Origin of the sequence: Mycobacterium sp. IS-2888 (genome assembly GCF_001954215.1) — a bacterium.
Lineage (GTDB): Bacteria > Actinomycetota > Actinomycetes > Mycobacteriales > Mycobacteriaceae > Mycobacterium.
This window is the reverse complement of the sequence record NZ_MBET01000064.1, coordinates 1-56,669: the sequence shown is the minus strand read 5'-3', so window position 1 is coordinate 56,669 and position 56,669 is coordinate 1. Positions and strand designations below refer to the sequence as shown.

Annotated in this window: 49 protein-coding genes and 3 pseudogenes; 24 read left to right on the top strand and 28 right to left on the bottom strand. The window is 65.5% G+C overall.

The window, feature by feature from the left end; genetic code table 11:
• Positions 1-415: 415 nt before the first annotated feature.
• Positions 416-1,792, top strand: a complete 1,377-nt coding sequence (gene dnaB, locus A5745_RS10825; RefSeq protein WP_076064576.1) for a replicative DNA helicase — start codon at positions 416-418, stop codon at positions 1,790-1,792.
• 92 nt (positions 1,793-1,884) lie between these two features.
• On the opposite strand, the pseudogene A5745_RS10820 reads toward dnaB, so the two are convergent.
• Positions 1,885-2,064, bottom strand: a pseudogene (locus tag A5745_RS10820) (NAD(P)(+) transhydrogenase (Re/Si-specific) subunit beta); the annotation flags it as partial.
• 236 nt (positions 2,065-2,300) lie between these two features.
• Between A5745_RS10820 and A5745_RS10815 the strand changes: the two are divergent.
• Together A5745_RS10815 and A5745_RS10810 are read left to right on the top strand one after the other, a co-directional pair.
• Positions 2,301-3,473, top strand: coding sequence for an adenylate/guanylate cyclase domain-containing protein (locus A5745_RS10815; protein WP_254848544.1), 1,173 nt, complete (start codon positions 2,301-2,303; stop codon positions 3,471-3,473).
• A gap of 244 nt (positions 3,474-3,717) precedes the next feature.
• Positions 3,718-4,146 carry a cellulose-binding domain-containing protein gene (locus A5745_RS10810; protein WP_076116024.1) on the top strand — a complete coding sequence of 143 codons (429 nt, stop codon included), beginning with the start codon at positions 3,718-3,720 and terminating at the stop codon, positions 4,144-4,146.
• Here the strand turns inward: A5745_RS10810 and A5745_RS10805 are convergent.
• Complete coding sequence (locus tag A5745_RS10805) at positions 4,143-4,532, bottom strand: hypothetical protein (protein ID WP_139329543.1); 390 nt, start codon at positions 4,530-4,532, stop codon at positions 4,143-4,145. The two genes, A5745_RS10810 and A5745_RS10805, sit on opposite strands and share 4 nt — an antisense overlap.
• Before the next feature lie 69 nt (positions 4,533-4,601).
• Here A5745_RS10805 and A5745_RS10800 point away from each other — a divergent pair, with 69 nt between their 5' ends.
• Positions 4,602-5,243 (top strand): TetR/AcrR family transcriptional regulator, encoded by a 642-nt coding sequence (locus A5745_RS10800; protein WP_076116022.1) that lies wholly within the window; start codon positions 4,602-4,604, stop codon positions 5,241-5,243.
• Positions 5,244-5,303: 60 nt separating this feature from the next.
• Here the strand turns inward: A5745_RS10800 and A5745_RS24325 are convergent, their stop codons facing one another.
• The 3 genes from A5745_RS24325 to A5745_RS10785 all read right to left on the bottom strand — a co-directional run bounded on the left by A5745_RS24325 (position 5,304) and on the right by A5745_RS10785 (position 9,816).
• Positions 5,304-7,307, bottom strand: coding sequence for a serine/threonine-protein kinase (locus A5745_RS24325; protein WP_076116021.1), 2,004 nt, complete (start codon positions 7,305-7,307; stop codon positions 5,304-5,306).
• 38 nt (positions 7,308-7,345) lie between these two features.
• Complete coding sequence (locus A5745_RS25350) at positions 7,346-9,274, bottom strand: serine/threonine-protein kinase (RefSeq protein WP_076116020.1); 1,929 nt, start codon at positions 9,272-9,274, stop codon at positions 7,346-7,348.
• A gap of 119 nt (positions 9,275-9,393) precedes the next feature.
• Entirely contained in the window at positions 9,394-9,816 is a 423-nt protein-coding gene (locus A5745_RS10785; protein WP_076058811.1) for a TIGR03618 family F420-dependent PPOX class oxidoreductase, read from the bottom strand.
• Positions 9,817-9,936: 120 nt separating this feature from the next.
• Here A5745_RS10785 and A5745_RS10780 point away from each other — a divergent pair, with 120 nt between their 5' ends.
• From A5745_RS10780 to A5745_RS10770, 3 genes are read left to right on the top strand one after another with little or no spacing between them, the layout of a single operon-like run.
• Positions 9,937-10,242, top strand: a complete 306-nt coding sequence (locus tag A5745_RS10780; RefSeq protein ID WP_139329542.1) for a hypothetical protein — start codon at positions 9,937-9,939, stop codon at positions 10,240-10,242.
• 60 nt (positions 10,243-10,302) lie between these two features.
• Positions 10,303-11,040, top strand: coding sequence for a DUF899 domain-containing protein (locus tag A5745_RS10775; RefSeq protein ID WP_076116018.1), 738 nt, complete (start codon positions 10,303-10,305; stop codon positions 11,038-11,040).
• Complete coding sequence (locus tag A5745_RS10770; protein WP_076116037.1) at positions 11,024-12,007, top strand: sigma-70 family RNA polymerase sigma factor; 984 nt, start codon at positions 11,024-11,026, stop codon at positions 12,005-12,007. The genes A5745_RS10775 and A5745_RS10770 overlap by 17 nt, the downstream gene beginning before the upstream one ends.
• On the opposite strand, the gene A5745_RS10765 is transcribed toward A5745_RS10770, so the two are convergent.
• The 6 genes and pseudogenes from A5745_RS10765 to A5745_RS10745 form a co-directional block, all read right to left on the bottom strand.
• Positions 11,996-14,953, bottom strand: a complete 2,958-nt coding sequence (locus A5745_RS10765; protein WP_139329541.1) for a hypothetical protein — start codon at positions 14,951-14,953, stop codon at positions 11,996-11,998. The two genes, A5745_RS10770 and A5745_RS10765, sit on opposite strands and share 12 nt — an antisense overlap.
• A 496-nt stretch (positions 14,954-15,449) precedes the next feature.
• On the bottom strand, positions 15,450-15,791 hold the full coding sequence (locus A5745_RS10760) for a hypothetical protein (RefSeq protein ID WP_139329540.1): 342 nt from the start codon (positions 15,789-15,791) through the stop codon (positions 15,450-15,452).
• 393 nt (positions 15,792-16,184) lie between these two features.
• Complete coding sequence (locus A5745_RS10755; protein WP_076116015.1) at positions 16,185-18,782, bottom strand: LuxR family transcriptional regulator; 2,598 nt, start codon at positions 18,780-18,782, stop codon at positions 16,185-16,187.
• Positions 18,783-18,915: 133 nt separating this feature from the next.
• Positions 18,916-20,061: a catalase family protein gene (locus A5745_RS24665; protein ID WP_175879807.1), complete on the bottom strand. Its 1,146-nt coding sequence runs from the start codon at positions 20,059-20,061 to the stop codon at positions 18,916-18,918.
• 30 nt (positions 20,062-20,091) lie between these two features.
• A pseudogene (locus tag A5745_RS24660) lies at positions 20,092-21,849 on the bottom strand (peroxidase family protein); the annotation flags it as partial.
• Positions 21,850-22,132: 283 nt separating this feature from the next.
• Positions 22,133-22,588: a DUF6294 family protein gene (locus A5745_RS10745; RefSeq protein WP_076058799.1), complete on the bottom strand. Its 456-nt coding sequence runs from the start codon at positions 22,586-22,588 to the stop codon at positions 22,133-22,135.
• A 198-nt stretch (positions 22,589-22,786) separates the two neighbouring features.
• On the opposite strand from A5745_RS10745, the gene A5745_RS10740 reads away from it, so the two are divergent.
• The 4 genes from A5745_RS10740 (at position 22,787) to A5745_RS10725 (ending at position 27,195) form a co-directional block, all read left to right on the top strand.
• Positions 22,787-25,027, top strand: a complete 2,241-nt coding sequence (locus A5745_RS10740) for an MMPL family transporter (protein ID WP_076116036.1) — start codon at positions 22,787-22,789, stop codon at positions 25,025-25,027.
• Positions 25,017-25,667 carry a TetR/AcrR family transcriptional regulator gene (locus A5745_RS10735; protein ID WP_076116013.1) on the top strand — a complete coding sequence of 217 codons (651 nt, stop codon included), beginning with the start codon at positions 25,017-25,019 and terminating at the stop codon, positions 25,665-25,667. The genes A5745_RS10740 and A5745_RS10735 overlap by 11 nt, the downstream gene beginning before the upstream one ends.
• A gap of 69 nt (positions 25,668-25,736) precedes the next feature.
• Positions 25,737-26,522 (top strand): hypothetical protein, encoded by a 786-nt coding sequence (locus A5745_RS10730; protein WP_076116012.1) that lies wholly within the window; start codon positions 25,737-25,739, stop codon positions 26,520-26,522.
• Positions 26,523-26,526: 4 nt separating this feature from the next.
• Positions 26,527-27,195 carry a response regulator transcription factor gene (locus tag A5745_RS10725; RefSeq protein WP_076058794.1) on the top strand — a complete coding sequence of 223 codons (669 nt, stop codon included), beginning with the start codon at positions 26,527-26,529 and terminating at the stop codon, positions 27,193-27,195.
• Here A5745_RS10725 and A5745_RS10720 read toward each other — a convergent pair.
• Positions 27,177-28,556: an ATP-binding protein gene (locus tag A5745_RS10720; protein ID WP_076116011.1), complete on the bottom strand. Its 1,380-nt coding sequence runs from the start codon at positions 28,554-28,556 to the stop codon at positions 27,177-27,179. The two genes, A5745_RS10725 and A5745_RS10720, sit on opposite strands and share 19 nt — an antisense overlap.
• A 175-nt stretch (positions 28,557-28,731) precedes the next feature.
• Between A5745_RS10720 and A5745_RS10715 the strand changes: the two genes are divergently transcribed.
• From A5745_RS10715 to A5745_RS10705, 3 genes are all read left to right on the top strand, one after another.
• A complete protein-coding gene (locus A5745_RS10715) occupies positions 28,732-29,037 on the top strand; it encodes a hypothetical protein (protein WP_076116010.1) in 306 nt (101 codons plus the stop codon).
• A gap of 95 nt (positions 29,038-29,132) precedes the next feature.
• Positions 29,133-29,858: a hemolysin III family protein gene (locus A5745_RS10710; RefSeq protein ID WP_076116009.1), complete on the top strand. Its 726-nt coding sequence runs from the start codon at positions 29,133-29,135 to the stop codon at positions 29,856-29,858.
• Positions 29,801-31,498 (top strand): FAD-dependent monooxygenase, encoded by a 1,698-nt coding sequence (locus tag A5745_RS10705; RefSeq protein ID WP_371336901.1) that lies wholly within the window; start codon positions 29,801-29,803, stop codon positions 31,496-31,498. The genes A5745_RS10710 and A5745_RS10705 overlap by 58 nt, the downstream gene beginning before the upstream one ends.
• On the opposite strand, the gene A5745_RS24655 is transcribed toward A5745_RS10705, so the two are convergent.
• The 4 genes from A5745_RS24655 to A5745_RS10690 form a co-directional block, all read right to left on the bottom strand.
• Positions 31,495-31,662, bottom strand: a complete 168-nt coding sequence (locus A5745_RS24655) for a hypothetical protein (RefSeq protein WP_175879806.1) — start codon at positions 31,660-31,662, stop codon at positions 31,495-31,497. The genes A5745_RS10705 and A5745_RS24655 overlap by 4 nt on opposite strands.
• 27 nt (positions 31,663-31,689) lie before the next feature.
• Positions 31,690-32,265 (bottom strand): hemerythrin domain-containing protein, encoded by a 576-nt coding sequence (locus tag A5745_RS10700; RefSeq protein WP_076116007.1) that lies wholly within the window; start codon positions 32,263-32,265, stop codon positions 31,690-31,692.
• A gap of 79 nt (positions 32,266-32,344) precedes the next feature.
• Positions 32,345-33,823, bottom strand: coding sequence for an FAD-dependent oxidoreductase (locus A5745_RS10695; protein ID WP_076058784.1), 1,479 nt, complete (start codon positions 33,821-33,823; stop codon positions 32,345-32,347).
• A complete protein-coding gene (locus A5745_RS10690) occupies positions 33,823-34,242 on the bottom strand; it encodes a hypothetical protein (RefSeq protein ID WP_254848543.1) in 420 nt (139 codons plus the stop codon). Before A5745_RS10690 ends, A5745_RS10695 begins: the two co-directional genes overlap by 1 nt.
• Before the next feature lie 81 nt (positions 34,243-34,323).
• Here A5745_RS10690 and A5745_RS10685 point away from each other — a divergent pair, with 81 nt between their 5' ends.
• A complete protein-coding gene (locus tag A5745_RS10685; protein ID WP_076116006.1) occupies positions 34,324-34,881 on the top strand; it encodes a TetR/AcrR family transcriptional regulator in 558 nt (185 codons plus the stop codon).
• Positions 34,882-34,938: 57 nt separating this feature from the next.
• Positions 34,939-35,334, top strand: a complete 396-nt coding sequence (locus A5745_RS10680; RefSeq protein ID WP_076116005.1) for a nuclear transport factor 2 family protein — start codon at positions 34,939-34,941, stop codon at positions 35,332-35,334.
• Between the two features lies 1 nt (position 35,335).
• On the opposite strand, the gene A5745_RS10675 is transcribed toward A5745_RS10680, so the two are convergent.
• Complete coding sequence (locus A5745_RS10675) at positions 35,336-36,562, bottom strand: MFS transporter (protein ID WP_076116004.1); 1,227 nt, start codon at positions 36,560-36,562, stop codon at positions 35,336-35,338.
• Between the two features lie 248 nt (positions 36,563-36,810).
• On the opposite strand from A5745_RS10675, the gene A5745_RS10670 reads away from it, so the two are divergent.
• Positions 36,811-37,092: a hypothetical protein gene (locus tag A5745_RS10670; protein WP_076058777.1), complete on the top strand. Its 282-nt coding sequence runs from the start codon at positions 36,811-36,813 to the stop codon at positions 37,090-37,092.
• A gap of 26 nt (positions 37,093-37,118) precedes the next feature.
• A complete protein-coding gene (locus A5745_RS10665) occupies positions 37,119-38,309 on the top strand; it encodes a cytochrome P450 (protein WP_076116034.1) in 1,191 nt (396 codons plus the stop codon).
• Here A5745_RS10665 and A5745_RS10660 read toward each other — a convergent pair.
• Genes A5745_RS10660 through A5745_RS10650 form a run of 3 tightly spaced genes read right to left on the bottom strand, consistent with a single transcriptional unit; the run spans position 38,306 to position 41,398 of the window.
• A complete protein-coding gene (locus tag A5745_RS10660; RefSeq protein ID WP_076116003.1) occupies positions 38,306-39,523 on the bottom strand; it encodes a GNAT family N-acetyltransferase in 1,218 nt (405 codons plus the stop codon). The two genes, A5745_RS10665 and A5745_RS10660, sit on opposite strands and share 4 nt — an antisense overlap.
• A gap of 26 nt (positions 39,524-39,549) precedes the next feature.
• Entirely contained in the window at positions 39,550-40,761 is a 1,212-nt protein-coding gene (locus tag A5745_RS10655) for an acyl-CoA dehydrogenase family protein (RefSeq protein WP_076116002.1), read from the bottom strand.
• A gap of 25 nt (positions 40,762-40,786) precedes the next feature.
• Entirely contained in the window at positions 40,787-41,398 is a 612-nt protein-coding gene (locus A5745_RS10650) for a TetR/AcrR family transcriptional regulator (protein ID WP_076058772.1), read from the bottom strand.
• 223 nt (positions 41,399-41,621) lie between these two features.
• Between A5745_RS10650 and A5745_RS10645 the strand changes: the two genes are divergently transcribed.
• From A5745_RS10645 to A5745_RS10635, 3 genes are all read left to right on the top strand, one after another.
• The gene (locus A5745_RS10645; protein WP_076116001.1) at positions 41,622-42,950 is read left to right on the top strand and encodes a sensor histidine kinase KdpD; all 1,329 of its coding nucleotides are present in this window, start codon (positions 41,622-41,624) and stop codon (positions 42,948-42,950) included.
• 255 nt (positions 42,951-43,205) lie between these two features.
• Positions 43,206-44,783: a SulP family inorganic anion transporter gene (locus A5745_RS10640; protein WP_076116000.1), complete on the top strand. Its 1,578-nt coding sequence runs from the start codon at positions 43,206-43,208 to the stop codon at positions 44,781-44,783.
• A 32-nt stretch (positions 44,784-44,815) separates the two neighbouring features.
• Positions 44,816-45,256, top strand: a complete 441-nt coding sequence (locus A5745_RS10635) for a nitroreductase family deazaflavin-dependent oxidoreductase (protein WP_076115999.1) — start codon at positions 44,816-44,818, stop codon at positions 45,254-45,256.
• Between the two features lie 25 nt (positions 45,257-45,281).
• Here A5745_RS10635 and A5745_RS10630 read toward each other — a convergent pair whose 3' ends face one another.
• The 5 genes from A5745_RS10630 to A5745_RS10610 all read right to left on the bottom strand — a co-directional run bounded on the left by A5745_RS10630 (position 45,282) and on the right by A5745_RS10610 (position 50,787).
• Complete coding sequence (locus A5745_RS10630) at positions 45,282-45,662, bottom strand: hypothetical protein (RefSeq protein WP_240562964.1); 381 nt, start codon at positions 45,660-45,662, stop codon at positions 45,282-45,284.
• 25 nt (positions 45,663-45,687) lie between these two features.
• Positions 45,688-47,058: an SRPBCC family protein gene (locus tag A5745_RS10625; protein ID WP_076058820.1), complete on the bottom strand. Its 1,371-nt coding sequence runs from the start codon at positions 47,056-47,058 to the stop codon at positions 45,688-45,690.
• A 10-nt stretch (positions 47,059-47,068) separates the two neighbouring features.
• Positions 47,069-48,829: an amidohydrolase family protein gene (locus tag A5745_RS10620; RefSeq protein ID WP_076058768.1), complete on the bottom strand. Its 1,761-nt coding sequence runs from the start codon at positions 48,827-48,829 to the stop codon at positions 47,069-47,071.
• 107 nt (positions 48,830-48,936) lie between these two features.
• Positions 48,937-50,073, bottom strand: a complete 1,137-nt coding sequence (locus A5745_RS10615) for a phosphotransferase (protein WP_076115998.1) — start codon at positions 50,071-50,073, stop codon at positions 48,937-48,939.
• Positions 50,074-50,166: 93 nt separating this feature from the next.
• Positions 50,167-50,787 carry a TetR/AcrR family transcriptional regulator gene (locus A5745_RS10610; protein ID WP_076116033.1) on the bottom strand — a complete coding sequence of 207 codons (621 nt, stop codon included), beginning with the start codon at positions 50,785-50,787 and terminating at the stop codon, positions 50,167-50,169.
• A 311-nt stretch (positions 50,788-51,098) separates the two neighbouring features.
• Here A5745_RS10610 and A5745_RS10605 point away from each other — a divergent pair, with 311 nt between their 5' ends.
• The 3 genes from A5745_RS10605 (at position 51,099) to A5745_RS10595 (ending at position 53,822) form a co-directional block, all read left to right on the top strand.
• The gene (locus tag A5745_RS10605) at positions 51,099-52,229 is read left to right on the top strand and encodes a catalase family peroxidase (protein WP_305800054.1); all 1,131 of its coding nucleotides are present in this window, start codon (positions 51,099-51,101) and stop codon (positions 52,227-52,229) included.
• The gene (locus tag A5745_RS10600) at positions 52,226-52,819 is read left to right on the top strand and encodes a cytochrome b (RefSeq protein ID WP_076115997.1); all 594 of its coding nucleotides are present in this window, start codon (positions 52,226-52,228) and stop codon (positions 52,817-52,819) included. Before A5745_RS10605 ends, A5745_RS10600 begins: the two co-directional genes overlap by 4 nt.
• A gap of 109 nt (positions 52,820-52,928) precedes the next feature.
• Entirely contained in the window at positions 52,929-53,822 is an 894-nt protein-coding gene (locus A5745_RS10595) for a fructose bisphosphate aldolase (RefSeq protein ID WP_076115996.1), read from the top strand.
• A gap of 4 nt (positions 53,823-53,826) precedes the next feature.
• Here the strand turns inward: A5745_RS10595 and A5745_RS10590 are convergent, their stop codons facing one another.
• The 3 genes and pseudogenes from A5745_RS10590 to A5745_RS10580 all read right to left on the bottom strand — a co-directional run.
• A complete protein-coding gene (locus tag A5745_RS10590) occupies positions 53,827-54,999 on the bottom strand; it encodes a sulfotransferase (RefSeq protein ID WP_076115995.1) in 1,173 nt (390 codons plus the stop codon).
• Positions 54,996-56,099: a DUF1214 domain-containing protein gene (locus tag A5745_RS10585; RefSeq protein WP_076115994.1), complete on the bottom strand. Its 1,104-nt coding sequence runs from the start codon at positions 56,097-56,099 to the stop codon at positions 54,996-54,998. The genes A5745_RS10590 and A5745_RS10585 overlap by 4 nt, the downstream gene beginning before the upstream one ends.
• Before the next feature lie 53 nt (positions 56,100-56,152).
• Positions 56,153-56,512: pseudogene (locus A5745_RS10580) on the bottom strand (TetR-like C-terminal domain-containing protein); the annotation flags it as partial.
• Between the last annotated feature and the right edge of the window lie 157 nt (positions 56,513-56,669).

Here is a 56,669-nt window from a genome sequence, read left to right as displayed (position 1 = left end):
ACTATTTCCGGGGTCCTGCGGGAGGGGCCCCTTAACCCGCGCTTAACGTGCCGAAAATATGGCCGAAAGCCAACACGCCCGACACGGTAACCTGCGGCGACACGCCGAAGAGATTCTTGTCCACACCAATTGTGCGGTGTTGTACTGCGCGTATCTGCAGCGATGTCAGGACGCCCAAGATTAATCCACAGGTTCTCCACACCCCGTTCAACACAGGTGTCGACGGATATGCACACACGATGCACAGCGTTATGAACAGTGGCCCCTTTAAGTACTTGCCAGCAACGTTTACCGTCGTCCCGGCGCAAGGCTATTCGGGTGCTTGAGTCGGGGGCGTCAGTGCTCCGGCTTACGCTTTCAATACTGGGTGTCGAATGTATGTTCGGATACTCTGTGACAGAGGGAGGTGGGAGCCATGGCGGTCGTCGATGACCTCGCGCCTGGCATGGACGCCTCGCCTCCCAGTGAAGATTATGGCCGGCAGCCACCGCAGGATCTGGCCGCCGAACAGTCGGTGCTGGGCGGCATGCTGCTCAGCAAGGACGCCATCGCCGATGTGCTGGAGCGGCTGCGGCCCGGCGACTTCTACCGTCCGGCACACCAGAATGTCTACGACGCGATCCTGGACCTCTACGGCCGTGGGGAGCCCGCCGACGCGGTGACGGTCGCCGCGGAGCTGGACCGCCGCGGGTTGCTCCGCCGGATCGGCGGCGCGCCGTACTTGCACACGCTGATCTCGACGGTGCCGACGGCCGCCAATGCTGGCTACTACGCCGGCATCGTGGCCGAGAAGGCGCTGCTGCGCCGGCTCGTGGAAGCGGGCACGCGGGTGGTGCAGTACGGCTATGCGGGCGCGGAGGGCGCCGACGTCGCCGAGGTGGTCGACCGTGCGCAGGCCGAAATCTACGACGTAGCCGATCGCCGGCTTTCCGAGGACTTCGTTCCACTCGAGGACCTGCTGCAGCCGACGATGGACGAGATCGACGCGATTGCCTCGAGCGGTGGTCTGGCGCGCGGCGTGCCGACGGGCTTCACTGAACTCGACGAGGTCACCAACGGCCTGCACCCCGGGCAGATGATCATCGTGGCGGCGAGACCTGGTGTCGGGAAATCGACACTAGGATTGGATTTTTTGCGGTCGTGTTCGATCAAGCACCGCATGGCCAGCGTCATCTTCTCCCTGGAGATGAGCAAGTCCGAGATCGTGATGCGGCTGCTGTCGGCGGAGGCGAAAATCAAGTTGGCCGATATGCGTTCGGGCCGGATGAACGACGACGACTGGACGCGGCTGGCGCGGCGGATGAGCGAAATCAGTGAGGCCCCACTGTATATCGACGATTCGCCCAACCTCACCATGATGGAGATCCGGGCCAAGGCGCGCCGGCTACGGCAGAAAGCCGACCTGAAGCTGATCGTGGTCGACTACATGCAGCTGATGACGTCGGGCAAGAAGCACGAGTCGCGCCAGGTCGAGGTGTCCGAGTTCTCAAGGCATCTCAAGCTTTTGGCGAAGGAACTCGAGGTTCCAGTGGTCGCGATCAGCCAGCTCAACCGCGGTCCTGAGCAGCGCACTGACAAGAAGCCGATGCTGGCCGACCTTCGCGAGTCGGGATCACTGGAGCAGGACGCCGACGTCGTGCTGCTGCTGCACCGGCCGGACGCGTTCGAGCGCGACGACCCGCGCGGGGGAGAGGCGGATTTCATTCTCGCCAAACACCGCAACGGCCCGACCAAGACGGTCACCGTCGCCCATCAACTGCACCTGTCGCGATTCGCCAACATGGCGCGGTGAGGTTCGTCCTCCCTCTCTGGATGTCATCTGAATGTCATGGTGGACACGAAAGTGGGAATTTCGGACTCATCATGAGTTGAGGAAGCTCGGGCGGCGGTCACGCGGTCAGCGCCTTCAGCGCTGATTTCGCGGTGCTCGCCGTAGTCCTTGTCCTCGGCCGGGCCGGCCTCGATGCCGAAGCCTTCGGCGATGACGGAGATGAACGACCGGTTCATGGCCTTGCTCATGATGCAGGACAGATACGCACCGGAGGATCCGACGAGGGCATCCGTCGTCGCGCACCAGCGGCGGGTCCAGGGACTGATCGGCCTGCGCGAATGCCAGCTGACGCCCGCTTCGGGTTCGATAGGCTTTCTGGGTGGCAGCCGATGTCGATGCCGCAGATGCCGCAGCCGCGGAGCCCTACGGCGGCCCGCTGCTGCGCCTGAAGTCGGCAATAGTGGATCGCAACCGGCAATTCGCAAACAGCCAGGCCCGGCGTCATCGAGTCCTCAACATCACCACATGGATGGCCGCCGCGGTCTGCGCCAGCTTCGCGGTGATTGAAGTGATGACGACCCGACTGTGGCCCATCGCGGGGTTCAACGTCGTCGCAGCCCTGATATTCGCGCTGGTTCCTCTGCTCTACCGCTTTGGTGAGCTGATGGCGCCGCTGACCCTGGTTGGCATCGCCGACGTGTTCATGATCGTGGTCGGCTGGACGGTCGGGACCCACACGGGGGTCGCGTTCTTCTTCGTGATGTCGGGGCTAGTGGCGGTGATGGTGCTGGGCACCGAGCACATCGTGACGGCCTCCCTTGTGGTGACCAGCAGTGCCGCTCTGATCATCACGATCAACTATGTCCGGCCCGTTCGCACCCGCGCGCAGCCGGTGTGGGCAATGGATCTCGGCTTTGCGATCTCGGCAGTCGCCGCCTGCGGAATGGTGATGGCGACGGTCTGGTACACACAGCGCGAGATGGACGGGGCGAAGCGAGCGATCGAGCTGGAGCACGAACGCTCCGAGGCGTTGCTCACCAACATCTTGCCGACCTCTATCGCAGCGCGGCTCAAGGACCCGACGACCACGATCATCGCCGACAAGTACGACGAAGCCTCGGTGTTGTTCGCCGACATTGCAGGCTTCACCGAGCGCGCCAGCCGCACCACGCCGGAGGAGCTGGTGACTCTCCTCAACCGCGTCAACAGCGAATTCGACCGTCTCGTCGAGCGCCACGGGCTGGAAAAGGTCAAGACCACCGGCGACAGCTACATGGCGGTCAGCGGCGTACCGCAGCCGCGGCCCAACCACCTGGAGGCGCTCGCATGTCTTGCGCTCGATATGGCCGACGCGTCGAACAGGCTTACCGACCACATCTGCCAGAAGGTGCCCATCCGCATCGGACTGAGCGTCGGTCCCATGGTGGCCGGCGTCGTTGGCACCAGCCGATTCTTCTACGACGTGTGGGGCGATGCAGTCAATGTCGCCTCCCGCATGGAGTCCACCGGCGTCGAAGGGCGGATTCAGGTCCCGCTCGACGTGTACGAACGGCTCAAGGGGGAGTTCGTATTTGAGGAACGCGGCGACGTCGTGGTGAAGGGCAAGGGTGTGCTGCGCACCTGGTTCCTGGTCGGCCGGCGTGCGTCCGACGCGGTTGGTCAGCCATCGCGACAACCAGCTGTTCAGGGTGAGGGGCAGTGACGGCACCCGTAGCCGTCGGACCCCAGACCGCACACTCGGCGAACACTGCCCTAGGACAGGATCGATCGGCATCGATCAGCTATGGGCCAACCGGGCGCCCAGCTCCGAAGCGGCTGTCGCGCAACAACAAATGAGAACGGACATCCGGCCAAGATTTCATGACGGTTTCGGTTGGGCAAAGGTACTGCAGCTTACCCGGGATGCGAGGGCCGATACCGCCTGTTTGGTTTTAGTGTTAGCTGCTATGGCCCGACTGAGGAATTACGTGAAGCGCTGGGGCGCAGCGCTTCACGTAATGCTGTCGGCAGTGCTGGTTGGCGTCCTCGGACTCGCCGTCGCCCCGGTAGCTCATGCGGCCGCAGCCGCGGCGACGTTCACCGTGGAACATACGTGGCAGACGGGTTTCATCGCCCGCTTCGCCATCACCAACGGGAGCATGGCGCCGTTGAGCGATTGGAAGCTCGAATTCGACATGCCGGCAGGACAATCCGTCGTGCACACGTGGAACAGCACCGTTACCCAATCTGGCACGCACTATGTTCTCTCTCCCGCGAATTGGAATCGGGTCATTGCACCCGGCGGTTCAGCCACGGGTGGCCTACGAGGCGTGCTGACCGGCACCTACACGCCACCGTCGAATTGTGTGCTCAACGGGCAATATCCCTGTAGCTAGTCCCGACTGCGCACTGAGGCTCGACGGCCTGCAAGCACCAAGCTCAGGGCCGCAACGATCGCCAGCAACGGGTGCACGATCCGGTCGCGCATGTCGACCGGTACCACCCCGAACAGGTCGGCGCCGTGGAACACCTCGAGAACCGTCGCCGCCGCGTACACGGCCCCGACCACCGCGACGGCCGGCCAGGCCGCACGCGGCAACGCGACTCCGACCGCTAGCACTGCCACCAGCAGCAATTGCCAAACCGACCGCCACCCGTCACCGGGCAGAGCGAAGTTCGCGCCCGCCGCCAATGCAGACACCGCCCGCGCCGCCAAAAACATCCCGACCACGACGCAATACCAGCGTGGCGCGTGGACCACGCCGAACCAACCTGTACGCATCAGACACTCCCGCACTCGGAACCGTTACTGCCACGGTGGCAGTAATCAGAGGGTGACTATACTGCCACCATGGCAGTAACGAAAGGTGTCGCCAGTTCAGTCCGTCCGGTTGCCCCGCGTCGGCGGCGCGCCCCGGCCGACGCGCGTCGCGAAATCATCCACGCCGCAAAGGAATTACTCGCCCACCAGCCAGCGCACACGGTGTCGGTCGCCGCCGTCATGGCTCGGACGACGCTGTCGCGCAAATCGTTCTACGTCTACTTCCGCGACCGAAGCGAACTCCTCGAGGCCCTCGTGCGGCCACTGCGTGCCGACGCCGACGCCGCGCTAGAGCGATGGCGCACCGCCGAGGATCCCGTCGCGGCCGGGCGGACAGCGTTGGCCAGCGCAGCGCGCACCTACCGGCGCCATAACGCGATCCTGCGGGCGGTCTTCTGGTCGTCGATCGATGATCCGGACATCAAGGCCGCACGTGCCGGACTGATCGATCCTGTCGTCGCGGTTGCAGAGACCGTCATCGACCGCTTAGGCGCCGATCTCCCAGACCCACACCAGACGGCCCTCGCCCTCGTCACCATGAACATCCATCGGATGCTCACCCTCACGCCGGAAACCGGCGACGACGAACTCGACGAACTGGTTGATACCCTGGCCACGATCTGGGAGCGGACCATCACTACGGCAGCCCAAGTGAAGAAGCCGCCCCGCTAGATCAACCATCACACATGCGAGAAGCATTGGGCTGCAACGTCTAACAGTCCGACGGGCTGGCTATCGTGGTTGCTTTGGCACGTAGACGGGTGGCTCGGTGGTCAGGTCGATCATGCTGTCGACGTACCAAGTTTGACGGAACGATACGACTTGGGATTGACGGGTTCCGCGCGCGCTGTAGTGCATGGCGCCGGTGAGGTGAACCTTCATGACATTCGGGTCTAACTCGTACTTCATGTTGTCGGCGCCTTCCAGGCTGATGAGGTCGGTACTGTCGGGGTCGATGTTCACGCCTTGGTTTTCGGCGACTGGACAACCGCCTGGCGGGCAGCATCCGGCTGGTGGTGCGACCCCAGCGAAGCAGTAGTGAAGTCTTCTGTCGAGGGCCTCCAACGAGGCCTGCCGGCCGGCGTCATTGAGCGTGATCGCGGGTGCGATGGTGGGCGGATTGGCCGCGGTTAGCGCTTCGAGCAGCAGCGGTGTGGAGGCGGCACCGATGTCGATGTAGCGGTTAGAGGAGGAGACTTGCGGTGTCCCGGGGAACACCGAGATGGGGCTGGCGCCATTGGTAAGGCCCCCACCGACGGTGAGTGCCTTCATCGCTGCAGCGCTGTTCGGCGGTGCGGCGATTGTGATCGCGATGGTGGTGCTGTCCAGCTTCCACTGGCCGTCTTTCTTGTGGACCGTCATCACCGTTTGTGAGGGAGTGGGTCCGAAATGGGCCGAGAGGACGACACGCTGGGTGTCGGGCGGGGTGTCCGGACTTTGCGCCGGGTCGTTGGTAACAGTGATGTCGGTGATCGGCGTCGCCGAAAGTTGGTCGGTGAGGGCCTTATCGGTAACAAGCTGCGGAGTGGCGGGGGGTTGGGCTCCCAGCGACAGGGCGGTGCGGGCATCGCCGGTGGCCAGCGCCTCCAAGTAATGCTGGCCGGCCAGGCGGGCGGCTTCGCGGTCTTGGGCCGCGCGCTGGGCGGCGTCGGGTCCGCCGAGTTTGGATACCGCGAAAGCGCCGGCGCCGACCAGCACGGCGAGCGCGAGCACTGCCGAAACAACAGATATCACAAGGCGTTTGCGGCCGCGCTTTCTTAAGGGTGGCCAGTGTGGCGGCGGGATGGGGTAGCCAGTGCCCTGCGGGGGCAGGAATCCGGGCCCCGTCGGGGGAGCGCTCGCGGTAGAGGCGGGCGGCGGCGTCGGGCCGGCCAGGGTGGCCGGGGTTTGCAGCTGGCGCGCCAGGGCGGCGGCGAAGTCGCTGCAACGGGCGAAGCGCTGGCCGGGGTCTTTGGCCAAGGCCTGCGCGAAGACAGCGTCGGTGCTGGCCAGGTCAGCGCGTACGGCTCCGGGCCGGGGAGGAGGCGCGGTCAGATGCGCGCGGATCACGGAAATGGGGTTGGCATCGGCAAAAGGCTGGATGCCCGTCAGGGTGTGGTAGGCCGTGGCGGCCAGCGCGTACTGGTCCGCTCGGCCATCGAGCGCGGCTCCTCGTAGGAGTTCGGGTGCGGCGTAATGGAACGTTCCCATCGACTTTATGGTGTCGGTCATCACGCTGGTGGTCACATCGTCGTCCTCGGCGGGGCGCGCGATGCCGAAGTCGCTCAACAAGATTCGCGGTGTGCCGCCGTCGTCGGGATGGCTGATCATGATGTTGCCCGGCTTGACGTCTCGATGTAGGAGACCGCGGTGATGGGCGTAGTCTAACGCGTCGCCGACGCCACTCACGACCGCGATCACCTCGGCGGGAGTGAGTCCCGACGGGTGCCGGGACAGCACTTCGCGCACGTTGGGACCGTTGACATAGTCCATCGCGATCCAGAGCTGACCGTTGAATTCGCCGCGGTCGTGCACGCCGACGATATGGGGATGCCAAAGCTCAGAGGCCCGATCCGCCTCGCGGATGAACCGTTGCTGAAAGTTTCGGTCGCCCGATAGATCCGCACGCAGAACCTTGAGCGCCTCCAATCTCGGTAACCGGGGATGCCGGACCAAATACACCTCGGCCATCTCGCCCGTGCCCAGCAGCCGCACCACCGTGTAGCCGGCAAACGATTGGCCTTCGCTCAACGGCATGGGACTTCACCTTCCTAGTTTCTTCACGCGTGGCCGGCTCAGTTGTGGACCGTGTATGTCGGGGGATCTTTGGTCAAATCGACGGTGCCAGCGGCAATGTATGTCACATCGAAGGGGTTGCCCGTCGACGTGGTCCCCGCGTACTTGATGGTGCCCGACACAGCGACCAGCATCGTGGTGGGGTCAAATGCGAACTTGGCTTGGGAGAAGTCCCCGGCACTGGTGACGGTGCCCGTGTTGTTGGAGGAATAGCCCTTTCCGCACTCTGGCGGCGGGGCGACGCCGTGATAGCAATATTTTTCCCAGTTGTCGACCGCCACTTTGGCGGCCTGCAGGCCGGTGTCGTTGAGCGTCGCTACGGGTTGAACGCTGGGGTGGGTGGCGTTGGGAGACAGTGCGTTCAGTAGCACCGGTGCTGCCTGCGCACTGATGTCGATGAATCGGTTGGACGATGAGACGAGGAGGGGGCCAGGAAAAACCGAGACCGGCGTCGTTCCGTTCGTGGCGATTCCGAACAGTGCGACGGCCTTGAAGGAGGCGTTTTTGGTTCCCGGCGTACCGATGTCGATGGGCACGGTGGCGGTGTCGAGCTTCCAGTCGTTGCCGTTGCGTCGCAACGCGATTCGGGCCTGTGACAGCGTCGCGCCGAAGCGTGCCGACAAGATCACGTGCTGGACGCTACTGGGGTCATCGCCCGACGCCTGGGGAGCCGGGGTGACCGTGATGTCAGTGATCGGTGCCGACGCCAATTGGGCGCGCAGTGCATCGGCGCTGACCCACTCCGTGGTGGCCGGCGGATTGGCGCTCAACGATAAAGCGGCGGAGGCGTCCCCGCGCGAGAGCGCCTGGAGATAGTTCTGTGCGGCCAGCCGCGCGGCGCCCTCAGCGGCGCCCGAACTCGGCGGGGCATGGCGATCGGCGCCGTGCGAAACGACCAAATACGCGCCTACACCAGCGACGCAGATCACGGCGGTGACCACGGCCGCGACCCAGCGCCGCGACCGCCGTCGCGGATGCGGTGAAGAGTCGTGATGCGGCGTTGGGGCCGGTCCCGGTCGGACCATTGTCCAGGCCTCGGGCCCGGGCGTCGGGGCTTCGGCGTATGGGCTGAGCGGGGCATGGGCGATCCGCAGCCGGTCGGCCAACGCCGCCGCGAAATCGGCGCACCGCTCGAAACGCTGGCGAGGGTCTTTAGCCAAGGCGCGGGCGAACACCGCATCGGTGCTGGCAAGGTCGGGGCGCACGGCCCCGGGAAGTGGTGGTGGCGCCGTCAGGTGAGCGCTGATCACGGCTACCGCGGGAAGGTTGGAGAACATCTTGGTGCCGGTCAACAAGTAGTAGGCGGTAGCCGCCAGCGCGTATTGGTCAGCGCGGCCGTCGAGGGCCGCGCCCATGAGCTGTTCGGGCGCGCTGTAGTTAACGGTTCCCACCGCCATGTTGGTCACCGTCAGACCGGTGGTGTCATCGATCGGGCGGGCGATACCGAAGTCGCTCAATAAGATTCGGGGTGTGCCGCCGTCATCGGGGCGACTGACCATGATGTTGGCGGGCTTGACGTCGCGGTGTAGCAAGCCGCGGTGGTGGGCGTAGTCCAAGGCGTCGCTGACGGCATTGACCACCGACAGCGCCGCCTCGGCGGGCATTCCTGAGCGATAGTGCGTGCTGACCAGTTCGCCGAGGTCGGTGCCGTCGACGTAGTCCATCGTGATCCACAGTTGCCCTTCAAATTCGCCGCGGTCATGCACGCCGACGATGTGAGGGTGCCACAGCCGGGAGGCCAACTCAGCCTCCCGATTGAAGCGCTGCTGGAAATCGGGATCGGCCGAGACATCCGCCCGCAACACCTTGAGCGCTTCGTGCCGCGGGAATCGAGGATGGCGGGCCAAATACACCTCGCCCATCCCACCGCTGCCAAGCAGCCGCACCAGGGTATAGCCAGCGAACTGTGCACCTTCACTTAGCGGCATCGCGTCCCTGATGGATCTCGCAGTCGTTGCTTACCTCGCCCGCAGTCGGCTACAAACCAGACCCTAACGCACCGCTTGGATTCACTCCTGAAGTTCTGCGGAAGCGACGCCGTCCGCCGTCACGCCGCCCAGGGCCCGACGCCGCCGACCTTGTCGATCGTGATGCGAGTCAGATATCCGGGTGGCGAGCCGGGCGGCGGAAAACCGGTGCCCGGCCCGAGGAGCGCCGTGGCAATCTCGCCCAGCAGTTCGGGCGCGCCGCCCTCCTCGATGCGCGCCGTGCCCTTGATCGACAAGTAGGGCGTCTGCAGGCCGCTGCGGTCGTCGGACACGATGGTCACCGCCACGCGGGGATCACGCCGAATGTTGCGGACCTTCTGATGCTCCTCCAGATGGGCGACGACCAGCTCGTCATCGCCGTCGGCGGTGCTCTGCACCACGATCCAGACCACACTGACTTGCGGGCTGCCGTCGCGATTGTTCGTGACCAGCGTCGCTGGGTTTGCGCTGACGAGTTGTCGCGCGTCGTTGTCGAGTTTCATTTCTGCTCCTGGTTTCTATTGGGGTCGCCTATATGGGGGACTCGAGCCGGTGAAACTCATCGCGCCGGAGGCGATGAGATCGGCAGCCCGCCGCCCTCTGTACCGGTGGAGGTGATGCGGATGAGGAGAGCCGCCGTGGTTCAGTACTTCACGACCACCGATGCCGCGCAACGCAACCGCGAGCTGATCGAGGACGTGCTACGCGAACTGGCCGCCCGAGATCCTGGCGGGGTCGACTACCAGGTACTGATGTTCGACGACGGGGTCGGCTTCATGCACGTCGTCGCATTCGACGGCACCACAGACCCGTTCGAGGGCTGCGGCGCCCACCGCGAATTCCACCGTGATCTCGCCAAGCGCCTGGCCACTCCGCCGGTCGTGATGTACGCGGCGGTGATCGGCTCCTATCACGGTCGCCGACCCTGAGCCCCACCGATGAGTTTTGGCGGGTGGCTGCCTCAGTACCGCTGAGGAAAGGAGCGAAAAATGAAGATCCCCCGTACGGCGACGCGCGAGGAGTGGCTGGCGGAACGCCTCGACCTGCTGGCCGGGGAAAAGGCCGCCAGCCGGCAGCTCGCGATGCTGGCCGAGCAGCGCCGCGCACTTCCCGCGGTGGTCATCGATAAGGACTATGTCTTCGAGGGACCCGACGGCGAGGTCGCGCTGATCGACCTGTTCGAGGGCCGCGGGCAGTTGATCGTCTACCACTTCATGTGGCTGCATGACATCGACGACGGCTGTCCGAGTTGCTCATTCGCCGTGGACAACATGCCGGATCCGATCCATCTCAACGAGGGCGCCGACACCACGCTGGCGCTGGTGTCGCGCGTGCCGTACCCGAGGCTCAACGAGTTCAAGACCCGCATGGGATGGCAGCTGCCTTGGTACTCGTCTCACGGTTCCGACTTCAACTACGACTTCCACGTCAGCACCGACGAATCGATCGCGCCGGTCGAATACAACTACAAGGACAAGGAAACGCTGATCCGCGAAGGGCTGGGATACGTGGCCACCAATGGTGCCGACGGGCAAGGCATCAGCGTTTTCGTCCAGGACGGCGGCAAGGTGTTTCACACCTACTCGGCCTACGGTGTCGGCGCCGATGTCATGCTGAGCACCTACCGGTTCCTCGATCTGACCCCGTTGGGCCGGCAGCGCTACATCAACGAATGGCCTTGGCACGACACGTATGGGGCACCGGATCAACATGAGCATCACCACTGACAACGGCGACGACTTCGCGCGGCTGGCTGAGCCGTTTCGGGCCGAGCTGATCGCCTACGGCTACCGCATGCTCGGATCCGTCGACGACGCCGAAGACGTCGTGCAGGACGTCTATTTGGACGCGTGGCGCGCCTACGAGCATTTCGAGGGGCGCTCGTCGCTGCGCACGTGGTTGTACCGCATCGCCACCCGGGCGTTCATCAAGGCACTCGAGCGTGCAAAGCGCCGCCCGCTGCCGTCGGATCTGCATGAGCCGGCCAACGACCCCACCGCGCGTGTCATGGCGGCTAGCCCAGAGGTGCCATGGCTGCAGCCCGCTCCCGATTCGCTGTTGGCCGCCACGACAAGTGACCCGGTCAAGGTGGTGGCCGCACGGGAGTCCATGCGGCTGGCCTTCGTGGCCGCGCTGCAACTTCTCCCCCCGCGGCAGCGCGCGGTGCTGATCCTACGGGAGGTATTGGGTTGGCCCGCAACCGAAGTCGCGACACTGCTCGATTTGAGCGTCGCCGCGGTGAACAGCGCGCTGCAGCGGGCCCGCACGCATCTGCCCGCAAATGTTGACTCGCCGGCGCCGCCATTGGAAGAGCGGCAGCGTGAACTGCTCGACCGGTATGTGGCCGCGTTTCAAAACGCCGACGTGGACGAACTGGTCGCCGTCTTGACCGAGGACGCCCTCTTCGAGATGCCGCCATTCCTGACGTGGTTTAGGGGCAACGCCACGATCGGCGCCTTTCTCGGCGCACGCATGCGTGCTTTCGGCAATACCCCGGTCGTGCGGACATCGGCCAATGGACAACCCGCGGTGGCGCTGTACCCGGCGACCGCCGGTGGGCAGCATCGCCTGCACGCCCTACACGTACTCACTTTCGCGCCGCACGGTATCGGTCACGTCGTGTCCTTCCAGGATGTCGAAGCGTTGCGGCACTTCGGCCTTCCGCAATTGCTGTCAAAGGAATCACGGGACTGACACAGTGCGCCGCCTGGCACCGCTGGACGTGGGTTGTAGAGATGCGGCGCATTTGACGGCTTCGTCGGCGATGACGCGGCCCAGTTCGGTGTACGCGGCGAACTGTCCCTCGCTGAACCATTGGTCGGACGTCGGATCGTGGGGAAAGATGTCGCTGGACGCCGCGTACGTCAGCAGCCAGTACGGGCAGGCTTCGCACAGTACCGCTTTCGCGAAAATCAGGATGCCAGCGCTTTTCTCGAGCCCCGCCGCTGCCGGATAGGTGATGTCACCCTTGACGACCGCCCCGCGAGTGATACGGCTGTTGAGGTTGGCCAGCGCGTCGTCTTTGGCGAAGTGTTTTCCAGATCCCGGCGTGATGTTCTCGACGGAGTACGGACCCGTCTCGTTCAGCGTGATCTCCACGCCTAGTTCATATTTCGCTAGCCGAATTGCGTCGGTGAGTCCGATGGGCAGTGGCGGCGGGTCACCTCCTCCGTCGATGACGAAGATCAGTCCGCATCGGCGCCGGAGCGCTTCCACGAGACCCGAGTTGTCATAGTGGCCGCCGTCCGTGATCTGGACTAGGCGCGCGTCGATGTTGTTGATACCGAGGATTTCTCGATACAGGTATCCGCCGCCCCGGATGGTCGGTAGCGATTTTGGCCATCCCCGAGGTAGGCAGTCGAGGCCTGAATCGTTGCGGTGTTCGGCGTCCCTGAGTTGGGTAACGAAGCTCGGATTGGGCAACCAGGTGCCCAGGCGCGCACCGGAGACGGCGAGCAATTTCTCGATTCCCTTGTTCTGGCGTCCCATCGCCGAGGCGAACGCCGCGCCGCTCACCGCGACTGCGGCTTCCACGGTCAGGTCCCGGCGAATCCGGGGTGGCGCCGCCTCGAACAGTTTCTCGGTGTGGAACCAACCCAGCGCCGGTCCGCCGATGTAGTCCGCGCTCATCACGTACGACACCGCGTTGAGCCCGGGCGCGGGCCTGTCGGGGCCGGTGATGGTGGCCGCGCACGCAAACACGAATTGTGGGCCGTTAGTCGTCCGGCCGTACCAGTGCAGCCAGGTGGGTTCGTCGTCGCGATACCGCACGGCTTCGTTCGGCGCGCCCTTGTCGGGGGCGCGGCGGACCGCGAAGGTGTGTGCGAGCCGGCGTCGATAGAAGGGGTGCAGGCTCAAAGACGTGACATCAGCGAACCCGATGAATAACCAGGTGAGGGCGACGCCGCCCAGCCACCAGATCCCAGGAGGCAGGTGCGCGAGGTGTTCGCCCAATCCGTTTCGTGCGCAGTAATGAAATGCGCCGGCGGCGAAGCTGCCCAGCAGCGCCAGCCATACCACCAGAAGCACAGCGAAGGTGGCGACCGTCAGCAGCAGCGAGATGACCTGAGGCGGCAGGATCCGTTTCAGCAATCCCGGGGACGTTTGCATGCCGGCGCTCTTGATCAGCTTGTTCTTGTCGCGCCAGATCATGGCGATCAGCGCGGCGACGTAGTTGAGTCCGACGACCCCTGACAGCGCGGCGAACGCACCGCCCGTGGATGGCGCCTGGCCGCTCACGCCCGAGCAGAGTCGCATCAAGCCGGGCAGCGCGATCGTGAGCGTGAAGACCACCAGCGCGAACCCGGCGCTCGCACGCGCCAAGCGCAGCGCCAACAGCTGCCGGTCTTCGCTGCTCCGACTACTCGATTTCCACTCCTCGAAGAGCGCGTACAGGGTGAACGCTACGGCCCACAAAGCGAAGAATCCCAGCGCCCAATAGGCAGCGGAATGGGTGATAAGTGAGGGGAAATATTTGCCGTTGTTCGGGTCGATGGCTGCGCGCCCGTCCGGCACCGGGGGGAATGCGGCGATCGGGATTCGGGCGAGTAGCCACCCCAGCGCCGAGCCCGCGATAACGGGGACGGTGAAGATGGTCGCAAGCGAGGCCACCAGATTCTTGAGCACCTCTACGAGCGCGCGCAGCAAGCCGACTGGTGAGTCAGCGATGTAGCTCGACCGGCTGCGAATGTGATCGAACTCTGCCGATCCTTCTTCAAACCGCTTCGAGATCGGCACCACGTTCGGCAGGGGTGGTTGGGGTTTGTCCCCTTGCTCGGGTTGCTTGTTGCGCTTCCGTTTCTCGGTGCGCTTTTGCTGCGGGTCGACCTGTTTGTCCTGTACCGCCAGCAGCCGCGCGCCGGCGGCATATCCGCCTCCCGACACCGAGATGACGTAGTCCAGGCCGTCCAACAGCGTTGCAGCGCTGCTGCCATTCCCGCTCGGTTTCGCCACGGCATCGGTTGCGCTGGATGGTTTGGAGAACACCTGCATAGCGCCCATCGCCACGCAGGCAGACCGAACACCTCCGCCCGAAAGGCACAGCGCGCGAAGCGGTTCCGTGCGATTCTTCAGCGCTTCGGTGACGCCGGGCACACTATAAGAGTGCAGCCAGCGCTGCTGGTTTTCGATGACGGCTTCAGCCGTCTGGCCGGAATCTGCAACTGCCTTTTTGACGGCCTCTTGGGTTTCCGTCGGCTTCGGCAAGTCATTAGGTGCCAGTACGTCATCCCACCACGGCGCCGGCAGGGGTTCAGCCTCCGCGTCGGTCTTGATCCACCGAAATAGTTTGACCGAGCGCAGCATCTGCGGAATCGACACGCCCTTGCAGCTATGCCAGATGCTTAGCCGCCGGTACCAGGCCATTAGGTCACGCAGGACGATCCCAAGGGAAGCAAGTACCCCGACTGCCCCCACGGCGATCATGCAAAACTTGATGGTCGCGGCGGCTTCCGCGGTGCGCCAACCGATTCCGTGCTGGGCCGGCGTGATCCACAGCAGCAGGTCTTCGATCCCGTTTGCTAGCACCGCGATGACTACCGCGGCGATGACGAAGGCGGCGATTCCGCGACCTGCTCGGGAACTCGCGCGAGCACGATAGAACAACGCGCAACCCAGCAGCACCAACCCATAGGCGACCAACAAACATACGTCACTGAGTATTGGTGCGGATAATTGCGATCTAGGCTCGCCGATCGCGGGATCTCCAAATGCGTAGCGGGTCAGTTGCCGTATACACGGGCCGTCCACACCAAAGCAGCTGAGCCCGCCCACGACGATCATTCCCAGCGCGATAATTGGTAGCCACGCTGACAGACGTTTCTTCATTGCCGACAGACGTTTGCGCATTTCGCCTCCCAGGCTCGACCGTTAGTCGCCGGCCAATGTGGCTAACGGATAGCTTGACATATTTTGCTGGATTGCACGGGGCAGCACATGAATATCGCTACAAATCAAATTGCCAATAAGGGGATCAATGGCGATCGTGAGCCGTACTGCCTGGTGGCTGCCATCCCCGCTCCGCCTCAATCCTCGCGGTGGCGTTCGTAATCCCAGCGCTCTAACCATGCGGAGAGGCGATGAATTCCGACGCTGACAATTATCAGCATGACCGCTTCCATGGCTATGAGCAGGTCATTCATAGCCGTTCCATTTCGCGCGCCATTGCGGCGTTCTCGATGTAGAGCGGGCGCCGTGCGTAGTAGCGACGCGGCTCACGCTCGACATAGGAGTCCAGCGAGTCCAGCGCCGCCGACAGCCGTTGCCACAGCTGGACGATCCAGTGCCGGCGGGTGGCGGCGGTCTGCGATGTGGCACCGGCAGCTGCAGTTGCGAACATGACTTCGCGCTCGCTGATGAGAACGGGCGGCGGGGAAGCGGCGATAGTGCTCTGCGCTTCCGCGGCGTCCGCGCTGCGGGCCGGTTCAATCGTTGCAGCGGCGCCCTCGTCTGGCGCCACTGTCTTCGCGGTAGATAACATTTCGACTCCCTGAGGGCCGGGGTTCGGTTCCGGTCAGTCCGGCTGTGATGAAGAATTTATGAATCCATCGGTGTCGACGGCACGCGTAACGGACTACCTGTGTTGCGGCGCAGGACCTTGCGGCGCCGGTCGAGCCTCCGGCAGCAATCGCCGAGGCCGTCGCCGCGCTCACTTTTGCTAGCCGGGGGTGATCGCGAAGCAAACATGTTGCGAGCGTGTCTAATTCAGGTGTGATGAGCGGGTTGGCACTGCCGGCGGCAGTGCGGTCAGCCGGATCTACCGGAAAGAAACCGATCAGGCGAGCGGCGGGACTACTCGAGAAGGCGTGGCCGAGGGCCGCCAGGGTGAGGTAGTGACCCCTGTGGCCTGCGGGTTTTCCGCGAGCGGCCCGGTTCAGGTCGTGTTGCGCGCGACGACGGCCGCCAGTTCTTCGCGGTCGGAGATGTCGAGTTTGATGCAGGCGCGGTAAATGTGGCCTTCGACGGTGCGTACGGAGACCGTGAGCTTGTCGGCGATCTCACGGTTGGACAGACCTTCGGCGATCAGGGCCGCTATCTCGCGTTCCCGGGAGCTGATCGGCAGCGGTTGGGCCGCGGCCCGGATCGCCGGTGTGTTCGCTCCGCCGCATAGCGCGGCTAGTCGAAGGGCCCGCGCCGCGGCTTCGGTGGTGTGCCGGTTGTGGCCGCTGCGCTCGTAGAGCACGACGGCCTGCGCGGCGGCGTCCGCGGCCGAGAGCAGCAACCCCGCCTTCTCGAAGTCGCTGCTCAGCGCGTCGAGGGCGTGCGGATCGGAGCCGGCCACGGCCGCGGCGTGGCGAGCGTAGAGTCCGGCCACCGTGCCGTCGACCCGTTTGGCCAACGCGCCCAGCCGCGCCGCGACGGTCCGGTCGCCGAAGCGTGCGGCGTGGTGCAGCGCTTCGGCCTCGACGGCGTACTGGCCGGCTCGGTGGGCGGTGTCGGCGGCGGCGCGCGCCAGATCGACACCGGTGCGTTCGCCGCCGCGGCCGGCGGCCAGCCACGCCCTGGCGATCATCGCCATCGGCTCGTGCAAGTCCAGGTGCGGACCGGAGTGCTCCTTGGCGTCGGCAAGAACCCGCTCGGCTTCGGCGGTGCGGCCCAATCCGGCATACGCCCGGGCCAACAGCAGCCGGCCGGGCAGCCGCCACGGCAACGAGTTCTCGGCGTTGAGCGCGGCCAACGCCTGCTCGAATGCCGTGATGGCCTGGGGGAACTTGCCCCGGTATGTGGCGACCAGTCCGGCCATGATCTTCGCGATAGCCCAGCCGACGAACTGCCCCTGTGAGGAGAACCGGCTGTAGTCGGCCACCCGACGGTCGGCCAAATCCAGGCTGCCGGTGTGGGTCAGCGCCAGGATGTCGCCATAGCGGATCATCCAGCGGATCATCCCGTCGGTGGGTTTGTGCTCGACGCGACAGCGCGCCGCGATCGGTTCGAAGCCGGCGCCGCGGCCGGCGACGGGCATGGCCAGGCCGGCAGCGAAGGCCGCGAAGTCGGCGGCTTGTTCCGGCGCTTCGGGGTCGGCCAGGACGGCCTCGGCGGCCGCGATGCCTTCGTCAAGCTTGTTCTGGTGCACCGCCATCGCCGCCCCGGTGGCCTCGACGACGAGGCGCAGCGCGTGATGGGTGACCCGTTGACGCATCAGCGAAAGGATGTCGTGGGCTTGGTCTATTTCGCCCATCGACCAGAACAGCGTGGACAGCCGCGGGATGCCCCAAAGCACGAGCTGCAGCTCGTCGAGTTCGTCGGGGTTGAACTGCGCCAGGATCGAATCGGCTTCCCCCGGTCTTCCCTGCCACAGCACCGCCCGCGAGAGCAACTCGCCGGCGCGCAGCCCGTCGCCATGCTCAAATGCGCTGCGCGCCAATCGTTCCCCGAGGGGAAGGTTGGCTAGGAAGACGGCGTCCTTAGCGGCGGCCACTAGCAGAGCGTTGTCTGCTACCTGGTCGCTGTCGACGGACAGTTGCGCCAGGCGGATGCGATCCGCCGGAGAGGTGATGTCCCTCGCGGCGAGCACCGACACGATATTGCCGCGCAGTTTTCGCGCGGAGGCGGTGCCGGTGCGGCGGCGCATCACGTCCCCGTACAGCGGATGGGTGATGCGGGCGTTGAGCATGTGACCGTCGCGCGCGATGCGAATCAGCCCTTGCAGTTCGGCGGCGTCGACGGCCTCTTCACCGGCCAGTTCGACGAGCGCATCGAGATCCAGCGGCTCGCAGAATGCGAGGAACTTCAGCGCGCCGAGCGCCTCGGCGCCGGCGTGATCGAGCCGGCTCTCCAGTAGCTCGGCCAGGCCGGAGGAGACGGCCGTGGGTCCGCGCAACTGCCAGACGCCGTCGACCTCGGTCAGCGTGCGGGCTTCCACTGCGCCCTCGACCATGTGCCGCAGAAACAGCGGATTACCGCCGGACGCCGACCACATGACATCGGCCGACAGACCTTCCAGGACGCCGCCGAGCACCGATTCGACCAGCGCGATGCTCTGCTCCTTCGACAGCGGCTCCAAATCGAACCTCTGCAGGTAGCCGTCCTTCCACAGCGAGGTGACCGCATCCGGCACGGCTTCGCCGCTGCGGACGGTGGCGACGATGCGCCCGCTCCGCTCGACGGCGATGTGGTGCAACAGCGTGGCCGAGAGCTGGTCAAGCAGATGCGCGTCGTCCACGCCGACCACGGGCTCGGCGCCGGCGAGCATATTTTCGCGCGCCGCGGCCAGCAGCGCGATGGGGTCCCGGGCACTCGAGGCACCCACCCACTGCATGAACGCACCGAGCGGGATCGCCTGCGAGGACTCGGTGCATGCGGCCCAGTGCACGGCGGAAGGCAGCGTGTCGGTGACGGTGCGGGCCAGTGTTGTCTTACCGACGCCGGCGGGCCCGATGAGTACCACGCCGCGCTGCTCGTCACCGGTGAGCGCGGCGCGGATCGTTTGTTGCTCCACCGGCCGTTCGAGCAACTGCCACCGGCTGCTCATGTATGGGAAGTCTAGGGCCGTCCCGGGGTCGGTGCCGAATGAAATCGCCCGTGAACCTAAATTTTGGGTGCGCAGGTGCGCCACCGCCCGCGCCGCCCGGGCTCGGGTCGAGCCGGTGAGTGAGCCGGCGCGCTCACTGGGGCAGGTCAGCGACGGTCGGCTCGAAGGGGCGGACATTGTTCTTGTCGTGGCGGAAGTTGCTGGAGGCTTCGTAGACCTTCAGTTTGAGGCGGTTGATCGGGCCTAGCGGGCGGTGCGCGGCCAGCCCGCGCCACGAGTTATAGGACAGCACGTCGTCGCCGAACCGGCGCCGGTCTGGGGAGTCCGGATTCTGTTGCTCATAACGGAGCTTGGCGACCCCGATATGAGGACTGACTTCTTCCGGCCACGGCACCGTCGCGTCCTCGATGGGCATCCGGGCCAGGTCGGTGCACAGTTGGGCGCGCAGCTCGAATTCGGCGCTATTGCTCGCGAAGAAGTCGAATACCTGGCTGCGGTAGGCGTCGTAGCCGCTGTCAGCTGGCAGCAGCTGACCGGCCAGTGTCTTCACCGACTCCGACAGCGGCACGATCTCGAATTTCGCGACATTGTCGCCCCACCGGATGGGCGCCGACGAATAGAAGTTCTGTCCCAGGATGTGGGTGTTGGGCTCGATGAAGATCTCCACGGCGTTGGGAGGTGCCACGCCAACCCGGGACAGGATGGATTTGGCCCGCGTGAGCGCCGCGCCGACGGCGCTGAGCCCCGGATCGGACAGGCGTGCCAACAGCCACGCCAGGGGCATGCCGCGCCGCAGGTAAGCCCGCACATCGGCGAAGGGGAATTCCCGATGGGTCACCAGCAGGAAGTCCTGAGTCTTGGCGTCATCGTCGGCCAGGATGCGGTCGCCGGGCTCGTCCAGGAGCACCTTGATCGCCAGGCCGTGTACCCCGCGTATCTGGTCGCTTCGGATCACCCCGGAGGTGGTCGACAGCCGGGTGACCACCGGATAAGTGCGTGGCTGCGCGAACAGTCCCTGGGCCAGCTCGGGCCGCAGATCGGGATAGACGATGAGCTCGCCCCGCAGCACGGCCAACGTCTTGGCGTGGGCATCGCGCAGGCCGTGATGAAACTTCTTGTAGGCCCATTCGTTGTTGCCGTGCAACGCCTTGACGATTCCGTCGATCTCACGATCCTCGTCGGGCCCGGGCTGTTCGAGGGCGTCGCTGTAGGGGACGTACGTGGGCTGCGGGCCCGGTGGCGGGGGATAGCGGCGCACATCCGTTCGCGGCGGGGACATCCGGGTCCACGCACGTGCGGGTGTTCTTGGCCACGGGGCGAACGGATTGGTGACCGAGCGCAGGGTGGGCTCCAGCGCGGGGAAATGTCGCAGCAGCACGGTCCGCATCGAGTTGGTGTGCACCCACTCCATGCCGGCTTCGGTGTACATCGCCGGGGTGAAGTCGGTGGTGAAGAAGCGGTCGCTTCGCAGCCGGCGGGAGGCCATCAGGATGAAGATACGAAAAGCGGTGTCGCTGAACCCAAAACCCGGTGGCTTTGGCTCGGCGTACAGGCCGATCATGAGATCGACGCGTTCGACGTCGCCGTAGATCTGGCGCAGCTCCTCGGCCCACGCCGGATTGTCGGTGAGCTCCTCGAAGGTGGCGGCGGGCTTGAGTCGAAGCATCCGCCGAAAAGCGTTGTAGCGCGGCACACCACGTTCCCGGATCCGCAGGATGTCCGCGGCGGCCAGGTCGATAGGAATGTCGTCGACCCGGTGGAAGTCCTGTAAGTGGACCGGAAAGTTGTGCAGCGTAATCTGGCCGGGGTTCGCGACCCCCATCGAGTAGAACAGGTCGTCGGTTTCCCACTGCGCCAAGCGCTCTCGGACATGGGGCAGCGCCAGCTCGGGTAGCTCGTAGTGCGCCAGCTCCTTATCGTCGCGAAGCGAGCGCACGACGTAGTCGTCGGGGATCAGGGGATGCATGCGGTAGACGGCGACGAATTCCTCGGTCAGTGAATACGGCACACCGTCGTGGTTGGTGGGTGATCCGGGGATGCCCTGCAGAACCTCACTCGGGGTGAGGCGGCCGTAGCGCCCATCGAAGCGCTGCCCGAGCACCCCGAACCAGTTGGCCCGCATGGCGGACTCGGTGGTGGGGTGGGCGATGATCGCTGGGGTCCACTCCAGGGTGTGAATCTTGGCCATCAGCGCCGAGTTGACCAGGCAGGCTTTGTCGTAGAGCTGCTGGTCCGTCATCGTGGGATTGCGCAGGTGTAGTTCGCGGCAGATCGCGTTGTGCTCACGCAAGAACAGGGAATGCAGTAGCGCTAACCCGAGCCAGAAGTTGGCCCTGATCGCCCCGTGCGGGTCAAGGTAGGTCTCGAGATCCTCCGGGTGCAGGCCGACGTCGTCGATCTTGACCTGACCCAGCTCGCCGGTGCGTAGCCCGTTGGCGAATCCTGGGGTGTTGCCGTAGATCTGGGATCCGTCCCACCAATGGGTGTCCCGGGTGACGAAGGTTGGTGGTCCCGACGGATCCGGGCTGGGGTCGGGTGGAGTTCGTTTGATGGTCATGACAGGGTCGGGCCAAGGATCGGGGGGCTCGACGGGGATCTGCCAGGGGTTGTCGTCGATGGTGCCGTGGCTGAACCAGTCGTGCACCTCGAATTGGATCCAGGCGGCAGCCAGCAGGTTGAGCGTGGTCGCCGGCTTGAAGCTGTCACGCCTGAGCAGTCGCTGGCTGATCAAACGGGGGTTGGGTTCCAGGATGCGGTCGGGTTCTTCTGGATAGGTCAATTCGGTGGCGACGTTGCGGCCGAATCGGCTGCCCAATGATCCCATCAGTGGGTTCTGCAGGTCGTTGTTCGTGCCGTCCAAGGTGCGGGCGTCGCGCACGGGAGTGACACCGTCACCCGCGGGCGGGCGGTCGGCGGATCCGCGACCGGTGTCGTAAAGGTTGTCTGCGCGCAGTTGCTCACGCAATCCGACGAGGACGGCGAGCCCCAATGGCTTGGGAAGTCGGGACCATCCGACCCACCGATCTGTCAACTCTGCTACTCGCGCCAGCCGGTCTCCGAGCGTCATGATCGCCTCCGCTCAATGGGTTTGACTGCCCAACGCGGGAACCACCGCGCGGGGCCGAATTGGCATCGCGCACCGGCCATCTGCTGGCCGGTCCGGCGGTGTCGTTGCTAACCGTGCACACGGTTGCTCCAGGTCGTCGTTCGCCGTAATAGCTGAAGCTGAGGTGGACACTAACAGTTCGTCGGGCATCGGGCGGTGGATCCGCGCCCGCGCCGACCGCCGCGGCCACCGCGTCAACGCTGGCGTCGGTGCGGCCGGGCAGGCAACGGAACACCTAACGGGATCAGCAGTGCGCCTGGTTAATCCGTGCGCTGGCGGCGGAGTCGAACCACACGGCTGGGAACCCGAAATTCTCGTCCCAGGTCGCCCATTCGTCCTCCCAAATCATCGGCGGGCCGATCAGCTTGGGGCTGGTCCACAAGACGACGCCGTGCACGTCGAGCAAGGAGATGCCACCGTAGAACACCCATCGGTCGTCATCGTCACTGGACTTCACGTGCGCAAAGAAGTTCGCCGTTCCGTCAGCTTGAATCGTTAACATCTCGTCCTGCAGGACACAGTCACCGACATGCGTGACACCCGACCAAACCCACCACTTTTTCGCGACCTCGAACGGACTCGGCTCGGGGTGGAGGCGTACGTCGCTTAAAAGGTCCACCGGTGATATGTGCTTGCACGCCGACTCTGGTTTCTCGTCCACTGTCGGCTCGGCGTTGACGGCGTCATTGTCAATGGTCATTTCATGCTCCTAACGGCGTTGGGATCGCCGCACCACCTGTGCGGCCGCTCCCACATTCCGTCGTTCGACGGACGCGCCACACGCGTAGTTGACTACGCGAAACTCGGCCCGACGGCGACGCGGATCTGCCCATTGGCCTTGACCGCCTCGGAGTAACGTCGCTACGGTAGCGTCGCTACCTTATTGCGAAGGATGCTGATGCTGGAACGGTTGACGCGATTTGTTGTCGGTGCGCCGCGACTGGTGTTGGGGGCGGCATTGCTGGTGGCGGTCGCCGCCGCCGTGTTCGGTCTCCCGGTCGCGAGGCACCTTGCCGCGGGTGGGCAGCAGGACCCGACGTCCGAATCTGCGCGGGTAGCGCAGACTCTCGTCGACAAGTTCGGTATCAGTGACCAGTCGCTGGTGTTGATGCTCAGCAGTGAGCAAGGCGCAAAGACTCCTGCCGTGGCCAAGGTCGCCGGCGAGTTGGAAGCCGAGCTGCGCCGCTCCGGAGTCGTGCTCAATTTGACGTCCGCATGGAACGCGCCGCCCCCGGTCGCGGCCGAGTTGTTCAGTAAGGACGGTAAGTCCGGGATGATTGTGGCCGGCCTGGTCGGCGGCGAGAACGACGCCCAAAAACATGCCACCACGCTGATCAAAAGCCTCGGGCACGATCGCGACGGGGTCTCGGTGCGCGCCGGCGGGATGGCCACCGTCTACGGCCAGATCACCAAGCAGACCGAGCGCGACCTGCTGACCATGGAATTGATCGCCATCCCGGTGACTTTCGTTGCGCTGGTGGCGATTTTCGGTGGTCTCAACGCGGCGCTCCTACCGCTGGTGGTGGGTCTCTTCTCGATCTTTGGGGCCATGTCGGTGCTGCGCGCCCTGACCTACTTCACCGACGTTTCGATCTTTTCCCTCAACCTGACCATCGCGATGGGACTCGGGCTGGCAATTGACTACTCACTGCTGATCATCAACCGGTACCGAGAAGAGGTCGCCTCAGGGATGAGTCGCGACGAGGCGCTGGTATTGACCATGCGCACCTCGGGACGGACCGTGTTGTTCGCCGCCTTGACCGTGGCTCTGGCGCTGGTTTCGCTGGTCCTTTTCCCGATGTATTTCCTCAGGTCGTTCGCCTATGCCGGGGTGGCGGTAGTGAGCGTGGGCGCGGTGGCGGCCCTGGTGATCGTTCCCGCGGTCATCACCCTGCTCGGCGATCGCATCGATGCGCTTGACATCCGTCGGTTCGTGCGACGCGTCACGCGCCGTCCAGAACCCGTTGCCCGGGACATCACCGAGACGTTTTGGTATCGGATCGCCAAACGTGTTATGGCACATGCCATTCCGATAGCCGTGGCAATAGTTGCCGCGCTTCTGTTTCTGGGACTGCCATTTCTCGACGTACAGCTCGGCTTCCCGGATGATCGGACGCTGCCCGCGTCGGCGTCGGCCCGCCAAGTTGGAGACGAATTGCGGACCAATTACAGCAACGACGATGCTACGAACCTCTCCGTCATCGTCGAGCACGTGACGGAGCCCGCGCGCCAACAGCTGGACGGCTACGCCGCCGAGCTTTCGCGTGTGCAAGGCGTTACCAGCGTGTCGGCACCAACCGGCGCCTATGTCAACGGAAACAAGGCCGGCCCGGCGGCGATGCACACCGGAATCAAAAACGACACGGCGCTTTTCACCGTGCAGACCAAGATCGAGCCGTACACGGCGGCCGCCGAACGCCAGCTCGACGCCCTGCACGCAATACCGGCGCCCGGGGGCGCACATCCGATGATCGGCGGTGGCGCGCAACTGGACCGCGATGCCGTCAACGGCATACTCTCTCGGCTGCCGTGGGTGCTGGGCATCATCGCCGTCGTGACCTTCGCACTGCTGTTCATGCTCACCGGCTCGGTGGTGCTCCCGCTAAAAGCGTTGGTTCTCAACGTCATATCCCTGACGGCGACGTTCGGAGCCCTGGTTTGGATATTCCAGCAAGGCCACCTCGGTGCGTTGGGCACCGCGCCCACCGGGACGATCACCTCGAACATGCCCGTTCTGATGTTCTGTATCGCCTTCGGGCTTTCGATGGACTACGAGGTATTTCTGATGTCCCGCATTCGGGAGTATTGGATGAATTCGGGCCGCACCCGGGCCGACAACGACGAATCGGTGGCTCTTGGTGTGGCCCGCACCGGCCGCGTGATCACCGCCGCCGCCGTGATCATGTCGATCTCGTTCGCCGCGCTCATCGCCGCGCAAGTGTCGTTCATGAGAATGTTCGGAACCGGACTGACGATCGCAATCCTGATGGACGCCACCATCATACGAATGCTGCTGGTGCCGGCCTTCATGAGGATCTTGGGCCGGCTCAACTGGTGGGCACCCGCGGCGTTGGTGCGCTGGCATGCCCGGTGGGGGATCACCGATGAGCCGCTCGAGGAAAACGCCTATGCATCCTGAAACGCGTCGGCAACGCCTGCCCCGGGGATCGGGCGGGCAGCTGCGTGAGCAAATCATCGACACGGCAACGGAACTCATCATCGCGTCGGGAGACACCAAGGCACCCTCGACGCGAGAAGTAACCCGGGCGCTGAACATCTCCGCCCCTTCGCTCTATCGGCATTTCGCCGACAAAGACCAGCTGCTCGATGCCGTGTGCGCGAAGTACTACCGCCGCCTCGGCGAGGTCATGCAAGACGCCGCGCGCGACCTACCGACCCCACTGGAACGATTGCATGCCCTGGGCATCGCCTACGTGCGGTTCGCGGTCGCGACACCGCTGATGTATCGGGTGGCTACCGGCGCTCCGCCACGGCGGGGTAGCGACTTCGACGAAACGCTCATCAGCTCGGCGTTTGTCCACCTGCAAGACACTGTGCAAGAACTCATCGACCAAAAGTTCTTCCCGCCAGGTGATTCCGTCGCACCCGCCCTGCAGCTGTGGGCGGCGGCCCACGGTGTTGCGTCCCTCCTCATCACCAAGCCGTACCTCCCGTGGGGGGACGCCGAAGCGTTCACGAACAACGTCCTGCGAGCCGTGTGTATCGGGCAAGCGGTCGACGGCCTTGATCTCTCTGTGCTGCTTCCGCGTCGGGAATGATCTCAGCGTTTTCTCAGCGCGGTTACCGTAGGCATGCAGGAAACACCGAGGCCGGAAGGTCACTGCCAGATGAACGACATGACGAAACAGGCGTTGACCAAGGTCCCGGCGGTCACTCTGGGGTTCTGGGTCATCAAGATATTGGCGACGACGCTGGGCGAGACCGGCGGCGACACCGTGACGATGACGCTGAACTGGGGCTACGTCGCGGGTGTCGTTCTCTTCGGTGTGGCCCTGGTTGTCCTGGTTGCGGCGCAGATCTTCGCCAAGCGCTTCCACGCGAGTCTGTACTGGGCGACGATCGTCGCCTCGACAACTTTCGGCACGACGCTGGCCGACTTCGCCGACCGGCAGTTGGGAATCGGCTACACGGGCGGATCGCTTCTGCTGCTTGCCTGCCTCCTGGCCACCCTGGGGTTGTGGCGGTGGACGCAGGGAACGGTGTCCGTGAGCACCGTTTCGACGCCGAAGGTGGAGGCGTTCTACTGGGCGACGATCACGTTTTCGCAGACGCTGGGCACCGCGCTTGGGGATTGGCTCGCCGATACCCGCGGATTCGGTTACGAGCGCGGGGCATTGGTATTCACCACGGCTCTGCTCGTGGTAGTCGCCCTGTACTACTGGACCAGCGTGTCGCGGGTGACCCTGTTCTGGGTGGCATTCATCCTGACGCGGCCCCTGGGCGCGACCGTCGGCGACTTCCTCGACAAGCCGGTCGCCGACGGCGGCTTGGCCCTGAGCCGTCCGCTGGCGTCGGCGGTCATCGCGGGCATCATCGTCGCGTTGCTCATCGTCCTGCCCCAACGCGCGGGACGTCACCCGGGCCAGGCGGAAGCCGCGCGCGAAATAGCGTGACGGCATGAGAGTCCTGCTCGTCGAGGACGAGCCACGACTTTCGGCGACTCTGGCTATGGGACTCAAGGCCGAGGGCTTCGTCGTCGTGGCGGTCGGTAACGGCGTCGAGGGCCTCCAGGAGGCCGTCGACAACAGCTTCGATGTCGTAGTCCTCGACATCATGCTGCCCGGCTACAGCGGATACGAGGTGCTGCGTCGAATGCGGGCACAGGATGTATGGACACCGGTGCTGATGCTGACCGCCAAGGATGGCGAGTACGACGAGACCGATGCGCTCGATCTCGGAGCGGATGACTATCTGACAAAACCGTTTTCGTTCAGGGTTCTCGTCGCGCGCCTGCGGGCATTGGTCCGCCGCGGCGCACCCGAGCGGCCCGCGGTGTTGACCGCCGGATCTTTGTCCCTGGATCCCGCGCGGCACACCGTTCTACGTGGTTCGACTCCGATCACGCTGACCCCCCGTGAATACGGAGTGCTGGAGTTCCTCATGCGCAACAAGGACACGGTCGTGACGAAGGCCGAGATATTGCGCAACGTGTGGGACGCGCACTACCAAGGTCCCGACAACGTTGTCGAGGTCTACGTGGGGTACGTGCGCCGCAAGATCGACGCCCCCTTCGGCACCAACACCATCGAGACGGTCCGAGGCGTCGGTTACCGGTTGTCGTGCTGAGGCAGCGTCACGATCACCTTGGTCCCGCCGCCGGGCCGGTCGTCGATGGTGACTGCGCCGCCGTGAGCGGCGACAACCTCGGCGACGATCGCCAGGCCCAGCCCGGTTCCTCCTCGGCTGCGTGAACGGTCCGAATCCAGGCGCACGAAGCGCTCGAACACCCGGGTCCGTTCGGCCGGGGCGATGCCAGGCCCGTCGTCGCTGACGATCAGTGTTGCGCTTCCGTTTTGGCTGCCGACTTCGATGGCGATTTGCGAGTTCGCATGGCGGACAGCGTTATCCACGAGGTTGCGGATCATGCGGGAAAGTGCCGCGGGGTCACCGGTCAGGCGCGCGGGACGGATGTCGGTTTCGAGCCTGCATTGCGTTTCGCGCCGCACACGTGCCGCTTGCTCCTCGGCGAGGCCGTCGAGGGCGGTCTCCTCCCTGCGCAGCACCAGGCTGTGCTCGTCGGCGCGGGCCAGCAACAGCAGATCGTCGATCAGGGTCCGCATCCGTTGCGCCTCGGGAAGCAGGGTATTGACGGCTAGCTCGGCATTGAGCAGTTCGGGATGAGCCTCGGCGACCTCCAATCCGGAGATGATGGTGGCCAGCGGGCTGCGCAGTTCATGCGAGGCGTCGCCCAGGAACCGTTTCTGCGCGCGGTGACCGGCTTCGATGCGCGACAGCATTTCGTTCATGGTGAGGGCCAGAGCCGCGATCTCGTCGCGACTGCTTGGTACGGGCACCCGTTCGGCCAAGTCGGACGTCGAGATTTCGGCCACCCTACTTCGGATTTCGTCCACCGACTGTAGTGAGCGGCGGACGAGCAAGTAGGTCGCTGCCGCTGCTACCGCGATGATGATCGGGGCGCCACAAGCCAACAGCAGCGCGACCACCCGTGCGGTTGCCTCGACCGCCTCGCTGCCACCTCCGACGAGCACCGTGTATTGACCGGATGCAGTGTCCACCTTTTGACCGCTGATGCGCATGTCGTCATGGGGCACCGCATCGTCGGGCATACCGCGGCGCAAATTGGAGTCGAACCCGCTGATGGGCAGGAGTGGTGTTTGCGGTGCCGACCCGGATCGCCTTGCCACCTTGCCGTCGGGAGCGATCACTTGGATTGCTACCACGCGCTGATCCGTGGTCAAAAGGTCGCGGTCGAGCTCGTTGAGCGAATTGGTCTGCAGCACCTGCGCAATGTCGCGGACTCTGCCGGCGCTGGCATCGTCGACACCCGCCAACAACGACCGGTACAGGATGGCGTCCAAACCCGCGCCCGCAAAAGCAAGTCCCACCAAGACGACGATCGCCGATACCGCGGCTGAGCGAGCGGGGATGCCCAAGTTGCGGGGATGCACCGATCGCAGGAACCCCATGTGCCGAAACGGGCGGATCGCAGACATCCACACAGTCTGATTCTGCAGCGCGGGCCCGCCGAGCTCAGGGACCTTCTCAGCGGGCTCTCAGCGTCCCGCTCCTAGCCTGGCGCTCCGTGTTGAGGACATCTGCGCCAAGGCCAGCAGATCACGCAGCGAGGGAGGGCGGCGGTCGATGAACGTCGAGCAATTCCGGCGGGTGCTCGCCGAGCTTCCCGGCGACATGCCGATCATTGTCGAGGATTCCAAAATGGGCTGGATGGAGAACGCGGCGCTGTATCTGGCGCCATCCCACATCGACCACCGCGTCTCGGGCAACTATCTCTACCCACGCTACGAGGACGGCGCCGACAACTGTGAGGCCCTGTTGATCAGCGGCTTCGGTCAGTCCGACGACGGCCTCCTCGAAATCACTCCGCAGCCGTCGCAACCGACGGTGATCGACGTGCCCGCGGTCAGCCAATTCATAGGTGGCACATAGCCGTAACGAAAAGCCCGTCGAGACGATATAGGGAGGAGCCCAGGTTGCCGGGGGATAAAGCAACTGAAAGGCGCAATCCCGCGGGAGAGGGACTGATGAGCTACCAGACGGATTCGATCGCTCGGCCCGAGTCTCTTGGGCCGATCGCGGTAGGCACCGGCGATCCCGCGCCCTCCGATGTGCTGACCAAGCCACGGTTGCGCGGTTGGATCCACCAGTACTGCGCCATCGCGTTTGTCATTGCGGGTATGCCGCTGGTGGCAGTGTCGTGGGCGGCGGTATCCAAGCGGGCCGGGCACTCGACCCTGACATACACCCTCGCGATAGTGGCGTTGTTTGCGGTCAGCGCCGTCTATCACCGCGTCAACTGGGAGTCGGCGGCCGTCCGGAACTGGATGAGGCGGCTCGACCACTCGATGATCTTCGTTCTCATCGCCGGCAGCTATACACCGTTCGCGCGGCTGGACATGCCGCGCGGGACCGGCGATGTCGTGCTGGCGATCGTGTGGGGCGGCGCGGCGGCCGGAATTGCGCTGACGTTGTTCTGGCCCACGGCCCCGCGCTGGTTGAGCTTGATGCTCTACCTGCTGCTGGGCTGGGTCGCGGTCTGGTACGCGGGGACGATCGTGCACAACGCCGGATTGCCCGCAGCGGTACTGCTAGCTGTGGGTGGCGCGTTGTACAGCATCGGTGCGCTGTTTTACGGGCTGCGCTGGCCCCGCCTCTGGCCGACGACGTTCGGTTATCACGAGCTGTTCCATGCGTGCACCGCGGTTGCGGCGATCTGCCAGTACATCGCCATTTGGCTCGCGGTTTTCTAGGAGCGCTCCGCGCGAATTTAACCCCTCACCTTCAACATATAGCGCACCCGGGGGCTTGCGGCAAGACCGGGGTAATGCCGCAAAATCGTTGGCCGAAGCCAGAACTCATTCGGTCGGGGGTTTGCGACGTGCATGTTTCGTTGGAGTCGGATAGGTCACGCCGCGCGGTCGCCCACGCGGTGGTGGTTGTCGGGGCGGGCCCGACAGGGCTCATGCTGGCGGGTGAATTGGCATTGGCGGGTATTGACGTCGCGATTGTCGAGCGGCGCGCCAGCCAAGAGGTGATCGGCTCGCGTTCAGGCGGTTTGCATTCGCGCACGATCGAGGTCCTCGATCAGCGCGGAATCGCCGACCGATTCCTTTCAGAGGGTCAGATAGCGCAGGTCGCCGGATTCGCCCAAATTCGTTTGGACATCAGCGATTTCCCCACCCGGCATCCCTACGGGCTCGCGCTGTGGCAGAACGATATCGAGCGGATACTGGCGTCCTGGGTCGAGGAGCTGGCCGTGCCGATTTATCGCGGACGCGAGGTGACGCGTATCGCGCAAGACGGCGCGGGTGTCGACGTCGAGACAGCGGACGGCCAGTTGCTGCGGGCCGAGTACCTCGTCGGCTGCGACGGGGGGCGCAGCCTTACACGTAAAGCGGCCGGCATCGACTTTCCGGGTTGGGATCCGACAACGAGCTATCTCATCGCCGAGGTCGAAATGGCCTTCGAGGCAGACCAACCGCCGGAATGGGGAATCCGCCACGACGCCCTCGGCGTTCATGCGCTGGCGGATGGAAGCCCGGCTCGGGTCATGGTGACCGAACGAGACCTCGCACCAAACGGCGACCCCACCTTACGCGATCTGAGTGAGGCGCTCATCGCTGTTTACGGAACGGACTACGGAATCCACAGTCCCACTTCGATTTCCAGGTTCACCGATGCGACACGTCAGGCAGCGGCCTACCGCGACCGGCGAGTCCTGCTGGCCGGCGACGCCGCGCATGTGCATCACCCGGTAGGCGGGCAGGGACTCAACACAGGTGTGCAGGACGCGGTGAATCTGGGATGGAAGCTGGCACAGGTGATCAAGCAGACCGCCCCCGATAGCCTCCTCGACACCTACCATGCCGAACGGCACCCGGTCGCGGCGCGCGTGCTGCGCAACACCATGGCGCAAATCGCGCTCCTTCGCCTCCTCGATGACCGGACCAAGGCCTTGCGGGACGTCGTTTCCGAACTCCTCAGCCTCGACGAGGCCCGCCGACGATTCGCCGCCATGATGTCCGGCCTGGACATCCACTACGACCTCGGCGAGGGCCACCCGTTGCTGGGGCGCCGCATGCCCGATCTCGACCTCGTGACCGCCAACGGCGCGACGCGGGTTTTCACCCTGCTCCACGATGCCCGTCCGGTGCTACTCAACCTCGGCGAGCCCGGTGGTGTCGACATCACACCATGGGCCGGTCGAGTCCAACTTGTCGACGCGAAACACGTTGGGGATTGGGAGCTTCCGGCGCTCGGTGCGATCCCCGCCGCGCCCGCGATGTTGATCCGGCCCGACGGACATGTCGCCTGGGTGGGTGACCGGGCCGGGCCCGAGCTTGCCGACGCGCTCACCACCTGGTTCGGCGCGCCTGACGCACCGATCTAACGGGTGTTTTCGTCCGGAAGGTCGTACCGCGACTGATGCGCACCAGGGGCATCCGGATCCTCGTCCCGATGGTTCAGCTTCTCCTGCAGATCACGCTGCTCCTCGGTCGTCTTCCTGGCGTCCTTGGGCGGCGTCGGTGGGGTGCCGTGGCTTTCGCGGGCCATGCGAGATCTCCTTCCGATCTGACCGGCTCATTGGCCTTTCAGGCTGCCGATCCGAAGCGAATAGTCGGTGCGGGTGGGTTGCGGGCTGTCCTCGAGGTCCTCGACATAGCGTGCGGGGTCGCGATCGGCGATCGGCAGCCCCTTGGTGGTGGGATGGCGCACCATGAACTCGCTGTACTGCTGCCCGAGCGCTTCACGAAGGCCGATGGGGGCGTGGCGACGAAAGTCCGACAAGCCTTCGCGTTCCTCTTCGCCCATGTGGTCGTCGTTGGCCATCCGGGTGCGGCCGACGGCCGCCCACCAGGGTTCACTCCCGATCGGGGCCGCCTTCGCGTCGCGCACGCCGTCGCGAATGTCGTTGTGGTCGCCGATGGCGTCGAGCGTCTCGCCTTCGGGATCGTCGGCGCCCCGCTTGAGCAATTGGGGGTAGAAGATCTTCTCCTCGATGTAGGCATGCACATCGAGCTTGTCGGCGAGCGGACGCCACACCCGCTCGATTGCGCGGTGGTCCTCCGGCGTCTGCGCCTGCAGATCGTCCAGCCTGGCGAATTGTTCGCGGAACCAATTGTGGTCGGCGAGGATCAATTCGGTGATGTCAGCCATTCCGACCCCCAAGTCCGCCCACCGTGCGCCTCGCGGCCATCGTGACCCATGGTGGTAGAACCAGTCAATCCGTTTGCAACTACCCGGTAAGCACCCCGGCTCCGTAGCTCGATCCCGCCCACCAAGCGAGGGCCGCCGCCCACTCGGACCGGTCGGCGGAATCGCCGGCCCAGGCGATGTAACCGTCGGGCCGCACCAGCACCGCCGGACCGGAATCGCCCCGCTCCGCTTGAAGCACTCCAGCTACGTCAACCGGAGGTGTGCCGCGCTCACGAATCAAAACGAAGCCGGGTGTGCGTTGCAACTCGGTGAGCCGGCCTTGCGTCAACGAGATCTGCGTCGCGCAGGTGCCAACTAGAGAGTTCTCGCCCTTCCGGTGGGCATACCGCAGTGTGGTTCCCGCGAAGCTTCCGGCTACCGCGTCGCGAACGCGAGGTATACGAAGGATCCTGGGCATCAGCAAGTTTCGTAGCTTCCGCGCAACTCGCGGACGGAGTGTGACGCCACGCGCCATGAGACCGGACTGCAGCAGCACCCGCTGGCCGATCGGATGGCGTTCCGACTGGTAGCTGTCGAGTACGGCGTCGTTCGCTCCCGCGAGTACCGCATCGATCTTCCAAGCGAGGTTCGCGGCGTCCTGGATGCCGGTGTTCATGCCCTGTCCTCCCATGGGAGAGTGGACGTGCGCTGCGTCTCCGGCGAGGAACACACGGCCATGCCGGTATTGTCCGACTTGTCGTTCGTCGCAATGGAATCGGGACCTCCACCCCACCTCGCGCACTCCGAGGTCGGTGTTCATTGCCCGCGCAAGGATGCCGACGATCTCGCCGGTGTCCACGGGTTCGGTATCGGGTACTTGATTGTTGCGGTCCCATACCATCGCGCGGTACCACGACCCGCCGGAGTCATGGCGTCCGTAGGGGGCTAAGAATGCGAACTCATTGCGGGTACTGCCCAGTGTCAGGCCGCCGCCGGCCGGCCCGTGTGTCAGCTTGACATCGGCGAGCACGATCGATGACAGGATCGTTTTGCCGCTGAAATCCGCACCCGCCAACTCACGAACGGTACTGTGTGCGCCGTCGGCGCCGACCAAGTACCGCGCCCGCCAGGTGTGACGGGATTCGTTGTCGCCGTGAGCCCGCGCGGTCACGGTGACGCCCTCGGCGTCCTGGTCGAGTCCGATCACCTCGACACCGCGCCGGATATCGGCGCCCTGCGCGATGGCGTAGCCCGCGAGCGCCCGATCGACGTTGGTCTGCGGAGTGATCATCGCGAATCGGTACGGCGAGTCGAGGTGCGTGAGGTCGATGCGGGCACCGCCGAAAATCGTGACTCCCGGCGCTGTGTGTGCGTGCGCCAACAGATCGTCGGCCAGCGCGCGGGCATCGAGGACCTCGAGGGTGCGGGCCATGGTGGCGAAGGCGCGGCTTGCCGGGTTGGCCACGGGCCAGCGCTCTAGCACGGTGACCGACCTGTCGGCCCGAGCGAGGTCACCAGCGGCGGTCAGGCCCGTCGGCCCGGCGCCGACGACGAGCACATCAACGTCGTGTGCGGACATCACGCCACCGCCTCCGGGTCTGGATACCAGCGCCGGATGTCGTCGGGCGTTGGCTTGGCTGCACGATTGAAGACGAAACGGCACCCGGGCTGCGTGGTGTGTGCGGCATTGACGATCGACTCGAATAGCAGCGTATTGTTCGCGACGAGTCGCACACCGGCGCCGATAAGCACCGCGTCGTAGTGTTTGGCTTCCAGCCACCGACGGGCAGTCTCAGCTCCGGCATCGCCGAATTCGATAAGGCAGTTGTCGACGTCGTAGCCGGCGGCGCGCAACGCGGCGACGTTGTCATCATTGGCGGCGCGTAGCTGCTGCGGCGACAGGCCCGGAAATTGAGCGAAGTCGGGTGAGGAGTAATCGATCGCGTCGGGGTCGAGCCCAATCTGGATCGCTGTGATCGTCATGGCCGTGACCTCCAACCTTGGGTTCAACAACTGTTGAACTCAACGATAGGCGCGGAATGCAGGGGGTGTCAACAGTTGTTGAATACACTGGTCGGCATGCCCACCAAGGTGCGTGATGGAGAGGCGACCCGATCGACCATCCTGGCCACCGCGCGATCGCAGTTCGGAAACCATGGCTTCGAACGCACGACCATCCGCTCGATCGCGTCAGCGGCAGGCGTCGATCCGGCGCTCGTCATGCACTATTTCGGCAGCAAGGCAGAACTTTTCGCAGCGGCATCCAGGTTCGACATCACGTTCCCGGATCTCTCCGACGTCGCACCCGACCAGGTCGCCGATGTGCTCCTGCCACTGTTCGGTGCCGTATGGGGTCCGGAGGGGCCATTTCTCCCGCTACTGCGGGCGGCCGCGACAAACCGAGCCGCCGCTGATGCCCTGCTCGAGGTCTTCGTCGATCGGGTCGCGCCGGCATTGGCCGCAGTCGTCCCCAACCGTGCCGCCGAACGCGCCGCCCTGGTCGGATCGCAACTCCTGGGCCTCGCGGTGGCTCGTTACGTCCTTTGCATCCCTTCACTTACCGCCATGGACGACGCAGACCTCACCAAATGGCTGCGACCGGTGATCACCCACTACCTGACAGGCCCGGCGCCGTGACCGGTGTTCTAGCGTCAATCGAGCGGACCCAACAATTAGACAATGCGAGGTGTCCTGATGCATCCGTTCCGCAAGGCGGTAGAGGAGCGCGACGAGGCGGCCATCCACGCGATGCTGGCCGATACCGTGGTGTTCACCAGCCCGGTGGCCTTCAAGCCGTATGTCGGCAAGCCGATCACCGCGGCAATCCTGCGCGGAGTGTTGCGGATCTTCGAGGACTTTCGCTACATCCGCGAAATCAACGACGCCAACGGTCACGACCACGCGTTCGTGTTCGAGACGACGGTGGCGGGCAAGAAGATCACCGGTTGCGATTTCCTGCACTTCAACGACGACGGTCTGATCGACGACTTCATGGTGATGGTGCGCCCACTGTCCGGCGCGACCGCGCTGTCCGAGGCGATGGGCGCTCAGTTCGAACGGATCCAACAGGAAGCCATCGAACTCGCCTGAATCAACTCGGGCGGTGAGCATCTCGGCGCAGCCGCACCGCCCGACTCACCGCCGTTGCCAGCGCCAGGACCGCCATCACGGCGAGAATCGTCGCGGAGACGCCCGACCCGACCGTCGTCAAGACCAAGGGCAGGCCAAAGCCGACGTACGTCACCACATAGAACACTCCGACGAGCGCACCCCGGATGCGTTGCGGCGCCGCGGCTTCCAGGTCGATCAGGCCCTCGCGCAAACAAAGTCCGGACGCGCACCCGAGAACGACGAACAGCGGCAGGCCCAATGCCAGCGATATGGTCGGCGGGGCGGCCGCAGTGACCGCGTAACCGAGCGCGGCCAGCACGGCACCGGCGGTGCCGGCGTGTGGACCCCAGCGAAACACACGCGCCAACACCTGAATTAGCCCGCTGACTCCATTGACTATCAGCGTCGCCGCGCCCACGGCCATCGGAGCGGCGAGCCCGGTGTGTACCCGGGTGGGGATCGCGATGAACCCCAACGTCGCCGAGGCGAACACCCACGGCGCCAGGGGCATGGCCCAACTCAGCGCCCACGCGGTCCCCTGCCGTGCTGACACCGAAGGCTCCCAGCCCCGTTCCGTTGCCGGCGCCGTCGCGCCCGTGCGCCGCACCGCCACGACGGTTATGGCCATCGCCAGCACGACAATCGCCGCGGCGAGCCCGAACGACACCCGCACGCCGGGCTGTCCGGCCCGCGCGATCACACCCGCGGTGAACGGGCCGATGGCGAAACCCAAGAGCAACACAGCGCCGGCCGTGGCCGCGCCGGCGGGACCCTTCAGATCGGACGCCCACGCGGTGCAGGAACTCATCAACAGACCCACACCGATCCCGACGATCAAGCGTCCCATCAGCAATACATCCGCGTGCTGGGAAACCAGCATCGCCAAGGTGCCCGCAATGGCGGTTGTCGAGCCCGCCAGCGCCACCGACTGACGCCCGAGCGCGTCGGATACCCGGCCGCCGACGAGCAGTCCAGGCAGCAATCCCAGCGCGTAGATTCCGAAGATCGCGTCGAGCCTGGCCGCGCCGAGATGTTGGCGCTCGCCGATCAACGGCATCAGCGCGACGAAGTGGTTGGCCACCCAGCCCGTGGACAGCAAGAGAACCAGCACGCCGGTGAACACGGCCCGGGTTTCGTCGGACCCGCGGCGCTGGTCACTGACTGCGATCGGCGAAGGCCGGCCGGTGCGCACATCCGACGAGATCACCGATTTTTCCTCCCCACGGTCATGCGCTCACTGCCGGGCCGACAAACGGTAGAAGACGAGGGCGCCCCGGCTGTTATTCCCACCCGGCCGAAGGTTGCACGGGCCGCGGCACCGGGTCGATCTCGTTGGATCGGCACATCAGGCACTCGCCGGCAAACGCGCGCACCGACCGGCGCAAACCCCACCGCCGAGTTTGAAACCGGCCGAATTGGTGTACAGATACCACTACTGGCAATCCGGGAGGGCAAATGACAAAGCAAATTGCTGCCGCCACGATCGTGCTCGCTGCCCTGCTGTCCGGTGCGTGTTCAGCCTCACAGATCATCAACACCGGCGGCGACACGAAGTGCAAAGACTTCACCACTCAGGACGAGAAGAAACAGAACGACGAAGTCACCAAGATGCTCAAGGACAAGAACGGGGCTGACCCGAGCAACATTGAGATCTCGGCGACTCGGCTGTCGGCGTTGACGTACTGCCAGACGGTGGGCAAGCCGGACACCAAGATCTCCGAGGCGCCGCACGGCTGACGGCGATCGCGTGTTCAATGTTGAACATGTTGCGTCGCGGTGCTGCGGCGGGGGCGCCGACCTTGCCCGTCGATCTCTACGGCAAAGAGACGCTGCTCAGGCCGGCCGAAACCTATCGTCAGATCCGCGATGCGGGGGCCGTCGTATGGCTGCCGAAGCACCGACTGTGGGTCATGGGCCGCTATCGCGATGTGCGCCAGGCGCTTAGCGATGACGAGACTTACTGCAGCGGCAACGGGGTGGCCGCCAATCCGGTGACCAACGTGTTGACCGCCGGCACGACGCTCGCCAGCGACGGCGAGGGCCACTCGAAGCGGCGGCGCGTATTGCTGCAATCCCTCTCGGCCAAGGCGCTTTCCGACATTGAGCCGGTTCTGCAAGCCGAGGCGACGGCGATCATCGACCGGCTATGCGAGAGGCCGGAGTTCGACGGGGTATCCGATTTCGCCGCTTATCTGCCCATCCGGGTGGTCGCGGATCTCGTCGGCGTCGACCTCGACCATCACCGCATGCTGAGATACGGCCGCGGCGGCTTCGACGTATTGGGCCCGACCAACACCCGCACCGTGAAGGCAGCGCCGGTGGGACTGAGTTTTTGGCGCTATGCGCGATCTATCCGCTCCGAGAGTGTCAAGCATGGCGGATGGGCAGAGTCGGTCCTCGCGGCGGGACATGCCGGCGCGTTGAGCCCGTCGGAAGCCAAGGCCATGGTGATCGACTTCATCGGTCCGAGCCTGGACACCACGATCCTGGCGTCGGCGCAACTGCTGTGGAGCCTGGGCACCCAACTCGAGGTGTGGGAGGAGCTTCGGCACAACCCCGAGCTGGTGCCCGCAGCCGCGGTCGAAGCCGTTCGCCTCGGCTCACCGGTGCGCGGCTTCACGCGAATGCTGAAGAAAGACACCGAGATCGACGGCATCCGATTGCGTCGTGGTCAACGAGTCGCGCTGCTCTACGCGTCAGCCAACATGGACGAGACACAATTCGAACAACCCGAGGTCTTCTCCTTGCACCGCAAGGGAGCCAACCTCGGATGGGGCTTTGGCGCCCACGCCTGCGTCGGCATGTATCTATCCAAGATGGAGATGCACGCGCTGCTGCGAGCGATGATTCCCACGGTCAGCCGGATCCAGGTTGACCGGCCCGTGCGGCTCTTGAACAACACGCTGCAGGGCTTCGAGTCGCTGCGCGCGAGCTTCAGCCCGTGCGCGGCCTAGAAGAAAAATCCGGCGTACGGCGCTTCGGCCACCGCGAACAGCCGATCAGCCGCCGCGAGTGCCGCGGGCTCGTCGGCCCGCGCCAGTCCGGCTACGGCCAGACCGCGCCAGGTGGCGCCGCCGAGCAGGACGGCGGCGAGTCCCTCGACACCGACGCGCACCTGGGCGGGCCGTTTCGTCGGTTCCACGCCGTCGCCGGCGATGGTGTAACTGGCCGAATTATGCTGCAGCAGTGAGTCATTCACGGCGATGGTGACGGCGCCGTCGCCGGCGTATCGGCGGGCCGTCAGCGCCTTCTCGGCATGGATGACCCGCAACCATGTCTCGTCATGCACCGCGGAAATCTTCATGGCCCGCCGGTCGACCAATAGCCAGGGCAGCGGATCGTCGACCGGCAACATCCAGAACATCACGCGGTCGACGAGATCGAGGCCGAGCAGGAAGCGCAGCAGCCCCAGGTACGCGTCGGGGGTGGGTGCGAAGAAATCTTCGACCACGACGGTCCGCTGATCGCTGACGAACCACCGTTCGGTGTCGACCGGGCGATAGCGGATGAAACCCGACTCGGCTCCCGGGTCGCCGGAAACCGCGACATACGCGGGGCCCGAGGATGATTCGGTCCGCAGCCGCAAACCCTCCCACCACACGTCCGGGCGATCGATGGTTCCCGCCCGCGACGGACGATTCTCGGCGTAGATCCGTGGCAGGACGTCAAATGTTTGCGCAGTGTCGAGCAGCCGGACCGGGGCGCCGGGGCCGACGCCCCGTCGGAGCGCCGCCCGCGCCGTCTGAACCTCGACGGTTTGCGATGAACTCGCCACGCCGTAGCCGTATCGCTCGTAGATCGTCGCCTCCGAAGCGCGCAACGTTGCGACCACCTCACCCCGCGCCGCGATGTCGCGCAGCTGGTGATCCATGAGCGCGGTGGCGATTCCCTTGCGCGTGAACGACGGCAGCACGCCGATGTGGGACACGGCGGCGTGGCCGACGACCGCGCCGCCGGGAAGCGTCAGCCCGCTTGTCACGGCATCCGCGGTGCCGACGAGTTGTCCCGCGGCGAACGCTCCGACGGTACGGCCGGGCTCGAGCAGCTTGCTGATCTGACCAGGCTGCAGGTTCGGCAGCGGAGGGAAGCCGACCATGGCGGTGCGAAACAGGTTGGCCGCGGCAACGAGGTCGTCCTCACTGTCGAGGACGCGGATCTCGTAGGTCATCCGGCCATCATGTCTCGCAGCGCGGGTTAACGGATCGGCAGCCCCGTCAACGCCCGCGAGATCACCAGCCGCTGGATCTCGCTGGTTCCCTCGAAAATGGTGAAGATCTTCGCGTCGCGGTGCATCCGCTCCACCGGGTAGTCGCGGGTGTATCCGTTGCCGCCGAGGATCTGGATGGCCTCGTCGGTGACGTAGACCGCGGTCTCGCTTGCCACCAGCTTGGCCATCGACCCCTCGGCCGAGTCGAAGTTCTTGTTGTTGCGCGCCATCCAGCCGGCGCGCCACACCAGTAGGCGAGACGCGTCGATGCGGCTCTTCATGTCCGCCAGTTTGAACGCCACCGCCTGGAACTCGCCGATCTTGCGCCCGAATTGCTCACGCTGGCAGGCATATTCGAGGGCGTATTCGTAGGCGGCCCGGGCCACACCGATGGCCATCGCGCCGACGGTGGGCCGAGTTCGCTCGAAGGTCTTCATCGCCGCCTGGCCACCCGCGGAGGCGCCGGATTTGACCCGCGCGACGCGGGCCTCGAACTTCTCCCGGCCGCCGAGGATGGCGTCCTCGGGCAGACGCACATTGTCGAGCACCACCTCGGCGGTATGCGAAGCGCGGATCCCATGCTTTTTGAACTTCTGCCCCTGGGCCAGACCCGCAGTGTCCGGCCCGATGACGAAGGTGGCCTGGCCGCGCGCGCCGAGCTCGGGATAGACCGACGCCACCACGATGTGCACGTTGGCGATGCCGCCGTTGGTCGCCCAGGTCTTGGTGCCGTTGAGGACCCACTCGCCGGCCGCCTCGTCGTAGTGCGCACGACTCCGGATGGCGCCGACGTCAGATCCGGCGTCGGGTTCCGACGAGCAGAACGCGCCCAGCTTGGGATCCTCAGGCGTGCCGAACATCTCGGGCAGCCAGCGGCCCAGCTGTTCGGGAGTTCCGTTGCCCGCCAAGGCCGCCGCGGCCAACCCGGTGCCGAGGATGGACAGCGCGATACCGGCGTCGCCCCAGAACATCTCTTCGAACGTGGTCAGAAATCCCAGCCCGGTCGGCTCGGCCGCCTGCTGCGCGAAGAAATCGGGGGAGTAGAGGCCCACCTTGGCGGCCTCCTGGATCACGGGCCACGGGGTCTCTTCGCGTTCGTCCCATTCGGCCGCGGCGGGCCGGATGACTTCGCTGGCGAACTTGTGCACCCAGTCCCGGACCTCGATGACGTCGTCGCTCAGTTGCAGTGAAAAGGTCACAGCTTGCTCCTGAAATATGTTGTGGTCAGCGGTTTTTACGGTTGGTGTATTGCGCCAGGACGCTGACCGTCTGATTGACCCAGGCCTCGAAGTAACGGTCGTCGTCGATGTTTCCGGGCGAGCGGCCGGTCAGGGCCTGCAGCGTTGCGGCATAGGAAAGCGACCCGATCGCCACGGCCGCGGCCGCCTCGGGGTCCGGGATGCTGGTGCGGCCGGAGCGATTCGACGCCGCCAATTCGTCGGCGAACCGCTGGTAGGCGTTGTCGGTGATGACCTGCCACGTCTTCGTCTCGAGATCGCCGGCCTCGGCAGGCTCGCGCAACATGACCTTGAGCAGATCCTCGCTGTCGCGCAGGTTGCTCCAGATCAGCTCGCCCGCGGTGCGCACCGCCTCCTCGACGCTGCCCGACCGCCCGGCGTCGTACTGCTCTCGCGCGGAAACGATGCTGTCGATCCGGTACGCGACCGCGGCCTCCAGCAGCTCACGCTTGGAGCCGAAGTGCTTGTAGAGCGCGCCCGATCCCGGGGCGAGGCCGGAGGCGCGCTGAATGTCGGCCACCGAGGTCGCCGCGTACCCCTTGGCGGCGAACAGCTTCAGCGCCTCGGCCAGCAGCCGATCCCGTCCCGACGGAGCCATGGTGAGAGAGTACTCACTCACCTCGTATCGAGGCAAATGACCTGGTCAGCCGGCCCGGCGCCGGGCTAGCTGACCGAGAAACCACCGTCGATCGCGAGCGCCTTGCCACGCCATCCTTTCGCGCCGGACCGCCGTCGTTACTATCGTCCACGACATCGACCGGGCACTTCGCGGGCAATAGAGGGAGCCTGATATTCGCGTGTTTCGTCATATACGGCTCCCGATGCGCGTGCTGTCGCTGCGCACGATCGTCATCGTGGCCGCACTATCGGTGATGACCCTCGTCGTCCTCCTGGGCCTGTGGGTGTGGATCGGCGTCACGAACGACCAGTACAGCCAGCTCGACCGTCGCCTGGATTCGGTCACCAGCCTGGGTGATATCAATTCGATGCTCAACAGCGCGCAGCTCACCAATCCCGATCGGCCCATGCCGGATGGCAACCTGGTGCGCACCGCGCGCATCGGGGATACGACGGTCTCGGTGCCGGGCAATATCGTCCTGCCCCAACTCCCGAACGGCTACGCCAACACGACCATCAACGGCGTGCAATACCGGGTCCGCACGTTCACCGCGGGCCCGGCATCGATCGCGCTGGCGGCGCCGCTGGCCGAGGCTCAACATCGGATCGACGAACTGCACCTGCGGGTGTTGTTGATCTGTTCCGGCGTCATCGGCGGGACGATCCTTGTCGGCTGGGTGATCTCGTTGATCATGGTCAATCCGTTTCTGCTGCTGGCCCAACAGGCCCGCGCCATCAATGCCCAGTCCAGCCCCGACGAGGTTCAGGTCCGCGGTGTGCGGGAGGCCGTGGAGATCGCCGAAGCGGTAGAGGGCATGCTGGCCCGCATCGGCAACGAGCAGCAGCGCACGAAGGCGGCGCTCGAATCCGCTCGCGATTTCGCCGCCGTCGCCTCCCACGAATTGCGCACTCCGCTGACCGCCATGCGCACCAACCTCGAGGTGCTGTCGACGTTGGAGTTGGGCGCCGAGCAGCGCAAAGAGGTGATCAGCGACGTCATACGCACCCAGAGCCGGATCGAGGCCACCCTGACGGCGCTCGAACGACTGGCCCAGGGCGATCTGACCACCGTCGATGACTTCGTTCCCTTCGACATCACCGAGCTACTGGATCGTGCCGCGCACGACGCGTTGCGCGTCTACCCGGGCTTGCAGGTATCGCTGGTGCCCTCGCCCACGGTCTTGATGGTGGGGTTGCCCACGGGCCTGCGGCTGGTGATCGACAACGCCATCGCCAACGCCGTCAAGCACGGTAGTGCCACCGAAATCCGGCTCAACGTAACGAGTTCCGGCGACGGCGTGGAAATCGCCATCGACGACAATGGCACCGGCATTCCCGAAGAGGAGCGCGCCGCGGTCTTCGAACGCTTCTCCCGCGGGTCGACGGCGTCGCGCTCGGGGTCCGGATTGGGCCTGGCGCTGGTCGCCCAGCAGGCCGAATTGCATGGCGGCAAGGCGTCTTTGCACGCCAGTCCGTTGGGGGGGACAAGACTTCTCGTAACGTTGGCGGGCGACGGGCGGGGGCCAGCCTGAAGCGAATGCGCTTCGGGCGCAATGGTTACGCCTATGTAACAGCGCATTTGAGCGCGGCGAGTTACCGCAAATAGACGAATCAAAAGATTTGCATTCGCTATGCGCACGGCTTGCCGAGTTGCCGCCCGCGCGGCTTGGCGCCTACTTTCGAACCCGGGAGCAAGCACGTTTTAGTGCAAGCCCATGAACTCTACGCGCCGGTGTAATCACAAGTGCGCCAGGCATTTACAGTGCGGTTTACGCAAGGAAGGACCGATGCAGCACACGACCAAGATCGCCCAACAGGCCGTCGCGGGCGAACCCTTAGGACGCCGGCTGAGACAGATTGTCCGCTACGACCTGCCCTCGTCGCTGGTGGTCTTCCTGGTAGCGCTGCCGCTGTCATTGGGTATCGCAATCGCTTCGAACGCGCCGGTACTGGCCGGCTTGATCGCCGCGATAGTAGGGGGAATCGTTGCCGGTGCTATCGGCGGGTCCGCGCTACAGGTCAGCGGTCCAGCCGCCGGGCTGACGGTGATCGTCGCCGACCTGATCGCTGAGTTCGGCTGGGGCGTCACGTGTTTGATCACCGCGGCGGCCGGGGCCTTGCAGGTGTTGTTGGGGCTCAGCCGCGTTGCGCGCGCCGCGCTCGCGATCTCGCCGGTTGTCGTGCACGCGATGCTGGCCGGTATCGGAATCACGATCGCGCTGCAACAAACGCACGTGCTACTCGGCGGCGAATCCAAAAGCTCGGCGTGGGCCAACGTCAGTGGCCTACCATCGCAGATTCTCGGTGCGCACCGGCCGGGCGTCGTTCTGGGCGTACTCGTGATCGCAATTCTGATCGCATGGCGTTGGGCTCCACCCCGACTGGCCCGAATCCCCGGGCCCCTGGTCGCCATCGTGACGGTGACCATTGTGTCGGTGGTTTTTCCGTTTGACGTGCCCCGTATCGAACTCGAGGGTTCGGTCCTGGAGGCGTTGCAACTCCCGACACTGCCTCACGGAAACTGGGGAGCCGTCGCAATCGGCGTCATCACCGTCACGCTCATCACCAGTGTGCAGAGCCTGCTCACCGCCGTTTCGATCGACAGGATGCACAATGGGCCGCGCACCGACTTCGACCGCGAGCTGATCGGTCAGGGCGCGGCGAACGTGGTGTCGGGCGCCATCGGCGGCCTCGCTATCGCAGGGGTCATCGTCCGTAGCGCGGCCAACGTCAACGCGGGCGCGAAGACCCGCGCCTCGACGATCCTGCACGGAGTCTGGGTCCTCCTGTTCGCCTTGCCGTTCGCGGAGTTGGTCGAGCAGATTCCCACGGCGGCGCTGGCCGGCTTGCTCATCGTCATCGGGATCGAGCTGCTCAAGCCCGCGCACGTCGAGAACGCCCTTCGCAGCGGCGACATCGCCGTCTACGTCGTGACCGCCGCGTGCGTCGTGTTTCTGAATCTGTTGCACGGTGTGCTGATCGGGCTCATCGTGGCCATCGTCCTAACCGGTTGGCGGGTGATACGGGCGCGAGTGGAGGCCGAGCCGGTGGGTGAAGAGTGGCGCGTGACCATCGAGGGAGCATGCACGTTCCTGACGCTGCCGCGGCTGACCGGTGTGCTGGCGTCCGTTCCCGAGCGCACCACGGTCACCGTCCATCTGTTGGTCAACTATCTCGATCACGCTGCGCATCAGGCCATTTCCGACTGGCAGCGACAGCATCACGCCACGGGCGGAACGGTCCAGATCGACGGTGAGGTCGCAACGGGCCGGCGCGCTCATCGGATGCCGGGCACGTCAACGAAGCGTGGCCGCGACGGCATCCACCTGAGCTTGGTGGAGCAGGACAAGTGTCAGCTACCTTGACATGTATCAGCCTGGTTGATACGAATGGAGCGATGTCTGATCAGAAACCACCCGCCTGGCTCAAGCCAATGAACAAGGTCATGATCGCCATGCACAAGGTCGGCATCGCCACCGGACCGGTACGCGTGCTGACGGTGCCCGGCCGCAAATCGGGTGAGCCGCGCAGTACGCCGGCGACCCCGTTCACGCTGCATGACGGCCTCTACGTCGTCGGTGGATACCCGAACGCGGACTGGGTGCTCAATGCCCGCGCCGCCGGCGCAGGGACCGTCACCCGCGGCCGTCGCGCGCAGCGCGTCAGCTTCGTCGAACTCAACGCGGAGCAGGCTCGCCCGGTATTGCGCGCGTTTCCGGACAAGGTACCGAGGGGTGTCGGCTTCTTTAAACGCGCGGGGCTGGTCGAACAGGGAACCGCCGACGAGTTCGAGGCCCTCGCGGGCCGCTGCGCGGTCTTCAGACTCGAGCCAAAGTAATTCCGGTGCGGGCGTTTTCCCCGCCTTACAGCGGCGTGGCCTGTTGGGCCAGGTTCAGCAAGACGTAGGCAACGCAGAAAAGGAAGTTCAATACGACCAGAACCAAGCCCGCGAACAGCAGCGAGCGCGTGCCGTGTCGTTGCAGCCGCTTCAGTTTTGCGGCCCGCGTTTGACGATTCAGCTGTGAAGCGATCAAGGCAAATCTGACATCGGCCACTTCCTCGTCCGAGCCGGGCATGCCTGCCAGCATCTGCTGCAGCCGGTCCGGCTGCGTCCTGACACCCACCTGCGCGAAGCGCTTGCACAGCCGCCGCGCCCCCCTGCGGCCGACAATCTGATACTGCATCTCTAGCCGATGTGATAGCCGCCCCCACTCGCCACCGCACGGGTTCGACGGGATCGCCACAGCCGGATTGTAATTCGCTCGGGGGCTATTTCGTAGGCTCCGCGCCAATTACTTCGCCGCGATCCGCGGACGTGGGCCCGCCGATTCGGTCTGCCTCGGGTAGGTCGAGGTAGCGCTCGAGGTTGCGATGCATGTTGATCACTCGCCGCTCCTCGCCGGAGAGCACCAAGTGGGTGAAGCCGGGTTGGTGCATGCCGCGCTGCAAGCCCGGCAGCACGCGGATGTCCTGCGTTAGGACCAGGCCGGGCTCGGCCTCCCCGGCGCTCATGCGGACGTCCGTCGGCTTGTTGCGCGCCGCGCCGGGCGGCATCCGCGTCATCAAGAACATGACGAACTCGCCATGGTCGGGGTCCGGCCCTGGGCGCGAGCACATGATGGTCAGGTGGTCGGCGTTGGCCAGCAGCGTCATGTTGGGGAACACGTTGTACTGGTGCAGCCGAGTGATCCGGTCGGTGTCGGCCCAGTCGAGGTCGACCCCGCGGGATGCCGCGAACGCCCGTGTGCGTGCCGCGATCAGGTCCTGCACCGTCTGTCCGGGCTGGAGTTCATCGGCGGGGAATGGCGTGCCTTCGGCCGCGCCCATGAGCGCACCCTGCGTGTAAACGTAGGCGTCCCAAACCTCTTCATCGCTCAATGCGCCGTCGAAGCGCGGGCTTTGCACACCGTAGGGCTGATCGGACTTGCCGGTGTGACCCCAGATCTGCTGCGGCGCATGGATGTCGTCGACGCAGCGCAGCAGTTCGGGATGCAGCGTCTGAATATGGTAGGTCTCGCTGTAGCCGTCGGCGATCGTCTTCCAGTTGGCGTCGACCTCGACGGTGAGGGTGGCATAGCAGCGGAAGTCGCCCAGATTGCACCACGCGATGTCGTCGGGCACCGACTCCAGGTAGTCGAGCAGCGGCATCGCGTTGACGTCGAGGTTGACGAAGACGAGGCCCTCCCAGGTATCGACCCTGGCCGGTATCAACGGGAAGTCCGACATGCGCAGCGCGCCGAATCCCTTGCGGTTGGGCACCCGCTTGAGCGTGCCGGCGAGGTCCCACGTCCAGCCGTGATAGCCGCACTTCAGCTCGCGCAGTCCGGAACCCGAGCCGGCGCAGATCGAGTTGCCGCGATGGCGACAGACGTTCTGGAAGGCGCGCAGCACGCCGTCGTCACCGTGGACGATCAGCACGCCGTAGGGCCCGCAGCGGTACTCGAAATAGTCGCCCGGCTCCGCGACATGGTCGAGCATGCAGGCGACCTGCCAGACTTTCGGCCACATCCGCTCGATCTCGAGCGCGGCGAACGCCGGAGAGTAGTAGCGCTCGGCCGGCACCAGGGTAGGGCCTGCCGGCGGGACGCCGATCGCATCCTCGTCGCGGGTGCGGGCCGGGTTGCCGGCGGCCACTTTCATGCGCCGGACCCTAACGCGCTCCCCGAACCAGGCGACCCGGACGGGCGCCCGTGTCGACATCGTGGCGCCGGGTCACCGTCCCGCTGACGATCGTCGCCGCATATCCGCTCGCGCCCTGCAGGATCCGATGCCCGCCCGCGGGCAGGTCGAAGGCCATCGCCGCGGGGTGCAACCTCAGCGCGTCCAGGTCGATCACGTTGATGTCGGCCTTCTTGCCGGGCTCGATCGTGCCGCGATCGGTGAGCCCGAAAAGGTGTGCGGTGTCACGGGATTGCTTGCGGATCACGTATTCCAACGGCAACTTCTCGCCTCGGCTGCGGTCGCGCGCCCAATGCGTCAGCAGGAACGTGGGGTAGGAGGCGTCACAGATCATCCCGCAGTGCGCGCCGCCGTCGGAGAGTCCCAGCACCCCGGCGGGATGGAGCAGCATCTCCCGGATCGCCTCGCAGTTGCCCTCGGCGTAGTTGAACAGCGGCAGCATCAGCATCGCGGTCGCGTTCCGCTCGAGCATCAGGTCGTACAGGGTGGACAGCGGGTCCTCGCCGCGTGCCTTGGCGATCGCCGCGACGGTGCGGTCGGGGGTGGGCTCGTAGTCGGGCGGGTCGCCGAGCGCGTACAGGCGGTGCAGGGAGTGCTGCACCAGGGCGAACATGCCGTCGAACAACAGGGTCGGGTCGGCGGGCACGTCGTCCTCCGACAGGATCGCGGCCTTGACCGCGGGATCGGCCAGGCGCTGCGCGAGTTCCTCGCGGCCAAACTCGGCCTGCAGCTTGCGATAGGTGGGCCGGTGGCTGAAACCGTGATGGCCCTGGAAACCGATCATCATGCCGAACGGACGCGCCGCGACCTGTGGGTGCAACCGGCTGCCCGCGGCGTGCGCGTCCGCGGAGAGGTCCAGCATTTCGCGCCACAGTTTCGGATCGGCGTCCACCTGGATCAGGGCGAACGACACCGGCCGGTCGATCTCGGCGCCCAACCGCCGCATCCAGTCCAGTTCCTTCTTCGGGGCGACGATGTCCTCGCCCGCGGACCCCTGCGGGGCCAGCTCGAACACCGCCTGACCGCCGGCCGCCATGGCGCGGCCCAGGCCGAACAGTTCTTCCTCGGCCGCGAACGTTCCGGGCACCGGTTCGCCGTCCATCGCGCGGTGGCCCATCGTGCGCGACGTGGAGAAGCCCAGCGCACCGGCTTCGATCGCCTCGGTGACCAGGCGACCCATCGCCTCGATGTCGTCGGGGGTGGCCGGCTCGTTGCGGGCGCCCCGCTCGCCCATCGCGTAGGCGCGGATGGCGCCGTGGGCGACCTGGCTGCCCACGTCGATCGCGAACTTCTGCTTGCCGATCGCGTCGAGGTACTCGGGGTACGTCTCCCAGCCCCAGGTGATGCCCTCGGTCAGCGCGGTGCCGGGGATATCTTCGACGCCCTCCATCAGCTCGATCAGCCACTGCTCGCTGCCGGGCCGCACCGGCGCAAAGCCGACGCCGCAGTTGCCGGTCACAATCGTGGTGACGCCGTGGCCGCTGGACGGCTCGAGCAGGCTGTCCCAACTCACCTGGCCGTCGTAGTGGGTGTGGATGTCGACGAAGCCAGGGGCCACGACATGACCTGTCGCATCGATGGTTTCAGCGGCCTCGCCGCCCATCTCGGCGTCGCTGGATCCGCGGCGGACGACGTCGACGATCACTCCATCCTTGATGCCGATGTCGGCGCGAAACCGATCCGCGCCGGTGCCATCGACGACGGTGCCACCGGTGATCTTGAGGTCGAACACGAGACTCTCCTTGCGTTGCCGAGTGAGCTGTACGCGTATTTCGCTACTCGAAGTAGCGTAACTCCTGCGGCCGCTATGGCAATAGGTTCGGCCGAATTTCGCCTCGGCTACAGGGAACGCTTCAGCGCCGCGACGGCGTCCAGGTCGTCGAGCGCCTCGACCCCGCGCCGCAGTCCTTCCATCGCGATGCCCTCGACCTGCATTCCGCCCATTCCGGCGGTGATCAGGGGGGCGACATATCCGTACAGCGCGCCCTGGCGATATCGCAGCCACAGGTCGTCGCGGTCCAGGCCGGGCCCCCCGGCGGCCGCGAGCGCACGACGGTAGTCGTTGAGCAGCTCGCGCTGCGTCGCGCGGCGGTCTTCCGGCGTCAGGCTAGTGATCAGGGTGTAGGCCAGCTCGCGAGAGGGATGGCCGCGCCGCACCGCCTGCCAATCCAGCAGTCCCGCCTTGCCGCCGTAGAAGTACATGTTGCCCGGATGCGCGTCGCCATGCATGACCGTATGCGGGGGAGTGTCGATCACCGCGGCGACGGCGCGGTAGTTGTCGGCGATGAAGCGGCCGTTATCGACCGGGATGGCGGTGCGATCGGCGAGGCGTTTGATCGACGCGTGCATCAGCGAACCGGTCAGCAGGGACGTTACGTCGCCCGATGGCGTGTAGAGCCATCCCAGCGGGCCGCCGCCATCGCGGGGCAGGCGATGCCAGAAGGTGGCGTGCAACTCGGCCAGCAATTCGACGATGAGGCTGGCCTGGTCGGGGGAGAGCGGGTGCAACGTGTCAGGGAATTCGCACGACTCGGCCGGGAGATCTTCCAGGACCAACAGGTACCGGCCGGTCCAGGGGTCGAATGCGGCGCCGTAGCACTCGGGGACGCCGGTCAGTTCCGGCGCGAGTTGGCTGTAGAAGCGCACCTCGGTGTGTCCGAGCCTGCCGAGTTCGCCCATCAGGCGGGTGGCGACGGTCTGTGCCGCGAGCTTGACGAATACCGACTCGGGTACGTCTTTTCCGGTCAGTACCAACCGCGCCCGCGAGGACGTCCCCGCGTCGCTGCCGAGGACACGCACCGACCTGACGGTCTTTCCCATGATCTTGGACAGGACGGACGCGTCTACGTCGTCGACCGTGCGCGGCAACCCCAACCGGCCTCCGACCACGGCGTCCGCGGTCACCCGGCCCAGCCCGCGGCCCAGATGGGCGGCCAGGCCCATGGCGGAGAAGGCCTGTCCCACAGCGTGTTTCATGTCGTTCCGTCCTGATTCGGGCACCGATCAGTCGCGAGCCGACGCATCGTCAGACAAAAATAACCGAACGTCTGGACATCAGACAATACCCGATTATTGTCTGATTGGTGGAACCAGGGCGCGCACCACGAACTGCTCGACGAATTCACGTTTGTCGGCCGCCGGACGGCGCCGCCACGAGGGCGCCAGCAAAAACAACGTGGCCGTGTGCAGCCACTGGACGATCGATCGGGCCTCGAGATCGTCGTAGAGACGGCCCGCCCGCTTCCATCGAGTCAGCAACGGCTCGTAGTGCTGCAGCAGTAACTCCACGATCGGTTCGGACCCCTTCTCCAGGGCGGTGGCCACGGCGGTGCTCTCGGCCGCGAACAGCGCTTCGTTCAGCGGATTGCCATCCACCGACTCGACGCGGGCCAACACCATCTCGGGCACCGACCGAACCGGGTCGTCGGGAGCGGGCAGCGAGCGCACGAGTTCACCAAGCGCGTTGTCGATGCGCATCAGCAGCAGGCCCAGCAGGACGTCGTCGCGGCCCGGGAAGTACCGGTACACCGTCGACCGCGACACCCCGGCTTCGTCTGCCACCTCGCCCACCCGGAACTGAGTGCTGCCGCGGCGCACGATGCAGCGGCCGGCGGCGTCCAGGATGCGCCGGCGGGCCTCCTCGTCATCGAGGATCGCGCGGTCGTCGCCCCACCAGCGGCTCGGTTCCATGGCGCCGATGTTACGGGATGCGTTGTTGCTGGCCTTTCTATCGTCGAATCCCATTGCAGCGCAGGCGATTATCTGACCTAAAAGGGGATTAACGGGCCACTCCGTCGCGGACGAATTCGCCTCCTACCTTCTTCGCCGCGTGGCCGCACGGCACGATGGTGTTCGCTGCTGGCTACGGCAAGGTGAGCCCCGTTCTCGCGCGGGCAAGATGACATCTGCCTGAACTTTGTCGCGCCGAGCGCCCGCACGTTGAACGAATTCCGGCCCCGCGCCGTAGCCTCCACCGGAAAAGCACCGAAAGGATGGTGGGCATGGAACCCGGTGACCAGGAAGGCGAGCGGGACGACAACCCCGCCGAAGCCAGGCCCACCCGCCTCGGCCCGCTGACCCGGCGTAGCGCGCTGCTCGGGATGGGCGCGGTCGCCGGTATCGCCGCGGTGGACGTCGGCGGCTTTGCCTATGCAGGCGGCTGGCTGCGGCCGGGTGCGCAACTCACGCCCTCGTGGTTCGCCGATCGCTTCGAACATGTCTACGGCCACCACGATGGGTTTCGGCGCAACCATGCCAAAGGGCTTTCCGCCACAGGGTCTTTCGCGAGCACGGGCGCGGGCGCGGCCATCTGCCGGGCGGCGGTTTTCGCGCGGGGCAGCGTTCCGGTGATCGGTCGGTTTTCGCTGTCCGGCGGTCTGCCGGATCAGGCCGACAAGCCCGACACGGTCCGCGGACTGGGGCTGCTTTTCCAGACTCCCAACGGGCAGCAGTGGCGCACGGCGATGATCAACATTCCCGTTTTCGCCGACAGCACCCCGCAGGGGTTTTACGATCGGTTGCTCGCGTCCAGGCCCATGCCCGGCACCGGGAAGCCCGACCCGCAGGCGATGGCCGCATTCCTCGACCGCCACCCCGAGACCGTCGCGGCCATGAAGCTCATCAAGCAGTCACCGCCGAGCGCGGGATTCGCGGACAGCACGTTCTACGGCCTGAATGCCTTTCACTTCACCAACGGTGCGGGCGCGACCGTTCCCGTGCGCTGGTCCGCCGTTCCGCTGGAAGCCGGCGCGGCGAATCCCCCGGCGTCGTCGGTGGGAAAGGACTACCTGTTCGACGACCTCGTCGGGGCGTTGGCGCAGCGGCCATTGAAGTGGCGGCTGGTGCTCACGATCGGCGAACCCGGGGATCCGACGAACGACGCCACCAAACCGTGGCCGCAATCGCGCCGCTCCATCGATGCCGGCACCATCACCATCACCGCGGTGGCGACCGAGGAGGCGGGCAACGCCCGCGATATCAACTTCGACCCGCTGGTGTTGCCCGATGGCATCGCGGCCTCCGACGACCCGTTGCTTGCCGCAAGATCGGCGGTTTACGCGCGCTCCTTCACCCGCCGCGCCGAGGAACCCAAATCGGCCAGCGAGGTCAACGTCGCCCAGGTGCGCGCATGACCGACGAGGCCAACGAAACAACCGCCGCCCGTGGGCGTTTCGCCCTTCCCTCCCGAATCTTGCACTGGCTGATGGCGCCCATGGTCATCGCGCAGCTGCTCATCGGGGTGACCATGATCGCATCGCTGACCTACTACCCGCTGCTCCTGGCGATACACCGGCCGCTGGGGTTGCTGATCCTGATCTTCGCCGTGGTGCGCCTGGCGAACAGGCTCACCCACCGGCTGCCACCCTTCCTGGCCACCATGGGCCCCACCGAGCGCCGCATCGCGTCGTGGTCGGAGTACCTGCTCTACGCCCTGCTACTCATCCAGCCCCTGGTCGGCTGGGCCATGCTCTCGGCGGCGCGGTTTCCCGTCGGCATGGTCGGGCCGTTTCAGCTGCCCGGCATCGCGCCACACAACATCGACGTCTACGCCGTGCTTCGGCAGGCCCACAACGTCTTCGCCCTCCTGCTTTTCCTGACCTTCACCGCGCACGTCTGCGCGGTGCTGTTTCACACGCTCGTGCTGCGCGACGGGCTTCTCGATCGCATGGCGCTGTGGCCCGGCAAAAGTGCGTCGCCGGAGCAGGACGCAACCGAGGCCTGACCACCGCCTGTCCGGGCTGTGGCCGGCCGAAATATGATCGACACGATCCGAGCCCGATTGCGCACCGTGACGAAAGGGGCGCGACGACCACAAGGGAGTGGAGAATTCCATGCCGAACGAAAAGCAAGCAGACAGGATGACGTCGGGCAAGGGATTCGTCGCAGCGCTCGACCAGAGCGGTGGCTCGACGCCGAAGGCGTTGCGCCTGTATGGCATCGAGGAGGACGCCTATTCCTCCGAGGAAGAGATGTTCGACCTCATCCACCAGATGCGCTCGCGGATCATCACCTCCCCGGCGTTCACGGGTGACCGGGTGCTGGCGGCGATTCTGTTCGAGCAGACCATGGACCGCGAGATCGAGGGCAAGCCGTCGACCACCTACCTGTGGGAGACCAAGGGCGTGGTGCCGATCCTCAAGATCGACAAGGGTTTGGCCGAGGCCTCCGACGAAGTGCAGCTGATGAAGCCGATGCCGGGGTTGGACGAGCTGCTGGAGCGGGCCGCGGGCAAGGGTGTTTTCGGCACCAAAGAGCGCTCGGTGATCGGCGGCGCCAACGCCGAGGGCATTGCCGCAGTGGTCGCCCAGCAATTCGAGGTGGCCCATCAGGTGCTGTCGCACGGACTGGTGCCCATCATCGAACCCGAAGTCACCATCTCGATTGCTGACAAGGCGCAGGCCGAGGACATCTTGCGCGACGAAATCACCAAGCAGCTCGAAACCGTTCCCGACGGCCAGCGGGTGATGCTCAAGCTCAGCCTGCCCAGCGCGGTCAACCACTACCGTCCGTTGGTGGAACATCCGCGGGTGATGCGGGTGCTGGCACTGTCGGGTGGCTACTCCCGCGAGGAGGCCAACAAGCTGCTCGCGCAGAACACCGGCGTGATCGCCAGCTTCAGCCGCGCGCTGACCGAGGGCCTTACCGCCGACCAATCAGACGAGCAGTTCAACGCCACGCTGGACGCGGCCATTCAGTCGATCTACGACGCTTCGGTCGCGGGCTGATCCGCTACCGCAGCTGTTCGGTCGGCACCGCGTAGCGTTCCTGATAGGCACTCACCCGCTCGCGCACCTCGCCGGCATCCAGGCCGGTGTCCGACCAGGTGTAGCGACCCCGTCCGCCGTCCCCGGGATGGGCGGCCAGGAAGTCCCGCATCCTTTGTGCGGCATCCGGTTTCAGCTCGCGGCCCAGCCTCCGATAGATGTCGTTGATCGTGGTCCACGGGTCGTTCATGAAATCGGTGAACAGCACGTCGATCACCCGGCCGGCGGGCACCGCGCCGCCGTCGCGCAGCGTCATCCCGCGATCGAGGCCGACGACGATCTCTTCGTAGGACTGCGCCGCGCACTCGGCGATGTCGGACTCGTCGCTGCACATCCGTCGCAGGTGGTGGGTCAGCGCCGCGATCGACGAGATGACGTTGAGCGGATCGCGGTGCGTCTGCACGATCAGCGCGTCGGGATATTCGGCCAGCAGCGCATCCAACTGCCACAGATGCGCCGGCGACTTCAGCAGCCACTGCCCGGGAACGCCAGACTGCAGGTGCTGCAGGAAGATTCGATGGAAGCGGTACGCACCGGCGTAGTCGGCGTCATAGAGGAGCCAATGCGAGTAGCTCGGCAGGCGGTACTGCACCGGAAAGATCATGCTGGTGAATTCGCTCGCCGTGATCCGGACGCACTCCTGCCCGACGAGCGCGCCCATCGGGTGAAATGCGAGGAAGCCGGGAACGATCTGCTCGGAGAGCTCGATGCTGGCCTGCACCTGCGCGATGCGCGGATCGGTGTGATACGTCTCGGGCCGCGGGACCGGACAGGGCTCGTCGACCTCCCAGGTCAGTGGGGCGCGAAGCTCTGGATCCTGGGCGAGCAGGTCGTACAGGATCGTGGTTCCGGAGCGGGGTTGGCCGACGATGAAGATCGGCTGGGTGATTGGCTCGCTGGCGATCTCGGGGTGTTTTTTGCGCCAGGCGATCACGCCGAGCCGGTTCTTCAGGGCTCGCATCACATCCAGGCAGGCGATCTCGACACCTAGGTCCGAGAGCCGTGCCTCGTTGATCAGCGCGTCGGTGAGACGATCCAGCCCGGGCCGCCAGCCGTCCGCGCCGAAGTCGTCGCTGCCCGCTTCTTCGCAGGCTGCGGCGATGAGCCGGTCGGGGTCGAACTTCTCCTTTAGCGTCATGCCCGTTCCCCTTGCCGGCGCACCGTCACCGCGACGTCGGGCGGATTGGGGTTGTCGAGCCAGCGCAGCACCACGAACCCGCGATGCCGGCCACCGGTGTCGAGCCAGTGGCCAAAACCGAAGTCCTGTGCGGAGATCGCGATGCGCACGCGCCCGTCCGCGTCCGGCCGCACCCCACGGTTGGTCACCGAGCTGTGCCGGCGGCGTGGCTCCAGGCACTCATGCCACACGCTTTCCAGCGTGACGTTCCAGTACCTGGTGTCGGGTGGCGCGATGTCGAGCACGAGCGCCTCGCCGGGGTCGAGCCGAAACGTGCCCATCATGTACAGGTTGTCCGGGGTGGTGTCGGCCGCACCCAGATCGGCGGCCTCGGCCGTCAGCAGCGTGTTGGGACGCGCCAACAGCTCGGGCTTGATCGTGCGGTGCAGCGTGACGAGCTTCATCAGCGTCCATGCCATCGCGGTGAATTGCTCGGCGAGTTCGTCGTCGGTCAGCGGAGCGAGCGGACCGGGATCGAGCGCTTCGATCCGCAGGGTGGCCAGCTGCTCAGACCCGCGGTCGGCGAGATACTCCCGGACGACGACCGATGACGCGTCGTCGGGGATCTGCACCCACCGCGCGCCACCGAGATCGGACGGTTCGTCCGCCGACAGGACGAGCGCGAATTCGCCCGACGTCAGGGCCAGGTCGGTGTCGCTGATGTAGTTGGACATCCGGCGCGGGCTAAGGCCGGTGCCGGCCAGGATCTGGAATCCGAGATAGGCGCTTGTGCCCCGGGCGCCGGTGATCCGGTAGCGCCGGTCGCCGCGGATCATCGCCAGGTAGTAGTTGCCGTCGGGGTTGGGGCCGCCGATCATCCGGTTGTCCGAGCACATGTCGAAGAACGACGGCCGGTCGAGGTCGGCCTCGACCGATAGTTGCGAGCACAGCGACGACACCCGGGCGATGACCCGCAGCCCCTCGAGCAGTTCTCGCTCGGACTCGGCGTCCTGCGTCACCACCTTGGTGACGTCGGCGAGCATCTGCTGGAAGAACTGCCACGCGGCGAGCGACTTCGGGGCGAGCTGATCAGACGGCTCCGGCCCCTGATTTAGCGTCATAGCTTCATACCTAGACCATGTCTCGCGCTCGCGCTGCCGATTCGGGTGGGTTGTCAGGGCCGGCGGGCAAGAGCGTCGACGACTATCCGGGTGGTCGTTTCGGCCCGCAGCCGCGAATAAGGTTGTGCGCCAGAAAGAATCGGATACACCACTCCGCCGACGATGGCGTCGGCGGCGGAATCGGCCGTGGCCTCGTCGAGGCCGTCGGCAAGCAGCCGGTTGCGGACGCTTTCGTGCAGCGGCGAGGAGAAGCCGGCGCGCAGTTTGACAGCCGTCTCCTCATGCTCCATGCCGGCGGCGGTCAGGGTGCGCAGCATGGCCGAGCCGCGGGCCGTGGTCAGGCTTGTGACGAGTTTGCGCACCCATGCCACGAGGTCGTCGGCCAGGTCGCCGGTGTGGGAAAGCAGACGATCTATCGCTGGTGGCCCAGCCGCCCCGCGCTGGTCGCCGACGTCATGCTCGAAGACGCCGACAGGATCCTGGCGTCGGTGAACCACACCGGCGACCTGGCCGACGACCTCGTGGCATGGGTGCGCAAACTCGTCACAAGCCTGACCACGGCCCGCGGCT

Bases quoted from the DNA above. Each gene is read 5' to 3' on its own strand.
- A5745_RS10785 (WP_076058811.1), bottom strand. From the start codon at position 9,816: ATGAAACTCGACAACGACGCGCGACAACTCGTCAGCGCAAACCCAGCG.
- A5745_RS10715 (WP_076116010.1), top strand. From the start codon at position 28,732: ATGAACGTCGAGCAATTCCGGCGGGTGCTCGCCGAGCTTCCCGGCGAC.
- A5745_RS10735 (WP_076116013.1), top strand. From the start codon at position 25,017: ATGCATCCTGAAACGCGTCGGCAACGCCTGCCCCGGGGATCGGGCGGG.
- A5745_RS10660 (WP_076116003.1), bottom strand. From the start codon at position 39,523: ATGACCTACGAGATCCGCGTCCTCGACAGTGAGGACGACCTCGTTGCC.
- A5745_RS10685 (WP_076116006.1), top strand. From the start codon at position 34,324: ATGCCCACCAAGGTGCGTGATGGAGAGGCGACCCGATCGACCATCCTG.
- A5745_RS10635 (WP_076115999.1), top strand. From the start codon at position 44,816: ATGTCTGATCAGAAACCACCCGCCTGGCTCAAGCCAATGAACAAGGTC.
- A5745_RS10780 (WP_139329542.1), top strand. From the start codon at position 9,937: ATGAGGAGAGCCGCCGTGGTTCAGTACTTCACGACCACCGATGCCGCG.
- dnaB (WP_076064576.1), top strand. From the start codon at position 416: ATGGCGGTCGTCGATGACCTCGCGCCTGGCATGGACGCCTCGCCTCCC.
- A5745_RS10740 (WP_076116036.1), top strand. From the start codon at position 22,787: ATGCTGGAACGGTTGACGCGATTTGTTGTCGGTGCGCCGCGACTGGTG.
- A5745_RS10725 (WP_076058794.1), top strand. From the start codon at position 26,527: ATGAGAGTCCTGCTCGTCGAGGACGAGCCACGACTTTCGGCGACTCTG.
- A5745_RS10585 (WP_076115994.1), bottom strand. From the start codon at position 56,099: ATGACGCTAAATCAGGGGCCGGAGCCGTCTGATCAGCTCGCCCCGAAG.
- A5745_RS10730 (WP_076116012.1), top strand. From the start codon at position 25,737: ATGAACGACATGACGAAACAGGCGTTGACCAAGGTCCCGGCGGTCACT.
- A5745_RS10775 (WP_076116018.1), top strand. From the start codon at position 10,303: ATGAAGATCCCCCGTACGGCGACGCGCGAGGAGTGGCTGGCGGAACGC.
- A5745_RS10815 (WP_254848544.1), top strand. From the start codon at position 2,301: ATGGCCGCCGCGGTCTGCGCCAGCTTCGCGGTGATTGAAGTGATGACG.
- A5745_RS24325 (WP_076116021.1), bottom strand. From the start codon at position 7,307: ATGCCGTTGAGCGAAGGCCAATCGTTTGCCGGCTACACGGTGGTGCGG.
- A5745_RS10770 (WP_076116037.1), top strand. From the start codon at position 11,024: ATGAGCATCACCACTGACAACGGCGACGACTTCGCGCGGCTGGCTGAG.
- A5745_RS10710 (WP_076116009.1), top strand. From the start codon at position 29,133: ATGAGCTACCAGACGGATTCGATCGCTCGGCCCGAGTCTCTTGGGCCG.
- A5745_RS10755 (WP_076116015.1), bottom strand. From the start codon at position 18,782: ATGAGCAGCCGGTGGCAGTTGCTCGAACGGCCGGTGGAGCAACAAACG.
- A5745_RS10700 (WP_076116007.1), bottom strand. From the start codon at position 32,265: ATGGCTGACATCACCGAATTGATCCTCGCCGACCACAATTGGTTCCGC.
- A5745_RS10665 (WP_076116034.1), top strand. From the start codon at position 37,119: ATGTTGCGTCGCGGTGCTGCGGCGGGGGCGCCGACCTTGCCCGTCGAT.
- A5745_RS10615 (WP_076115998.1), bottom strand. From the start codon at position 50,073: ATGAAACACGCTGTGGGACAGGCCTTCTCCGCCATGGGCCTGGCCGCC.
- A5745_RS25350 (WP_076116020.1), bottom strand. From the start codon at position 9,274: ATGCCGCTAAGTGAAGGTGCACAGTTCGCTGGCTATACCCTGGTGCGG.
- A5745_RS10645 (WP_076116001.1), top strand. From the start codon at position 41,622: ATGCGCGTGCTGTCGCTGCGCACGATCGTCATCGTGGCCGCACTATCG.
- A5745_RS10805 (WP_139329543.1), bottom strand. From the start codon at position 4,532: ATGCGTACAGGTTGGTTCGGCGTGGTCCACGCGCCACGCTGGTATTGC.
- A5745_RS24665 (WP_175879807.1), bottom strand. From the start codon at position 20,061: ATGTCCCCGCCGCGAACGGATGTGCGCCGCTATCCCCCGCCACCGGGC.
- A5745_RS10745 (WP_076058799.1), bottom strand. From the start codon at position 22,588: ATGACCATTGACAATGACGCCGTCAACGCCGAGCCGACAGTGGACGAG.
- A5745_RS10810 (WP_076116024.1), top strand. From the start codon at position 3,718: ATGGCCCGACTGAGGAATTACGTGAAGCGCTGGGGCGCAGCGCTTCAC.
- A5745_RS10640 (WP_076116000.1), top strand. From the start codon at position 43,206: ATGCAGCACACGACCAAGATCGCCCAACAGGCCGTCGCGGGCGAACCC.
- A5745_RS10600 (WP_076115997.1), top strand. From the start codon at position 52,226: ATGACCGACGAGGCCAACGAAACAACCGCCGCCCGTGGGCGTTTCGCC.
- A5745_RS10720 (WP_076116011.1), bottom strand. From the start codon at position 28,556: ATGGGGTTCCTGCGATCGGTGCATCCCCGCAACTTGGGCATCCCCGCT.
- A5745_RS10670 (WP_076058777.1), top strand. From the start codon at position 36,811: ATGACAAAGCAAATTGCTGCCGCCACGATCGTGCTCGCTGCCCTGCTG.
- A5745_RS10605 (WP_305800054.1), top strand. From the start codon at position 51,099: ATGGAACCCGGTGACCAGGAAGGCGAGCGGGACGACAACCCCGCCGAA.
- A5745_RS10590 (WP_076115995.1), bottom strand. From the start codon at position 54,999: ATGACGCTAAAGGAGAAGTTCGACCCCGACCGGCTCATCGCCGCAGCC.
- A5745_RS10610 (WP_076116033.1), bottom strand. From the start codon at position 50,787: ATGGAACCGAGCCGCTGGTGGGGCGACGACCGCGCGATCCTCGATGAC.
- A5745_RS10680 (WP_076116005.1), top strand. From the start codon at position 34,939: ATGCATCCGTTCCGCAAGGCGGTAGAGGAGCGCGACGAGGCGGCCATC.
- A5745_RS10625 (WP_076058820.1), bottom strand. From the start codon at position 47,058: ATGAAAGTGGCCGCCGGCAACCCGGCCCGCACCCGCGACGAGGATGCG.
- A5745_RS10650 (WP_076058772.1), bottom strand. From the start codon at position 41,398: ATGGCTCCGTCGGGACGGGATCGGCTGCTGGCCGAGGCGCTGAAGCTG.
- A5745_RS10800 (WP_076116022.1), top strand. From the start codon at position 4,602: ATGGCAGTAACGAAAGGTGTCGCCAGTTCAGTCCGTCCGGTTGCCCCG.
- A5745_RS10760 (WP_139329540.1), bottom strand. From the start codon at position 15,791: ATGTTATCTACCGCGAAGACAGTGGCGCCAGACGAGGGCGCCGCTGCA.
- A5745_RS10595 (WP_076115996.1), top strand. From the start codon at position 52,929: ATGCCGAACGAAAAGCAAGCAGACAGGATGACGTCGGGCAAGGGATTC.
- A5745_RS24655 (WP_175879806.1), bottom strand. From the start codon at position 31,662: ATGGCCCGCGAAAGCCACGGCACCCCACCGACGCCGCCCAAGGACGCC.
- A5745_RS10695 (WP_076058784.1), bottom strand. From the start codon at position 33,823: ATGTCCGCACACGACGTTGATGTGCTCGTCGTCGGCGCCGGGCCGACG.